Genomic DNA, 57671 nt, shown 5'->3' with positions numbered 1-57671 from the left:
AATGGGGGTTGGATAAGGATATTCTGGCGCTTTGCGATAATCCACTGAGAGAAATGGCACGCCACTCTTTGAGACATAGTTTGCGACTAATCGGTCGTATATTCCTACATCATTGAAGATCAAGCCCCCACCATGTAAGTAGAGTACCGCTGACCCCGGCGTTGAGTTTTGTTTACAGTACCATCGCAATAAGATACTGGATTCATCGGGCAGCTTTACCAGAAAATCTTCTATTGATACATCGGTTGGCATGGGATGGGTTTGAAATACCTCTCTGAGAACATGCTCACCAACCTCACGTCTTGTGGCCACATCACCTACTACTATTGGCTCTATGGATTCCAGTAAAGCCCTAAATTTCTCGATTGCTTGGCTGAATTGACTGTCAACGGTATAGGCCATGATTTTTCCGTATCTTGTGGCTTGGTACTGACGGTAGGGTATTTCTATTGGAGAAGGTTGGACGCTTATAGCTTCGTCTATTTTTTCAACCATGTGTTGGAAATGCTGCCTGAATCCAGTGTTGCCTCGGGATAACATTCATCCAGATGGGACGTTCAGAAGTAAAAGTGAAACTTTACACTCATACCTAAATGATAGCGTTCAGCGCTAATTTATTTGTGCCTATTGTGAAAATTTATGAAAAATAGCTTTATAGATTGACTGTGAGCAGCTACTAGGTGTGTGAAGTAATAGTTAAAAAATAAGAAAGATCCAGAGTGATAATTTTCAAATTACTTCTCAATCCTCCTATCTAAAAATGTGTACGCATTATGGAATGGTTAAGTAACGTTAAGGATTCACTTTTACTGCGATCTTTTAGGGTAATTTTCCTATTGAAACGCCAGCGCTACTCAACCCCCGAAAAACTGGAGAGACACTCTGTATTTTGTGTTTTCACTATCAAACATCTGTCAGGGATAAATATTGCTAAGAATAATTAACTCGTTATCTATTTTTTTACTGGGAATCTCAGTATCGATGATGGCTGCTGGAGAAATTGATTCAGGGGATGCTAAGGTGCATCGGTTGGATTTGCAGGGACAAATTGATACTAGGGCACCGTTGTCAAAAACGCTGTGGGCAGGGGCACATAATGCCTATGCTTCTTTCCAGTGGGATCAGGGAGTATATACCGATGTTAATCAATGGTATGCCCCTGAGAAGCTGTTCCATCGTGGTATCCGCCTAGTGGAGTACGATACCTACCCTTCATCCACGTTTAGTTCTACTCCACACATATGTCATATGGGACTTGAAGAGGCCATTATGTGCATATACATGGTAGGCACAGCGGCAACTCTCGGGGATGGTTTTGATGAGATCACGGATTTTCTTGAGGATAATCAGGATGAAGTGTTATTTATAAAATTCGAAGCTTATGATTCAGATTATCATCAGAATTTTAGGAACAAAATTGGTGAAATGATTGAGAGTCGCCTGGGGGGCTATGTTTTCAAGCCAACTGACTGGGGTTACGCGGAAGGGGATTGTGCTTCATTGCCAGTGCAAACTTTAAGCAAGCAAGATGTGCTGGATGCAGGGCGAAACATTATTCTTTTTACTCAGGTACCTAGAGGATATCCACACACAGGGGGTAATAATCTTTGCGATTATCACGATGAATCCAAAACAAGCAAGTATTTAAGGAATGTCTGGATTGGCGTGGATGAAATGGATACTGCTGGCAATCTAACCTCCAATGAACCTTTGGCTCAAAATTCCATCCATTTGACAGCGGATTCTGATGGTAATAGCAGCGCTACCACCCACTATAAAAATGGCAATTTCAGCGTCGCACTGGATGCGACTACGGAGTACAGTAAGAACGATATCAAAATTTATGGTGATACCGTCCAAAAAAAGCACAGGCAGGTTACCAGCGGATAGAGTTGGCTTTGGTTGAAGCCAATGCAACAAACATTGGAGCATCCAAAGCTCCACAAATTGAAGATTACCTTTGGTCTTGGCGAGATGACTCACCGGGTACCGAGCACAGTTGTAGTTGGCTAACTAATGATGGGGAGATTATAGATTATGATTGCTCTATGATCCGTGTATTTCGTGTGTAGATGCTAATAGAAATTGGCACATCAGGGAGTCCACCGGTGCCTGGGCAGATGGCTATAGCGCTTGTGCTGCAGAGGGCTATCAATACGGTATGCCCTATAATATGCTTGAAAGTGCTGAACTCTATGCTGAAAGAAATGCTAAGGGCATAACAACTTCGGTTTGGGTAAATTATTATATGGTATTTGGGGATTTTTGGCTTGCCAGCCAGGATGCTTACTCTGATTATGGTTACCTCAAAAAGGATGCGATTGGTGGCACTAGTGGTGCTCCATTTGATTCCATCGATTTAATCAAGCGTAAACTGCTTGGTAGCGGCACTATGAATTTGAAATCGATGCAAATTCGCTCTGGAAGTCGTATTGATGGGTTAAAGGCTTGTTATGAATTCCAGCAGGCATGTCAGCCATGCAAATGCGAGTGATCATGAACTTTGCATTGAGTATGGTGACGGAGATGGTGGCTCAATGGGCTCTGTCCTTAGTATTGACTCCGCCAGTGGTGAATACTCGATGATGTTAAAATCTGCTGGGATGATGAAAAGTACAGTTCCGGTAGTATTTATTATTTAAAACTGACTTCCAGTACAGGGGAGACAGTTTCAGGTGGCATGCAGCAGGGTTCGTGTAAGAGCTATTCTTCTACCTCTACCCAGCAGATATTTGCTTTCCATGGGCGCCAAGGGGATGAAGTTATTGCTTTGGGTGTGCACAAGATTTCCAATTCTTTGATCAATGCTGGCTATTACGCAACGGAATGGCTCAATAATGACAACCACCTCCTCTGGTGGCATTGACTACGAAAGCTTTAATGAACACAAAGCGGCAGGTAATATCTCACAATACCTGTGACGTGAAAGATGTCGTTAATGTTGTTGCTCGCTTGGCTGATTCCAAACTGGATTACAGGTTTACAGGAGAGAGTATATTGGTGGGGAATCTCGGTTCTAATTATCGTTTCTTCTGTTCAACAGAGAATTGTAGTGATTACGAGGTAAAATACTTCTTTACTACGCCTTCTTGTTTGCCCTAGGTGGCGGAGGTGAGGGCGGGTTGGGAGGCCCAATCCGCAATTACTCTAAAACCTTATTGAATATTTATGGGCACATTTGCTTGCTTCTTTTGCTCAATTTCACTTTATCCCACTTTATGACTCCCGCAATGAGCCCAGAAATGATCAATAAGCTTGAACAGATTTTCACTATCCCCAGAGGCTCTTGATAAACAAGCCAGCTAGCTAGGAGACCAAAAATTGGTACCAGTAAGGTAAGAGGAGCGATAGTCGATAAAGGGTAAGTGACAACCAAACGATTCCAAATCCAATAGCCTAGTAAGGTGGTGGGCCAAGCCTGAAATAGAATTGAGGCTAGGGTAAGCTTATCAATTTTAATAAGGTTGTTTAAAACCTCTTTACCTTCCAGAGCCAACGCAAGAACCAGTAAAGGGATGGGAGCAAACAGAAGGCTCCAAACAATAAAAGCGAAAACCTCCTTGGTATTGGCCGCTTTGACAATCAGACCACTGATACCCCAGCAAGTTGCTGCCAGAATCACTAGCACCACCCCGAGGGGGCTGACACTGCCATCCTCAATAAGGAAAGCAATCCATAATCCTAAGATTGCCAGGCTGGCTCCCAATATTTTTTGTGCACTGACCGTCTCTTTAAGGATCAGCCAGCCAAGTAATACGCTAATAGCTGCATTGAGCTGGAGCAGCAGTGATGCCATACCTGGAGAGAGCCCAGCAGTAAGTGAGCAAGTAGCAAGTCCCCAGATACCTGTGCCAAAGACAAAGCTATAGCTGAGGATATAGCGCCAGGCAACGGGCGGCTTGGGAATAAAGAAAATGGCCGGTATTGCTGCAAGAGTGAAGCGCAGCGCGGTAACTAGTAGTGGATTGAGATTTGTCGTACTCACTTTAATGGCAATAAAGTTGACTCCCCAAATAGCCATCACGAAAATTCCAAGGCTCAAATCTTTGTATCTCATAACTACTGTCCCATTGATATCGGGATAGTTTCTGTGCATTCTGAGGTTAGGGACAGATACAGATTTCAATTAAAAAAAGTATACAGTTTGTTACTTTCTGCCCAATAAGGGGCTGGAAGGTTAATTGAGTTTGGGGAGTATGATGCGGTACAAGAAAATGGCTGATCATTTAGTGGAAGATATTCGCCAGGGAAAGGTGCAGCCAGGACAAAAGCTTCCTTCTCTACGTCAGCTTGCTAGGGTAAATGAGGTTAGCCTGACTACCGCATTGAATTGTTATCGTTATCTGGAGGAGACGGGATGGATTCAGGCTTTACCGCAGTCAGGTTTTTTATGTAAGAAAACCTTTGGATGTTTCTGGGTCTCCTGAGATGCCCGCTTTTTCTTGCCAGACTACGACACCGATTGCGGATCATTTCTTTCATTCGGAGGAGCCAGGCCCACTGGGAATAACTCAGTTATCTGTAGAGTTGCAGCCTGTTTCTAAGTTAGAGCGAAGCTTACGTCGCGCTTCACGTAGCCAGGGGAGCCGGGTGTGTCTTTATCCTAATGTGCAAGGAGAATTGCCTTTGCGTCGTTCTCTCAGTGAGCACTTTGGCGCTTCGGGTTTCCATTTCCAAGCTTCTGATCTGGTGATAACCAATGGCTGTCTTGATGCTGTACGTACAGCACTGGAAGTAACGACAAAACCTGGGGATGCAGTAGCGGTCAGCTCTCCTTGCTATAGCGGTTTACTTCAGCTCCTCGAGGGAATGGGGCGGACTGTCGTAGAGATACCATCCACAATGGATGGTTTAGATTTGCGACAGATGGAGTTACAGATGCAAAAAGGCGGTGTTCGGGCTGGGCTTTTTAGCTCTAGCCATATGAACCCAACCGGTATTAGTCTCTGTGTCGAACAGAAACAGCAGCTGGCTGGGTTAGCGAATAAATACCGAATCCCGATTATCGAGGACGACGTCTACCATGAGTTAGATCACCGGGGAGCCCCTCCACTCCCTGCATACCATTGGGATACCGGGGGATACTTATTATGGTGTGGATCTATATCAAAAACACTGAGTGCTGGTTATCGACTGGGTTGGTGTTTGCCTGGACGATATTTAAATGATTACAGTCAGCAACGTCAACTCGAGAGCTTGGGGGTAAATTCACCACTCCAATTGAGCTTGGCTGATTTTATCAGTAGTGGGCAATATGCTAAGCACCTGGCGACATTGAGACCCCTGTTGCGGGAGCAAGTTGATCAGTATCTTAATTTCCTGACCGACCATCTCATCCCAAAGGTGCGGATTAGCATGCCAACAGGAGGATTGGTTTTATGGCTTCAAGTTCCCGGGTTAAATGAGGATGAATTTGCGATTCTTTTAAAGAGGCAACTCTTGGATATCCGAACCGGAGTATGCTTTAGTACCTTGAATTACTATAAAGACTGCTTGAGGATTAATTGTGGTTTTCCATTGAGGGATAATAATGGTGAGTATTCCCAGGCAAAAAAACAGCTGGAGCAGTTGGTCGAACTGATCAATCGAAGTGTTGCTGCATAAGCTATACAGCTTAGTCCGGAAGGCATCCTTAAGTTTATTGTTATGTGCCTGCACCAAGTAGCTACTGACTTCAGAGGGATCAACTTTAGTTAGCAATGGCTGCTCTGTCACCATATTACAAAAATGTTTCATTCGATGGCTTCCCTTTGCTAGAATCCGCGACGATTTTGAGAGAGTAAGTTCATGGAGGATTTCGAATGAAAACCATTGCATCCTTATCTGTAGTAGTTATGGCTGTTGCTGCTGCTATTCCTGCACAGGCCAACGCAACGTTTGATTTGCCGAATTTTAGCCAATGCTCCGAGGCTGCGACTCAGAGCAATACAAATGACCGTGAGGTGTATCGCATTTTTTCAGATTTCTACTATGAAATTGAAGATAAGCGCGAGTATGCCGTTACCGCGGTGAAAAACTGGGCAAAAAACTTTGCCTCTAGCTGTATCACTTCGACCACTCAAATCACATTAGATGATGTACAGTGTGATGATTTTATCGGTGGTGCGCCAGTTTGCCGTATAGAAAGTGATGAAGGTGACTATGTTGTTGTAAAAGACTACGTTGATTCCACCAATGTAGTCCTTTCCAAGCATGACCAGCAAAACTGGCCTGCAGTTCACACCTCTAATGACATGGACATGCTGTGGATGACCAATCCTGCGAAGTGTTACTCAGACCTTCTAAAGTCTGGTGTGGATTCCCAGGCGTATTACCTGGATGCCTATAATTACCGTTACTTTGGTGATTATCGATTTGTGTTGGCTAGAACTACACGTGATCTGGTGCAAAATCTGGCGGGACAATCTAATCAATGTGCCTATGAAACGATAGGTATTGAAGCCAATAAAATGGAGTGTTCTGAGACCTCTGGCGGTACTAAAATATGTGCTTCCAGGCATACCAATGCAGGTTATTTCGTATTTGTTAGTGATGACAACCACGGAATGCATGTGGTATTTAATCGCTGGGACTGATAAGTATTGATGGTTGTGAAAGCTCCTCAAGTGGGAGCTTTTTTTTGTGTCTTTGTGATATTTCCCTGTTTTACTTGGCTCAATAAGATAGACTTTTTGTTCTCCAATACGCTTAACTGTCCCTGGCCCCATTTCAAAGTATTCTCTAACTTTTTAAGCTGAGGGAATAAATAAATTGGTTTCAGCTACTCAGTATGAAGGTAATTCCTGAGAAGCTTTGGTTACCGTCTTTCCCCTTGTTCTGAAAAATACTCCTTTCGCTGATCATTGATTTTAGGGGCAGTATTTGTTTCCCCTTACTATAAGTGCTTTTGGCTGATAGCCTGAAAATGTGATCACATTTAATAGCCTTTGAAGGTTCTTTTTTTTTGGTAAATAAATTCAGGGAGTAGAAGTATGCAGGGAGAAATAATAACTGCCACGCCAAAGCATGCCGATATAGTAGCGTATCTAGTTGCCAAACTATTAATGGCTTTGGTGGGGCATAAGCGTGAAATCAAACCTGATCAACTCATTGAGGTAAGTAACAAGCTGCTGGTAAGGGAGAGTGCTTATAATGCTTTTCTTTATAGAGTTGAGGGTGAGATTGTTGCTGTTATTACAGTTTCCAGGTCTGCAGCTATTTATGCTGGAGGGTATTATGGCGTAATTGAAGAGTTTTACGTAGAACCTGAATACCGAAGTCAGTCGATTGGTAAAAAAATGCTGGACCGAGTGGTTCAGTTTGCAAGAGAGCAGGGGTGGCCACGTTTGGAGGTGAGTACACCAGAGAAAGACAAGTGGAGCAGGACGGTAGATTTTTATCGTCGGGAAGGATTTTCAGATAACTCTAATGGGGAGAGGTTGAAGCTGGAATTATAGTCCTTATTTTTCTGTAAAGTTAGGTACCTTCTGCATGTCTATTTTCCTTGCGGTTTTTATTGATTGTATCGGGCCCTATATAGGCTGAGAAATCGATGTGTATTAAGGTGGGAAGGTTTATATTAATTCGCTCTCATCCTTTAAATTTAGGACTTTGTAAGGGTGCCTCAACAAGCTTTCTGCAAATAATACTTCTATAACATTGATCGTTGAGAGTGGACGGGGAATATATGCTATGCCGATTAATGTAAATATTTGTTTGGTGGTGAAAAACTCCCTGTTTTAGTCTTTAAGGTTGAATGAATCGTTGTGGCGTCATTAAGTTGCACGATTTTTTAGTGATGAATATTTAGGGGATTCTGGTGGTTGTAATAAAAATAGAGTTTGGCTCTTTGAGATTTTCTAACCTAGACGTTCGGAATTACAATAAGTACTGAAAAAGATTCTCATTTCCGTCTGAGATAACGCTCGGAAATATGATTTAGTAGATGTTTTATTGATATTATTTTGCCTGACTGTTTAGTTCTGTAGGGCGCTTATGTTTTACGGAAAAACTGGTTAACAGTGTCATCATCTCGTTCTTGATTTTTGCGGTTTAATATAATTAACTGCCGCTCGGGTTTAAATGTTTTCACCTTTGGTGTGCTCGCCAAGCTGGGAAATAATAAATAAATATCGCTTGGTGAAAAGGGTGTTAAAAGTCAAATATGAATACATTGCGCTAAATTTATAAACATAAGGTCAGTTAAAGCAGTCGGCCGTTTTTATTACAAGGAAAATAATGAAACGTCGCGATCTTCTGAAAGCCGCAGGTGCTCTTTCGGCACTGCCACTGGCTGGTATGACCAGTTCTACAGCTCAGGCAAGTAATCGCCTAGAGGATTCCACCTTCCCAAAGTCGATTATGGATGGCAGCCTGCAGGATTCTTCCGGTTTCCTTAAGGTGGTTCAAGGTAACTTGCCTGATGATGTTACCGGCCATTTGTTGATGGCCGAGGGGATTCCTCTCGCTCCTAACCATTTGACTCCAAATGGAAAAGGTGCGCTTACCCGGTTGGATTTCAGTGGTAGAGCCAGTAATGGCAGTGTGGCTTATACGCGAAAAATGATCAGAACCGCCTCTGCAATTATGCAGGAGCAAGATTTGAGTGGTTTCGATAAGTTTAATTTGCTGGGGGGAACTATCTATTCCAGCCCAAATCTTGGCTTTATGAATTATTGCAATACGGCCCCCAATTATATGGGGGAAAACCGCTTTGCGATGAGCTATGAGGGGGGGGTGCCCTATGAGTTCGATGCTACCACTCTGGAAATGATAACCCCTATTGGTGAGGTGGGAGAGTGGGAATCCAGTCTTCCTCCTCTGTTGGATAACCTAACGCCAAAGAAGTGGTTGTTCCCACAAATTCGCACTACTGGTCACCCCTTCTTTGATTTGGCGTCCGGTGAGTGCATTACCATCAATTATGGTGGCAATATGGGTGACTCCGGTCGCTCGGGCTTTATTCGCTTGATTTCCTGGGATCAGCGGGGGGCTTTCAAAAGCTGGAATATTCGTGATCGCCAGGGAAATAACGCTTATATCGCGGCCAGTTCCCACTCCCTGGGGGTTACTCGTAACCATGTCATTATTTTTGAGACCGCGGCGAGGGTCGAATCCACTCGTATTCTCGGTACCCATATTGTACTGCCGCAGGAACACAAAACTCGCTGTTGGGTGATACGCAAGTCGGATATGGTACCTGGGCGTGAGGATATTATTGCTGACTACCTGGAGCTGGGCTTTGATACCTCCGATATTGTTTGCAACTATGACGACAGTGCCGGTGAAATCACTCTCTATGGCCAGTATATGGGAGCCATGGACAAGTCTGAACAGCTGTTCCGCTATGAAATATTCCAAGAGGGTGGGCTAGTGCCCAAGTGGTTGTCCGGCTATCCGGCGGCGCCTGTGGATGTTGGAGGTCTGGTGCGGGCTAGAATTCAGGTAACGTCTGACTTTGCACGGGAGATCAAAGACGATTACCGGGTTATCCGCGATGAAAACCTCCTTTGGGATATGAATGACCCAGCTTATCGAGGGCACTTTCAGTTTCCAGAGACATTTGAGCATCTGTATTGGGCTGCGGTGGGCTACCGCCCAGATTTGGTTTCTATGCGCGTTTCCTGGGCATACCGCAATTACCCAGAACGTTTTTATAGTTATTGGGATATGCCCGAGCAAAGTAAGCCATCTGCTTTGGTGCATATGGATTGCACCCGCATGCAAATTGCCGATGCTTATCAGTTCCCCGATGACTGTGTGATGCGGACTCCGCAGTTTATGGCACGGCCTGGATCCACCGCGCAGAATGATGGTTATCTAATTGCTGCGGTTGTTCGGAAAAATCCGAGTAGTGCGCAATCCAACGGTAAAGAGTTCTGGATATTTGATGCTGCCGCACTCAGCCGGGGGCCACTCTGTATCCTCGCCAGTGAGTCTTTGGAATTTGCTACCACTAACCATGCCCTGTGGGTGCCCTCTATAGGTCGCCGTCCAGCTATGGCTTACCGTTCTGGATATGGGGATTTCCTGCGCAGTAAAGCGCCTGATCACAGTCGCAATGTTCAGGAAATAATCGATCGGGAGCTATTACCTAGATTTGGTTAATTTTTTCATTAATTGAAATACAACAACTCAATAATGCAACAACAAGGAAGCAAAGGCATGTACCATCCACTTCTCTCCGGGCGAAGTCATTTGTTGCGCCGGGCTACCAATTTCTTGTGTGCGGCAGGTTTGTTTTTTGCTGCGGGGGCTTCGGCGGAGCAGTTACCTCCCCCCATTGATGTACCTGAGGTTTTGAAAAACTATCAGGACACCCAGGATTGTTTTCCCGGTGTTATTCATGACCCTTCAACAATCGCTGAGGTACAGTCGATAGTGCGCGATGCTGCCGCTCAGGGGCGCAAGGTCATGACCGGTACCCGGCGCTTTAACAGCCAGATAGACGCGGCTTGTGCGGGCAACGGCGAAGTGCAAATCACTCTGGAAAATATGAACCAGGTGGTTAGCCTGGATAAAGAAAACCGCTTGGTAACTGTTCAAGCTGGTATGCGTTTTAATGATCTAGCAGCCTATTTGCGTGAGCATGAACTCAGTGTACCGATGGTTACTGAGCTGGCGATCTTCTCGATTGGCGGGATGCTTGGCAGCGGCACTCATGGATCCACCTTTACTCAGAAAAGCAATATGATTTCTGACTATGTCACCGAGATAAAGCTCGTTGATGGCAAGGGGAATCTGCGTGTAATCACTGGTGAACTACTCAATGCTGCGCGGGTTAACCTTGGTGTTTTGGGGGTTGTGGTGGAAGTGACTATTGAAGCCGAACCCGGCTACAAGGTACAAGCCAAAGTGAAGGGACACCGGGATGACAGCGATCTGGAGAATGTCATTTTGGGCTTGGCTCGGGATAACCACTCCGCAAATATTGCCTGGTTCCCAGGTCTCGGCCGCTATACGGTTACTACTTATAATAAGGTTCCTTTGGACACCCGGGGCAATGCTTATAACGCTCAAGCTGATGTCTCGGATTTTTCCGAGTATCTCTTTGGCCTGATTTTTGATAGCTTGCATGAAGCCGACAGTGCTGCCCTGCAGTGCTTTGCCGCATCTCTGCGATATACGGCCCGCTCCAGTTCTTATTTCCGCGATGTAAATACCGGTCTAAAGAAATTCATCAAGCCCACGGGGCACGCGGATCTGATGCAGCATTTTGTCTGTAAAGAGCCGAACAATTGTGTCTGGGATAAGTTGCCGATTGCCTTGCAGGAAGTGGCCATACCTTTTGAGGAGCTGCCCAACTGGATTGCCGATGTGCGCCAGATTATTACCCACAGTGAGCGCACCTGCTTTCCCTTGAACGGTATTTACTTCCGCTTTGGTAAGGCCTCCGATAGCTATCTGGGAATGAGTGCTGGGCGCGACACCGCTTTTGTAGGTATCGAGTATACTCTGCGCCAGCGCGGTGAGGCCGTGCCTAAAAACTACTTTGTAAACCTGGAAATTGAGCAGATGTCGCTGCGCAAATATGGCGCCAGACCGCACTGGGGTAAGAATTCGGTGGCTATTTTTGAGGATATGCCCTCGCGCTTCCCGAAATGGTCTCAGTTCCTTGATGCCAAGGCGGAATTGGATCCTGAGAATGTCTTTACCAATCCATTCTGGCAGCGGGTTAGTGGCCAAGACCCTCTTGAGAATTACCTAACGCCTCAATGTAATGCTGACGGTCAGTGCTATTGCAGAACCGATGCACATTGTGAGCAAGGGGCAACTTGCCAAGCAGGTAATTGGTATTCCGAGGCGCGGATATGTAAGAAAGATTAGGCTTGTATTGATACAAAAGGAGTGGTGGTTTCACCACTCCTTTTTATTTTATTGATGATTGAGTGTTAATTCTTTGAAAGGTGCTCTTTAATATACAGGCAAAACTTTTCTGGATTTTCTATTGGCAACATGTGATTTTCTGAAGCCGCTTGCAATAATTTAGATGAAGGAGTGTGACTGGCAGCGGATTTGGATACTATCTGAAAGAGATTTCTGGTATTACTGCCGTATCCAATCGTAGTGGGGATTTGGATTTTCGACAGGTGCTCTTTATCCAGGCAGGGCTTTTCAGTTTGAGAGAGTTGTAAGGGCAGGGTGTGAGCATTCTCCAGTTGCTGGGCCCGAAGTGCTGGTGCTTGTGAAGAGAAATAGCCAGCTCTGTTCCCGGAACCATCAATAAGAAACGCCACAGCCTCCTCAAGCTCACCATTGTCAACCGCTTCGAATACCTTGCCAAACATGGCTTCGGCATCCTGCATAAACGCCTCCATTTTCTTGGCATCCAGATGTCCTGGATAGCCAGGCTCATAGATAAATAAGCTTTTGAACAATTTGGGGGCTTTTATTGCTGCGCTTAAGGCAACATCAGCACCATAAGACCAGGCGATCAAGTGAATGGGGCCATCGCCAAGCGTGGCTGAGAAATTAATTAAATCATTGGCATGAGTTTCAATGCCAAAACTTCCACTCGAGCCTTTATTATCAACACCAAAATGTCTTTGGGTAAGAGAAGCAACCCTGTATTCTTTTGCGAGTATACGATGGTGTGGTTCCCACATTCTTTCATCGGCAAGTGCACCATGAAGAAAGAGGACAGTTTCTTTAGGTTTTTCTAGTGAGTGCTTCATCTTTGGTATATAAATTTTATTATTTATTTCTAACTTTTCACTCTCTAAATTAGAGAGCGCTAATAGCTTGGGTCTGCGCTTCTATGCCTTAAAGTTTTACTCTTTGTAAAGTCTGATAAGGGCCAAGAAGCTGATAGCGGCCAAGTTTACTCCAATCCCCCAGGTTTGTTCACTTAATGGGGAGAGTGAGTATTCAGCACCGATGCTCAGGCGATATGTATCACTGAAGGGTGGATATATCAATAAAAAGGATGCGCCTACTCCGGTGGCAAGTTTAAAACTCAGAATAGGAGATGTGATCCAGGGGATCTGTGCGATAAAAACCCGCTCAAGGTGCTTAATGTTTGAAGGGAGTCTCAAAAATTTTATGCCCGCGTATACTGAGTATACAAAAAAGGCAAATACTAGGCTGCTACCAATTACTTTATTGAATGTTAATTCTCGTGAAATCATGGTATCTGCTGCAACCATAATGCTTCCAATAGAGCCGCCTACAATTGACGTGGCCAGTAAGATCTTTCTGATTATTGCTTTCAATGACTTCCCTTAAAACACCAGTTATTCATATTCTTTTTTGCGGATAGCTTTTCCCAGACCAAGTATATTGATAATTCAATGATCTATGAGAGTCCGTCTCTCAATGAGTTAGCCTGATGGACCCCATTAACAAGAGCAAGATTAATAAACGAACTGCATCGCGAGAGCGCCCGGGTATAACTCAGGCGCTTTAAACTGGAGGATTGCCTTAAAAATTTATCAGGACAATGGCAGAAGGGTATTTCTGTCTAATTTATTTTTCCAACAACTGATCCAACGGTAATTCAGTGCGGTAACGTACCTGTTTTAGGGAAAAGCTACTCTTAATATGATCAATACCCGGTAACTCCGTCAGTTTTTTATCGAGAAATTCCTGGTAGGCCTGTAGGTTGGGAACAACCACGCGGAGCAGGTAGTCGAAGTCACCGGTCATTAAGTAACATTCCATAACCTCCGGCCATTGGCCGATAACAGATTCAAAATCCTGTAGCTCTTTTTTCACTTGGTGGTTGAGGGTTACCTGAATAAAGACGCTAACTGGAAGGCCTACTTTTTCGGGCTCCAAAAGGGTCACGGCGCGCTTGATAAATCCCTGTTCATTGAGATTTTTGACCCGCCGCGAGCATGGCGAGGGGGAAAGGCAGACTTTTTCTGCCAGCTCAATATTGGGAATAGTGGCATCCTCCTGGAGGATCTCCAGGATTTTTTTATCGATGGCATCCAGTAAATAGGCCATGGTTTTTTCCGTATCTCTTCTCTCTGAACGAACACCGGATTATCCGGCTGCTTCACTGCCATGCCGGCATGACAAAACATCCCGGTTGAGTCCTTTCTGGGCAATTATCCTGTTTTATGACTGCGCCGTGAAACCGTTTATTCTTTGTTATCAATATCCGCTCACTAGATCTGTGCTGAGTGACCAGCCACCACCTACTCGTTCACTCAGCTTTCCTGTAACCGACTTGCAAACTAGGAAGGTGGTTACGTGTAGGGGTAGATTCTGCGTCTCTTACAGTGACACCCCCGTGTAGGGCCTATTCGATGAATCCCTAAAAAACTGACTTTTTGAGTGAATTGTTGCTGGTAGTTTGTGATCTTTAGCGAGTTGTGTCCGTATTATGCCCTAGCCAGGCTTATTTTGGTATGACCTGCCCGGCCGGGCGGTGTTAATTTTAGCGGCTAGTAAGCAGATGCTTCGGTTTGGCTTTGAGCTGTTTCAGTAGGTGCCGAGAGAAATGTGGCACCGTGGCTATCGTCATCAAACCGGGCAAAAGAAAAGCAATAATGAATTAATAGGTGGTACCCATGGCAATGGTCGAAGGCGATCAGGAGCTGGGCTTTGATACCGAGTATTCTCTCAAAGCCGCATTTACCCGTGATTCTGGCCGAGTCTTTCTGACTGGTATTGATGCGCTGGTGCGCCTGCCGCTCATGCAGAAACGTATGGATGAGCTGGCTGGCCTGAATACTGCGGGCTTTATTTCCGGCTATCGGGGCTCCCCTCTCGGCGGTTACGACCAAGCGCTCTGGCGTCATAAGAAGCTACTCGCTGGGCACGATATCCACTTTGAACCGGGTATTAACGAAGACCTTGGGGCCACCAACATTTGGGGTACCCAGCTAGTCGATCACTACCGAGAGCAGGCTACCCGCGATGGGGTCTTTTCCATTTGGTATGGCAAGGGCCACGGGGTGGATCGCACTGCGGATGTATTTCGCCAGGCGAATATCCAGGGCACCGCCAAACTCGGCGGTGTGCTGGCATTGTGTGGCGATGACCACACCGCTGAGTCCTCCATGTTTTCCCACAACACCGATCAGATTTTTGAATCGGTAATGATGCCGTTGCTGTTTCCCGCCAGTATCGACGAGTATCTTACTCTCGGTCTCGCTGGTATTGCACTTTCGCGCTTTTCCGGTCTGTGGGTAGGGTTCAAGGCCATTACCGAAACGGTAGAGGCCGGTGCCTCTCTGGTGGTTCCAAGCTTGCCACAGTTCACTATTCCGGCGGACTTCCCCATTCCTGCCCATGGCTTGAATTATGACCCGCACCTGAATTGGCCCGCTGAGCGCCTGGAGTACGAGCGCCGTATGCTGGAGGAGCGTTTGCCGGCGGCGCAGGCCTTTGCCTATGTCAATCGCCTTGATAAAACAACGCATGAAAGCGAGCGCAAGCGCTTTGGAATCGTGACTGTGGGCAAGGCCCATGGGGACTTGCTGGAAGCGTTACAACTGCTCAACCTGAGCGAGGAAGATCTGCGCCAGGCGGGCATTGCCATTTATAAGGTGGCGATGTCATGGCCCCTGGAGCCTCGCGGTATCAGTGAGTTTGCCGACGGTATGGAACGGCTGCTGGTGGTGGAGGAAAAACGCCCGCTGGTGGAAGACCAGTTGAAGAACCTACTGTATGGCTGGGAGGACAACCGCCGCCCGAAAGTGGTCGGTAAGAAGGACCTCAATGGTGAAGATCTGCTGCCGGCGATCTGGGGTTTTGGACCAGATCAGGTGGCCAAGGCGATTACCCGCTGGCTGGCAGATACTGACCTCGCACAGCGTTTGATCCCCCTGGCAGAAAAATTGGGAGGCAATGTACCTCAGCGAGCACAAGGCCTGTTGGCGCGGGAGCCAATTTTCTGCGCTGGCTGCCCCCACAATACTTCCACCAAACTGCCGGAGGGCAGCCTCGGCAGTGCCGGCATTGGCTGTCATATCATGGCGCTGGGCAAGGGGCTGCGCACCGATACTTACTCCCATATGGGCGGTGAAGGCGCCCATTGGGTGGGGTTGCACCGCTTCTCGAATGCCGAGCATATTTTCCAAAATATGGGAGATGGTACCTATAACCACTCCGGTTTATTGGCGATTCGCCAGGCAGTCGCCAGTAAGGTCAATATCACTTACAAAATCCTTCTCAACGATGCGGTGGCTATGACCGGTGGCCAGCCTGCCGATGGCGAGGTAAACGCTCCAAGTCTGGCCGCGCAGCTGCTGGCAGAAGGCGTTGGGGTGGTGGTTCTGCTCAGTGAAAACCCCGATTACTGGCATCAGCACCGCGGCCAGTTGCCGGCGAAAGTGGAAGTGTTAGACCGTTCAGAGCTGGATGCCGTCCAGCGCCGTCTGCGTGAAACGCCGGGTGTCACCGCCATTATTTACGAGCAGGTGTGCGCCGCAGAAAAACGCCGGCGCCGCAAGAAAAAACTGATGGTGGATCCGCCCAAGCGCCTACTGATTAACCAGCGCGTGTGTGAGGGTTGTGGTGATTGCAGTGTGCAGTCGAGCTGTATCGCCGTGGAGCCCCTGGAAACCCCCTATGGCCGCAAGCGTCAGATCAATCAGTCCAGCTGTAACAAAGATATGCGCTGTGCCGATGGCTTCTGTCCTAGTTTTGTCACCATCGAGGGTGGTGAGCTGAAGAAACCGCCGGTTCAGTCTCTGGCCGAGTCCCTGGATTCTGCCATCGTCGATTTGCCGCCAGCGCCGGTGGCAGCCCTGGAACAACCTATTAGCATCTTGGTGGCCGGCATCGGCGGCAGCGGTGTACTCACTGTGGCGGCACTTTTGGGTATGGCCGCGCACCTGGAAGACAAGGGCAGTACCACGCTGTATTTCACCGGCCTATCACAGAAAAATGGTGCGGTGGTCGCCCACGTAAAAGTGGGTGCACGCCCGGAAGCCATTACTACTGCGCGTATCCGCGATGGCGCCGCTGAGCTGCTGCTCGGTTGCGATATGGTCACCGCTGCGGGCCAGCGCCCGAAATTTGCCACGGGCAAAATGCGTGCGCTGGTGAATACGGCCGAGGTGCCGGTGGCGGCCTTTGTGCGAGACAACGAACTAGCTTTCCCGGCGGATGCCACCCAACAGAGTATTGAGTCCCTTTGTGCCGAGTATTTCGCCTTCGATGCGAATAAGTACGCACAGGCACTGTTTGGCGATACGGTTGCCAGCAACCTGATGATTATGGGCTTCGCCTGTCAGAAGGGACTGCTGCCAATTGGTGAGGCGGCACTGGAGCGGGCCATCGAACTGAATGGTGTGGCGGTGGAAAATAACCTTCGCGCATTCCGTGCAGGGCGCTTGTTGGCGACGGATCCGAGGGCGATAGAAAAGCTGGCGGTACCGGCGCAGCCCGTAAAAATGATCGAGCCGCAGGAATCTGTGGAGCAATTGATCGCGCGTTTGAGCCGCGAGCTGGTTGAATATCAAAATGCCGCTTACGCTCACCAGTTCACACAGGGTATCGAGCATTTATACCGAGCGGAGCTGGCTCTTGCCGGCACGACGGGGGAATTGACCCGCACTGCAGCCAACAGCTTGTTCAAAGCCATGGCCTATAAGGATGAGTACGAGGTAGCGCGCCTGTACAGCGGCGAGGATTTCCAGCGTCAGTTGCGCGAGACTTTTAGCGGTGATTATTCCCTCAAGTTCCATATGGCCCCGCCATTGCTGGCACGCCCCGATGCCAGTGGCCGGGTGCGCAAGATGCAGTTTGGCCCTTGGATGGGCCGCTTAATGCCATTGTTGGCGCGTGGTAAAGCGTTGCGTGGTTCCGTGCTGGATGTGTTTGGCTACACCGAAGAGCGCCGCGCCGAACGGGACTGGGCACGCCAGGTGGCGCGAGCGGTACAATCGGTAGCGGCTCAGCTGAGCGCTGACAATCTTGCCGAAGCCCAGGAATTGCTGGCAATTCCTATGCAAGTGCGCGGTTACGGGCATGTGCGTGAGCAGAAATTTGCCCAGGTACAGGAGCGCTGGCAGCAGTTATTCAGCCAGTTTACCGCGGGGAACAAGGAGCAGGCGCCGGTGACGGTTTCCTGAGCCCCTGGGTAAGCAACGGAAATAGTGCATCGGAAATAAGTAAGGAATGGATGTATGGCAGGGACGCCAGTGATATTTCTTACCGTGTACCTGGAGGCAAAATCTATCGGGTCTAACCCGGCCGAAATGGGATCAGCGGATTGAGAAACAGACCGCGGACCCCAGTGAGTGAAACCGGAGCTTCTACTGCGGAAAAACACAGGCAGTCCATGTCCTGAGTGGCGATGGGCCTGTGTACCTGCCCCGGCTCGCGCAGGACGAAATCCCCCCGCCCATAGATACCGTTGTGATCGGAAAAGCTGCCGTGCAGTACCAGGGCGAATTCCCGCCCACGGTGATCGTGTTTCGGTAGTCCGCTGCCGCTGCGCAGGCTGTGAAAAGCCACTTCATACTCTCTCTGTCCAGACTTGAGCCGGCATATTTGTAGGTTGCGAGTCAGGGTCTTCCAGCGCCTGTTTGGATTGCTGGCCAATAATTTATTTAACACTTTGGGTAAGTGGTCCATAGCCGGTTCCCTGCTGACCGGGGCCGGGGTGGAGCTTTCTTCACTTTTGTGGAGGATTTTCTCCGGAATCTGGCTGATGCGTTCCATCAGGCGCTCGAAGGCGTTGGCTTGCAATGGCTGCGCCGGGCTCCCATTTAGGAGGGAGCCACCGAGATTGTTCAGGGTATGCAACTGGGATCGGCAATCAGCACACATCTGCACATGGGCTGCAACAACCAGGCTGGGGCCCCTGGCCAAGCTGCCTGAGGCGTATTCCAACAGAAGGTTTTCATCCGGGTGATGGCGAATCATTGGACGTTTACCTGACGAACCGAGCTTGCAATTTCTTCATGGCCAGGCGCACCCTGGATTTGACCGTGCCGAGGGGGAGGCGCAATTCTTCGGAGATCTCGCTGTGGGATTTTCCCTCCATATAAGCCTTTTCCAAAATGTGGCACTGCTCAGCGGGCAGGGCGCTGAGGCCATCGGCAATATCGCGCTCGTTGCGCTTGTGTTGTAAGAACAGCAGCGGCTGGCTTTCCAGGTTCTCATCCCAAATATCGGCCACATCAACATCGTTGTCGCGATTTTGATGGCGCTGGTTGCGGCGCAACATGTCAATACGGCAATTGCGCATAATAGTGAATATCCAGGTGCTGGCCGAGGCCTTGCCCTGGTCAAAGCGGGGGGCTTTATGCCATACCTTGAGCATAACTTCCTGCACCAGTTCATCGGCCGCTTCGGCGTTGAGTGCCTGGGTACTGCGGCTGTGGTGGAAGCCCTTAATGAGCGGGGCAAAATGTCGGAAAACACGCTCAAACGCCTGGCGGTCGCGCTGAGCGCCAACCTGCGTTAGCAGCCTGCTCCAGTCATCCTTGTAGTCCTGGGAAGCTTTCACCGCAATTCCATTGCCGTTTTGTCTTTGCCTGTGCGCCATATTAGCGCTCTCTAATGTTGTGTCGATCCTTACTACGCATCTGCGCACTAAATGGATTGGGTTATTTTTATTTTGGCGCTGTGATCTGCCATTGGCAGGCTAACGTAAATCAGAGGGGTAGCGCCGCGGAATACAGTGGAAGGGAAAATGAGCAGCCGCACATTGGTAAAAGAAGTCCAGTCTTATTATCGGGATTTTTTGGTTAGAGACCCGGCGGAACTGTCAAATATGTACAGTGACAAAATTGTGTTTCGCGATCCTCTGCACCGAATCGAGGGGCTCCCCGCCCTCAAGGCCTATTTCTCTGATATGAGCCACGGCCTTACCCAGTGTCGCTTTCGCTTTGAGGAGGCTTCCATTACCCGTGATAGTGCTTGCCTGCCCTGGTATATGCACTATGCGCACCAGTCTTTGAAGGGCGGCCGGCCGCTGCGTTTACGCGGTTGTAGTTTGGTGCGCTTTTCCGACAAAGTGTTTTATCACGAAGATTTCTATGACATGGGGGCAATGGTGTATGAGCAGGTGCCCCTGCTGGGCTCCCTGTTGCGCAGGATTAAGTTGCGTCTGGAGCGGGGCTGACTGGTGACGGAGATTCGCAACAGGACACTATGGGTTACTGGAGCCAGTTCCGGCATTGGCCGCGCCTTGGTCTTGCGCCTTGCCGAGCATAATAACTTTGTAATTGCCAGTGGGCGCCGGCGTGAAGCGCTAGAAGAGCTGCAACAGCTCGCTTCCACACATATTCGCATACTCGACTGCGATGTGGCCGACGACAGCGGTATGGCCTCTACCTTCGAGCGCCTCAAGGATTTAACCGATCATCTGGATACGGTAATTGCCTGTGCTGGCACTTGTGAGTACGACGATGATTTACAGCTTGATACCACAATGTACCGGCGGGTTTTTGATGCCAATTTCTTTGGTGTAGTGAATACATTGCATTGTGCTTTACCGCTGCTGGCTGTCAGTGCTTCTCCGGTTTTTGCCGCATTGGGCAGCTTATCTTCGCTAGTGCCATTTCCCAGGGCAGAGGCTTATGGCAGCTCCAAAGCCGCGCTGGATTATTTTCTGGCATCGGTACGTGGGGATGTCTGTCATACCAATCTCAAGGTCGTGTTGATCCGCCCTGGTTTTGTCGACACCCCGCTCACCGCGCAGAACGACTTTGACATGCCTTTTTTGATTAGCGCGGAGCAAGCAGCGGAGTATATTGAGGTGGGGTTGGCTCGCAGAAAATCCATAATCGATTTTCCTTTGCGCTTGAGCCTGCCACTGCGTTTTCTCGGATTTTTCCGTTCTCTTTGGTTTCGTTTTTGCACACCAAAAATAAGTAGGATTCGTACCTTAAGGAAGAGTTGATGCGTATTGCCATCGTCGGGAGTGGAATTGCCGGCATGACGGCGGCTTATCTTTTGAGCCGCAAGCACGAGATTACCTTGTTTGAATCACAGGACCGCCTGGGGGGACATACTGCGACTATTGATGTAGAGGAAGAAGGCAAACGAACCCTGGCTATTGATACCGGCTTTATCGTGTATAACGACTGGACCTACCCGAACTTTATTCGTTTACTTAATGAGCTGGGTGTCGAATCCCAGCCAACCTCTATGGGTTTCAGTGTGCGCTGTGATCGGGAGGGCTATGAGTATGCCGGCAACAATCTCAATACATTATTTTCCCAGCGCTCCAATCTTCTCAGTGCCGGCCACTGGCGCATGTTATGGGATATAGTGCGGTTTAATCGCACTGCTATGCGAGATTGGCGCGAGGGGCGTCTTCACGAGGGCCTGACCCTGGGTGAGTATTTACCGGCAAATGGCTATTCGGCCGAATTTGCCAACCGTTATCTGGTGCCCATGGGTTCGGCAATTTGGTCGGCCAGTGTGTCGCAGATGCTGGAATTCTCGGTGAGCTTTTTTGTGCGCTTCTTTTTCAATCACGGGCTGCTCAATCTGCTGCGGCGGCCACAGTGGCGCGTGATTAAAGGGGGCTCTCGCTCTTATATTCCTGCGCTGAGTGCGCCCTATGCCGACAGGATTCGGCTCTCCACTAAAGTGAAATCCCTCTGGCGCAAGGAGCAAAGCGTAGAGCTAGTGACCAGTAAGGGGGAGCAGCTGACGTTTGATCAGGTAATCCTTGCCTGCCACTCGGATCAAGCGCTGGAATGCCTTAAAGATACCTCTAATCTGGAGCGACAACTGCTCAGTGCCATCCCCTACGCGTGTAATAGTGTGGCTCTACATACCGATTCCACTTTATTACCACAGCACAGGCGCAGTTGGTCCAGCTGGAATTACCGCTTGCGTGCCGAAAGCGATGAGCTGCCGGTACTCACTTACAACATGAATATCCTGCAGGGATTGGCAACGGATAAAACCTATTGTGTCACCCTGAATGCTGAGGAGCGTATCAACCCCAAAAAAATTCTCGCTCGCTTTGAATACGCGCATCCCCAGTTTTCTGTGGCGGGTAATCGTGCCCAACAGCAGTGGGAGAGGATAAACGGAGTGAATCGTACCTGGTTTTGTGGCGCTTACTGGGCCAACGGATTTCATGAAGATGGGGTATGCAGTGCGCTGAGGGTTGCCAAAGGGCTTGGGGTTGATTGGTGAAGGAAAAGCCAAAGGCTATCGTTGCGGGCGCGGCCATGAAGAGCGCTATTTATACTGGCTGGGTTCAGCACCGTCGTTTTGCGCCCCGTCAAAATCAGTTCCGCTACAAAGTGTTTATGGTTTATTTAGACTTGGCGGAGCTGGATGATTTTTGCTCGTTATCGCGCTGGTGGTCCAAAAAGCCCTGGGCACCGGCTCGATTTCGTCGCGAGGATTTTTTTGGCGATCCGAAACTCAGTGTCGAAGAGGCTGTATGTCTCAGGGTTGAGCGGGTTGCGGGAGAGCGCCCGCAAGGGCCCATACGTGTGCTCGCTAATTGGCGCTACTTTGGCTATAACATGAATCCCATCAGTATTTATTACTGTTTTGATGCCGAGGGCAGGGAAGTGCATTGGCTATTACTGGATGTTCATAATACCCCCTGGAAGGAGCGTCATAGCTATGTACTCGATTGCCGCTCTGGGGCTCGTGTACAGAAAGTAGCTTTTGCAAAGACTTTTCACGTCTCCCCATTTATGCCGATTTTCCAGGGATATCGCTGGAGAAGTATTACTCCCGGCGATCGCCTAACCGCGTATTTACAGAATTTTGATTTAAGCGATGAGGAGCAGGAAGAGCGCCCCTTATTTGATGCCATTCTCAGTCTGCGCCGCAGTGAGCTGAGTGGTGACCTGCTCAATCGTATCCTGATCCAGTATCCATTTATGACCGTAAAAGTGATTGCCACAATTTATTGGCAGGCGCTGAAATTATGGTTCAAGCGCACACCTGTCTATGCCCATCCCGGTGGCAGGGGTGAAGTCCAGGGAGGGGAGAAGCGTTTATGAATGCAAAAGAATCTTCACAGGTTATTGTCGAAGGAGAGAGCCAGTCCTGGTTGATCAGGCTCGCCCGCAAGCTGGTTTTGGGCAAGATGCAAGTGATAGAGCGCGGCCATCTATTGATTGAAGAAGGGGATAGCCATTACCGTTTTGGTCAACCAATTGAACAGGCAAAAGTTCGGGCGCATATTCGTGTGCGGGATCCCATTGCCTATGTACAGGTATTGTTAAACGGCACTATTGGTTCCGGTGAAGCCTATATGGAAAAGGTTTGGGACTCCCCGTGCTTATTGGATGTCATTCGCCTGATGGTTGACAATATGTCCCTGATTGAAAGTATGGATAGCCGCTGGAGTAAATTGCCCCGTGTGCTGCTGCGTGTCCTGCATCGTCTCAACAGTAACAATCGCAGTGGCTCGCGTAAAAACATTGCTGCACATTACGATCAGGGAAATGATTTTTTTCAGTTGTTCCTCGATAAAACCATGCTCTATTCCTCGGCGATATTTCCCTCAGAGCAGACAACCTTGTACCAGGCTTCCATCCATAAAATGGAACATATTTGCCAAAAACTGCAATTAAAGCCCGGCGACCACTTGCTGGAAATAGGCACTGGTTGGGGGGGCATGGCTATTTATGCGGCAAAACACTACGGCTGCCAGGTAACCACTGCGACTATTTCTGAAAAACAATATCAATACGCTCGCCAATGGGTGGAGCGTGAAGGACTGCAAGATAAAGTACACGTGCTGCTACAGGACTACAGGGATTTAGAGGGACGCTTTGATAAACTGGTCTCTATTGAAATGGTTGAGGCAGTAGGGCACGAATACCACCACAAATTTTTCTCAATTTGTGGGCGCCTGCTTAAAGAGGATGGCCTGATGTTGATGCAGGCCATTACCATTTCGGATCAACGCTACCATCAATATCGCAAAGACATTGATTTTATCCAGCACTATATTTTTCCCGGCGGCTGTCTGCCATCTAATCAAGTGATTGCTCAGCAGACTGCCATGGCTACCGATATGCAGATTGTGGGATTAGAGGATATTACTGCAGACTATGCGCGTACCTTGCAACATTGGCGCAAAGCATTTTTGAATCAGCTGCCGCAAGTGCGCAATTTGGGCTTTGACGATCGCTTTATCCGCATGTGGGAATTCTATTTGTGTTACTGCGAGGGTGGCTTTATGCAGCGGGTGATTAGTACTGCTCAGTTCGTCTTCGCCAAGCCACGCGCTCTTATCGACTGATATGTGGCGGTTGATAGTCAACGCTTTATTATTTGATATTGCCTGGCCTCTCTGTGTGATTGTCGCACGCCCCTGGATTGTAGTGCCCTTTACCTTGATCAATTTGTTCATCCACTTAACTTTTGTGGCAAACCTGCGTAGGGAGACTTTGTGGTTGGGGGGTGTTTTTCTATTTGGTGTGGGGGTGGATTCCATTCTATTCCATTTAGGTGTCTTGCAAAATCTCAGCGGTATTTCTTGGCCACCCATCTGGCTGGTGTGTTTATGGTTGAACTTTGCGATGACATTGCGTTACAGCTTGGTGTTTTTGCAGCGTAATTTGTGGTTGGCAGTGTTGCTGGGTGGTTTTTTTGGTCCTTTTAGCTATTACACCGGCGCTTTTCTGAATGGCACCGTAGAGCTGGGTCAGCCCCTGTGGCAATCACTGATGATCCTGTCTCTAATTTGGGCATTGATATTGCCGGGATTTAGTTACTTGGCTCGCGCTATTAATCCCGCTTATCGGTAAAGAGTTTTATCTCTGTTCGCGGGTGAATTTTTATGTGAAAGCTTGTTTTTAAGCTTTTGCTTGGCAGGTAGGCCCCTTTCCTTGAAGACTCCCTAAAGACCTCTTAACTTTTTCCTCCAGGCAATCACAATGGCTTTGGCAGGTTCGAAAGCCATATCAAACTCCGATTGTTAGGCTATTTGGTCACTCTTTTCTTCGCTTTTTCTCACTGTCGACTGGCGCCATCTTCAACCAACAGCTAAACCTAAAGATGAAAAGCGTGACATATACGCAATCTCTAGGCTCAGGCTGTAAGAGGTGACTGATGAAAACTGGTATTAGCGCAACTGCAGGATTTTGCATAGCTCTATTAGCTGGCTGTGCTGCTCAACCGGAACAGGTACCTGGTGCCGGTGGCATTGTGATTGATACCTGGGGCGTCAATATGAACCAGTATCAAATCGACCTCTCTGAGTGTAAGGGGATTGCTTATTCCACCTACAGCGACCAGGGGCGCCGGGGGTTAACCGGTGCTGCGGGCGGAGCTGTAGTGGGCGGCGCGCTGGGCGCTATTGTTGGTGATAGCAGTCGCGCAGCGGCGGCAGGTGCTGGAGCGGGCGCTCTGGTGGGGGGCCTCTCTGGTGCTGGCAGTGCCGGTGCAGAAGCCCAGCAGATTATCAAGAACTGTCTGCGCGGGCGCGGATATCGCGTGCTCAATTAATTCCCCTCACAGGAGTTAGCCAGGTTTTCTCGTGGGTCCTCTGATATTCGGCAACCTCACAGGACTTGGCTTGGGCCGGGAAACCCCCGGCTCTTTTTTTTCTCTTCTTAGCCGCGGCTTTTTAGGCCGAATGCACAGGGTTGACCTTCAGTGAATGCCACGGGAGTAGGTTATGACCAGTGGGACTACCATCAATGCCTATGGGGTTATGCAAGCCGGCGGACCCTTTAAACCGTATCAGGTAGAAGTGGGGGATCTGGGAGCAACAGAGGTGGAGTTGGAGGTGCTTTACTGTGGTATTTGCCACAGTGATCTCAGCATGATTGAGGATGAGTGGGGGGTGTCCAAGTTCCCCATAGTTGCGGGTCATGAAGTGATTGGACGGGTGTTGGCTGTGGGAGAGCAGGCTGGGCACTTTAAGCCCGGTACGGTTGTCGGCCTGGGTTGGAATTCCGGCTATTGTGAGACCTGCCACTACTGCCGGCGGGGCGATCAAAATTTGTGTGCCGAAGCTCGCTTTACCACTCTTACCGGCGGGGGTTTTGCCGATAAAGTTCGTGCAGATATGGGTAGCCTGGTGGTTATTCCAGAGGGAGTAGACCTAGTTTCGGCTGGGCCTCTCCTGTGTGGCGGCATTACGGTATTTAACCCTCTGATACAGTTTGATATTCAACCGACGGCTAAAGTGGGGGTGATTGGTATAGGAGGCCTGGGGCATTTGGCCTTGATGTTTTTGAATGCCTGGGGTTGTGAGGTAACGGCATTTACTTCCAGTGAGCATAAGCGCACCGAAGCTCTCTCTCTCGGTGCTCACAAGACATTGAATTCACGTGATCCGGAGGAAATTAAATCAGCCTCCATGAGTTTCGATTTCATAATCTCCACGGTCAATGTCAATCTGGATTGGGATTTATATATTCAGGCTTTAAAACCAAAAGGGCGCCTGCATTTTGTCGGTGCTGTTGTGGATCCAATCCAGTTTACCCTCTTCCCCATGATATTTGGCCAGCGCGATATCTCAGCTTCTCCAGTGGGCAGCCCAGCAGCCATTGAAACGATGCTTGACTTTGTCGCACACCATCAGATCAGGCCGCAGGTGGAAATTTATCCTATGAGCCAGATAGAAGAAGCTTTTAAGCATTTGAAGTCGGGCAATCCCAAGTATCGTATCGTGCTGTCCAGGGAGTAATAGGAGGGATTGGGGTGCTATTAGGATCATTGCGGTCAATGGCGATCTTCTCAAACTTTTCGATACGCGGGTTCTGATTTTATTTTCTTTATTTGTTCTTAGTAAGCTGTAAATAAACCGCTTAATCTTGATGGCACTTAAGGTGCCTTTTTTATGGTTGTTATCCCTCTCTGTAAAAATTTTCGAAATGCAGGTAGGCATACATGTACCATTTATTTAGATGCTTAATGAGAGTGAATCATTTTCTAGTGAATTTTTAACTGTAGGTGCAGTCGTATAAATTTCTTTGTCAATAAAAAATAAATATAAGGTGATTATAGTAAGGTTGAGCTGCAGGGTTGCGAGGGAAGGGGTTTAGGTGCTTGTTTATCAAGTTTTTCCCTGAAAGATAACTAAACAATTTACTTGTTAGAGCTTTTGTCTGCGTAGCGTTTGTTTGTTGGTTTAGAGTTCTTGGAGGTACTTATTTAAAAGATGAAGCTCTGGTGTAAGCTAAAAACTTCTCTAAATAGAGAATTTAGTATCAGTTTGAGTGTTACACTTTTTGTAAGGTTCAAATAAATATTTGTACTTGTGTGTTTGGTTTTAAATTTAGGGGAGCTCTAAAAAGTAAGAAACTTGACCAAGTTTGAAAGACATTAATTTGCATTGAAAGTTAATTTCCAGATCTTTAATAAAGATAAAAGGTAAGATTCTGTGAGTAGTCCAGTTAAAAACTCCAAAATAAGATCCCAGTTCAATATTTCAATCTGCCACTTGATTGCACAGCAAATGAAAGCAGCTCTTCATCGCATAGCGATTATTGATGGGGAGGTCAGAGTGAGCTACGAGTGCCTGCTGCAGCGGGCCGGCGCGATTGCGGCGGAGCTTGAGCGCCGGGATATTCAACCCGGCGCCTTGGTGGGGGTATGTATGAAGCGCTCCTGGGAGCTTGTGGCAACTTTAATTGGCGTAATGCGAGCAGGATGTGCCTATGTACCTTTGGATCCAGCTTACCCTCAAGATCGTGTGGGTTACATGCTGGAACATTCAGGTGCTGTGGCAGCTATCGTGGATAGTGATAGCTCTGCGGACCTATGTCGCGAAGTGGGTGAGTTAATCTGGCTCAACAGAGTGAGTGCTCAAGGCAAAGAATTTCTAGCTGATTCAGCGGGGCCATCAGCCAGTGACTTGGCCTATGTGATCTATACCTCTGGCTCTACCGGCAAGCCAAAAGGTGTTGCGGTTGAGCATCAGTGTATTGTGGCTATGTGCCACTCTATGGATGAATTGTTCAGTGAGGAAGAACTCCGGGGGGTCTTTGCAGGGGCTTCAATCTGTTTCGATACTTCTGTAATGGAAATCTTCGGGACCTTGTCACTTGGGGGCACAGTAATACTGGGTAAGAATATACTGGAATTACCAAACCATCCGGCAGCAGATCAAGTCAGAACCTGCGTATCTGTCGCCTCCGCAATGCAGACATTATTAGCTTCCGAGAAGTTGCCAGCTGGACTTCAGTGTCTTGTATTTGGTGGAGAGGCATTAAAGCGGTCACTGGTTGATCAAGTTTATACCTTGAGGCCAGGGCTACGGTTGTTTAACGCCTATGGTCCTACCGAAGATACCGTGTATTCGACCATTGCCGAAATTAAGCCTGGCACTAAGTCGATCACAATTGGAAAATCAGTACCAGGCTCCCGTGCCTATATTTTAAATGAGTCCATGCAACCCGTTTCTTCAGGAGAAGCCGGTGAGTTGTATCTTGCAGGAGGTAAGCTGGCAAGAGGTTATTTATATGACGAAGCCCTCACTAAAGAGCGTTTCATCAAAATAGAATCTAGTGACCTCATCCAAGATAGCCGCTTATATAAAACTGGGGACCTGTGTCAGTGGGCGGAAAATGGAGAGATCGAATTTCTTGGCCGAATCGACCAGCAGGTTAAGGTCAGGGGGTTCCGCATTGAGCTTGGGGAGATAGAGTCGACGCTTGAGACTATGCCGGGTATTGATGCTGCTGCAGCGGCCGCTGTAGATGGTGGTATTGGCCAGAAAATGCTCGCGGTCTATATTGTTAACCAGGATAAAACGGTAACAGATACAGCCGTTAAAGAGTTCTTGGCACAGCGACTTCCAAAATATATGGTCCCGCAAATTGTGAGGCACCTAGAGGTATTACCTATGCTCCCCAATGATAAGCTCGATCGCAAAAAGCTTATGGAGCTAGAGGAGGGCTATGCTGGTTTGGAATTAAGTGTTGATGCAGTGAGTAATTCCAGAGACTTGATGCAGCGCCTGATTGGTTCCAGCTCAGAGCAGCAAACCATCTTATTATCGATTATTCAAAGAGAGGTGGCCGTTCTCCTGAATTTTCCTGATCCGAAAGAAGTATCTCCAGAACAGCCTTTCTCTGGTCTCGGCCTCGATTCCCTCACAACTCTGGAATTGGCCAGACGTTTGAGCAACAACTTGGGTCGCTCGGTTGCTTCCCAAGCGATTATTAATTACGCCACTCCTAATGCCCTAGCGAACTACATCCTCGGCACTTTGAGTGATGGCGAAGCCAAGGGTTCGGATGAAAAAGTGAACCGCACTGCATCGGATTCACTTGCCAGCTTCCAATCGCATATCCAGTCCAGCCATCCTACATTCCAGGCTGCAAAAGCGCCGTCCTGGTCTGCACTGGATAAGAGCAAGCTGGTGCAGGAAGTCATGTATATGGTGAACGACCAGCGAAGAAATCCCTATAGCAAAGTCTTACGAACAGGTAGTGCCACTCATGGCACGGTGAGTGATGTTTATAACGATGAAGAACAGGAAGCAATAATCTGGACCACCAATCTATATCTTGGCCTGAACCGAGATAAGAAAGTTATGCAGGAGGCCGCTTCCGCAGTAGCGAAATTTGGTACTGGTATGGGGACCTCTGCGGCAGCATCAGGCCTTACAGATCTTCACCTGGAGTTCGAGACTGAGTTTGCACAGCTGGTCGGAAAGCCGAGCGCTTGCCTGTTCCCAACAGGTTATACCGCTAATGTTGGAGTGGTTGCAGGGCTTCTTGGTAAAGACGATGTAGTGGTTATCGACCAGCTTTGTCATGCATCTATTGTGGATGGTGCTCGTCTTTGTGGTGCCACGATTAGGACCTTTAAACATAATGTTGTGGCCGACCTGGAGTCTGTGCTTGAGTCGGAGGTATCCCCATACCGAACGGTCCTGGTTGTTCTGGAGGGCGTATACAGCATGGGAGAGGGCGCCGCACCGGTAGCCAAAATTGTCCGCGCGGCCAAGAAATATGACGCGCTTGTCTTGGTAGATGAGGCACATTCTTTCGGTTTTTATGGTGAAGGTGGAGCGGGCATTTGTGCCGCTCAGGGAGTTACCGATCAAGTAGACTTTGTTATGACAACGCTCAGTAAGGCACTTGGTAGCCTCGGTGGCGTTATTGCGGCGAAGGAAGAATATGTAGATCTTTTGAGATCATCATCCAGAGCTTACATTTTCCAGGCTTCGATCAGTCCTGCAGATATTGCCGCGGCATTGACTGCTTTGCGCAGGCTCAGCACCGATGATGGTTTACGGGAGCGGCTCTGGGATACGACACGCTATATGCGGCAGCGCTTTGAACAAGCTGGCTATGATTTGGGAACAGGGGATGGGCCTATTGTCACGCCGCACTTTAGTAACAAAGACAAGCTGTTTGCGATAGTACAGGAATTATATAAACGTGGTGTTCAGACATCAGCGGTTACCTATCCCATAGTGGAGAGTGGGCGTGGTCGACTCCGACTGATTTGCTCGGCAGCTCACACGAAAGAGGATGTCGATAAAACTGTTGAAGCTTTGATTGAGGCGGAGCGGGAAGTTGATAGCTCATTGGTGGCTGGTAAAGAGCAATCGATGGATTCAAACTCTGCACAGTCTGAAGTAGAAGCTTGGGCTCATAGTTTTTCCAGCTATCTTAAACGATCACTGGCCAAGCGCTCTGGTCCAACGCCAAACTTGTCTTTATCCATTCGTGTTTCTGACCAGTCAGAGCCAGTAAGGATTTTGTATTACGACGGCAATATCACTTTGAGCGATCATGAAATTTCCGGTCTGCCCACGTGTTCAATACTTCTTAAAAGCAGCGGGGCTGTTTCCGCCTTGCACTGCTCCGATGTACAAAGTCTGCTTAAGAGTATCTGCGAAGGAGGCTGTGTGTTAAATGGCCAAGTGGAAGCGTTTATTTGGTTCATCGCGCGCATGGTTGATCTGCGGCGAGGCTCTAAAGAGTCGGCGCGCAGCGAGTTGCGCCGCGAGCAAGCCGTTTGCTAGTTGAGGTGAAGAAATAACTTAGCGCTAAAAAGGCTCTAGATGTTTGGCCCCTAGGCAAATGCTGCGGGGCCTCTATCCAAATTAAGATAGCAGCGGGGAGGCTCAGATAAGAGTATCTACAGAAGCAGAGGAGTTACAGGGTTTCTACAGTTGTGTTTCTCCTCTGTAGAGCCGCGCTCCTTGCAGACTTTACTATTTTGCTTATCTATCAGCAGAGTTGTCGAAGGTTTTGATTGATTTCGACTGTCCAGCTTTCAGAAACCCCTGCGTGTTCAGCAAAGCCTTGCCACTGCTTCACGGCTGCTGCTACCTCTTCAATAATATCCATGGGCCGTTTAATACTGATTGCTCTTCCCACGGCAAGCAAATCCTCAAGTTGGAAGTGGTCGCGTTTGCCGTTGATACTCATCTGGTGCTGGCTGGTCCAGGCGCCGCCCGGATTGTGGGCATAGGTTACATCGAATGCCGGCGATAGAGACCATTCGCCTTTGGGGTTCATCAGGAACGCAATATTCTTTGTATGATCATCCTGGTTTCTGGCTAAAACATTGAATACCATTCGGCGATATTGCTGAATCGCCTCATTCTTGGGCAGGTAAAGTTCACGCATAACGCTAAAGGCTTGTTCGTATGAATGGGCACCAGCCATGTTGAAATCCAGGTGCGCGATGCCGCAGAGAGACTGCATATGTAGTTTCTTGCCATTCACCCGATCGAAGCGCCGCGTCATAAAGTGCGCTCTGCCATTTTCTTGCAAGAGCTGGCAGTCTGCCATGTTTATACCGGCTTCGATGGCCATCAGATGATAAGCATATTCAATGCGTCCATACCCATCGGTTGTACCGAGCTCAAGGTCTCCGGCACCATCGAATTTTAGTAGCCAATAATCGTAATCACTGGATGCGGGAACTTGGCCTGAACGTATATCTCCTTTGTTATTGATGGCGATAACTGCTTTTGCTCTGGCGCCCCCAGCGCTAGTGCCCACTCTTAATATGTCTAGCAGTGCACCGGATTTCTCCGCATCGCTGTTGCCAAGTTGGGCGTTAAGGTCGGTCTGCTTATGAGTGATTGTTGCTGCTAGTTTTACCAGTTCTTCAATATTGAGATCGACGGAATCCCTAAAACTACCATCTACTGCAGGCTGAAATTCCAGTGCGCCCATTCCACGGGTACCGGTATAGCAAAGTCGTTCAATAGGGTTAAAGCTTTCCGGAGTTCTCCCCTGTCGGGCGAGCCAGGCATCAATAACGGCATTACCGAATTTGTCCGGCAGGCAGTCTGCAAGGAGCCCCGGTAAGCCCTTAAAGGTGTCCCGACTGAGAGTGCGGAACGTATAGGGCTCCTTTGAAGCTTCGATAGGCATAGTAATTGGAGCAATATCCAATCCACTCTGCAGAAATTCCGGTGCGTACTCAAAGGCTCCATACCCAGTACTATCCCAGTGGACGGCCCCAACTATCTCTCCCCATAATTGCACCACTGCAGTATTTGTTTGGCTTACCATTCTGGTTTACCTCTCTTTTTAATTTTGCTTGCGCGTGTCTTGGAGGGGCTTTCTGCAGAGGTCTCTTTAAGCGCTTTCTCAGCGCTAGAGGCTCTGGCTCTTTTTCGCTGTTTGCCGTGAAGAGCAAGTTGCATAGGGCTGACTGTTGGGGCCGGGAGAAAAGCTTCCAGTGCGTCCAATCGGCGTAGGACTCTCAGTGCGGCGACCAGGCTGTCTAGCCTGCCGCGACCAGCCTCTAAACCTTTGATGGTGGAGGTGGATAAGCCGGCACGTTCAGCCATATCATCCTGGGTGAGATTCATGCGCAAGCGATACTCTCTAAGCCGGTCGCCCAGTGTCGCAAGTATCTGCTTATCGGATTGTCCATGGAGGTTCATAATAGCTGTTTTTCAATCTCTTATGAGTGAAGACCTACTTTAATAGGTGACTTTTTGTCTATTATAGAAAGATTATATAATATGTCATTAATAGGTACATTTATACCTTTTAAGCTTAGTATTACCCTTTATTGGGTAGAAAGGCACCTTTTAGAATAGTGTAGGGAGTCGCTAATTAAACTGTGAAGCGGATACCCCTCCCTCGCGGCAGGGATGAAATGGGTAGGTAGGGATATCCAGTTGGCCGGGAAGAGAGTTGCCGACAATGGTAAAGAGAGGCGAAATCTAATAGCTCACATTGCATTTCTTTGCGTAGAGCTTTCAGTATTGTTTCTAGGTTTTGATAAGTTCTGGATTTCCTTCACTTTTGATCTACCAAGATCCAATGTTCCACTTGAGGGTATGACTGGCAGTGAAGATAGTGGAAGTCCGCTTCTTATCAAAGAACAGTAGGAAGGGCAGTTCTCTGGTTTTGTTACTTGGAATTCCAGTGACAGAGATCTGCGCACCTGTCATCGTGAGCATTATGACAATGAGGAAATTATGTCTACATTTCTCATTATTTAGATTGAATCGAAACTCCTCTATCTGCAGAACATTAGAAGCTGAACTTAGGATTAGTAGGAGGCTAATGGTGAGTTGCTGAGGTGAACTATTGTGCGGCATATTTACACTACGCCGATACTATTACAAAAATGCCATGCTTAGTAAGCCGCTGGCGAACTTGGTAAGCGGTGCATGAACCACATTACTCAACTTGCTTTGGCAGGCAGCCAAGATGCCCACTTCATCAACTTCGGAGGAAGCCCCATTAATCTGCGGCTATGGCAAAGTCACCTCAGGGCCTGTAAGAAAAGCTCTCATTCCAAACGCGGATTTACCCGTAACCACAGCCTAATCTACAGCTAGTTCCTTTATTGATTCCGCAAACTATCTGAACAAACCCCTGTTCTGATATCCCTGTTTTTGTTCCAGTGGATATTAAGTCTTTCATAGCCACTACGGGAAATCTGGGCGTATTATATTTTCCAATGGCATAAACTTGGTGATGTATAGTCCGGTGTTGTTAGTGCAAACCGATGCTCTTATGTGTCTGCAAATACGATGTGGCTTCGTTTAACATCACAGCCTGGGTTTAACATTAGCCGATCGATTTTCGAGAGCAGGCTGATGGCTGATACATTACACAAAGGTGCGACATCCGTTCATCTTTTTATTATTCGTAATAAAAAGGTCGATAAAGTTCGCATGCTTTACTGGGAAGATGATGGATTCTGGTTCCTTTATAACTGAAATGAGAATTCGAGGCTTGTCTTTCCTGGTATTTAAAATTACGTAATAGAGTTGTCGACTCCGCAGTTACAGTGGCTGTTTCCGGATTGGATTTTACTCAGTACTAAGAACCAAAAATAGTATATTTTCATGATTTTGTTGATGCCTGTTGAGCCTGGGGAGTGGTTTTCCTTGGTATAACCCACGCATAAATTAACATAGGGAAACACAATGGCTGCCGGTGATACGTTACAGTTCCCGATTGAATAGTATACATGTGAAGTAAAACTCTCGTATTCAACTATGCAAGCAATTTGAAAAGGCTTACCGTCAGCTATTGTTTCAATTCAAATAGCTGCAGCATTCTCTCTTTGGCCGGTGCTCTGAGTACACGAAGACCCTGAGGATCTACTGGGATTGCTATTCTAAAGTGCAGAATTTTGGGGTGAAGGTTCTGTAGAGGAAAATGATGCTGATCCAGTTTTCGCGTTGTTGTTTGAGCAGGAGGACGGACAGCCAAAGACAACCATCTCTTATCGAAAAAAGGCATAAATTATGGCAGCAATAATCCAAACTCATAATGGCCACCTTCACATTCTGTCTCGATTAGAGCCACCCGCAAGTGCCACCAAAATCTTCACTGGGTAAGGGAATAAAGTACTGTCTGAAATATTGGTATGAGTTTTGTGTAATCATCCAATGATGGTCGCTTAGAGATTGGCAGCAATTTGACCGAACAGGAAATCAAACCCTTTGTTATGGTTCAGAAGAACGTCTTGTTTGCATCTTCGCTCAGTGACGCTGAAGCGCTGTGCTCACACTACATTTTGATTTGCACAGCCAAGTTCCACTTTCAGGTATTACGCGGAGGTACTTGAAGTAATTCCTCTCTGCTAATCTGTTGTACTGCTATCTTTTAATATCCAGCTTGGGTGTCTCAAATAGAATCCTTACTCATGACCAGGCAAGATCGCTTACAAAGCTAGACTTCCACAAACGAATAGCATCTTTGAGCGCTTCCATAAAACCATCTCACAAGAATTCTTTCAGATTTCATTGGATTGTAAGATCTATGAATCCATAGAAGAGCTACAAAAGGAACTGGTCCAATGACTGACATATTATAATAATAGCCGCACTGATCAGGCTAAAAAGTGTTGTGGCAGTATACCGATGACAACCCTTAGAAAGGATAAAAAGACCAGAAAGGAAAATATTTGTAAGCTAAACTTGACCTGATAGAGTACCTTCTGAAAAACTGGTAATTGTCAGGTCAAGTCTGAACTACTACGGCTTAGCCTAGTGCCATGTCTGATCAGACATCATTTATTAATTGAAAATCAGCGAAGGTCTGCTTCTCTTGTTATTGTCTCAACTATCACAATTTTTCGAGGAAACATTTTAAAGTGAAAAAAAATTGTATCACATTCAGATTCGCTAAAATTTTCTTGTGTCAATTGCTGGCATCTGCTTTTTTGTTTTGTCAAGTATCTCACGGCAGAGATTACACTGAGATAAATGTAAAAAATGGTACAGGAGTTCTGTTTCCAGTCTTTGATACTTATATACGCGGCGGAAACTATGCTAGCGACACCTACTACTCGGAACCTGTTCTGATGGCAAAGTGGGCATCATCTGATGAATTTCAAAGAGAAATATATTTAAAATTTAAATTTTCAGAGACTAATTATCCAGTAGAAAAAGCCGAACTGAAGATATATGTTTCTAGTGCAGGAGTCGGGACTGAAAAGTATATTGAACTCTACAAAAGTAATTTCGATAAGCTTGATGAAAATTCAAGCTGGGATAATCTAGGCAGAGAAGCTTCCTATTTTCGTAATAGATTACATGTAGATAAAGCAAAGAAGTGGTACTCCTTTGATGTGACCGAAGAAATAAATTGGCAAATTGAAAATACCAAAACAAACGAGATCGTTCTTAGGCTTAAGCTAAATGAAATTGGTGGATCTACTGCGAACCATTGGGTGCATATAGCTTCACTGGAAGCCGGAACGAGTGAATTTAAACCTAAACTTAATATCAAGCTAGGTGATAATAATGTAATTCATGAATTAGTTACCCGCGATCAATCCAGTCTGAAGTTTAAAGAGGATTTAATTATACAGGACTTTTCATATGCCGGATATAAGCGGGGTTTAAATATTCCCACAAGAGTCGTGAAAGATCTAGACTCCGATGTTCTTAATGTAAATGACTATCGTGGCATTGGCGATGAGCAGGACGATACAATAGCCATTCAAAAAGCGATTGATCATGCAATTATTCTAGCGCGTGCTACGGGTCAACAGCATTATGTCTATCTTCCCGCCAAGAGTAACAGTGAACCATATCAAGTGAGTCTTAAAGAGGCTCAAAAGTATTTTAAAAATGCGAGACATTTTTGGAATGAAAATGTAGTGACTAAAGACCCAGCCTGGATAAGTCACTATGAAAACTCCGGAGTAATATCTTTAAATCAAGTGATTTGGATATGGGGTGATGACATTGTATTAAAAGGAGATGGGGTAAATAAAACTAAGATTTTGGGCACTCAATCAGCTATTGGTAACCTAGAAGAAGACTACTCCATGAGAAGGAGAAGTATAATTGGTGTAAAGCCAAAAAATGGAAATCAATACTGGGCAAGCCTTAATCAACAGTTAGGTGAAGAAAGGATAATAGTCGATACTAGACCGATTCCACTAGCAAAAAGTGTTTTTGGAGTTAAAAACACAATCGAACTGGAAGGAACTTACAATCCAGATGATGGTTCCCTGAATTATAATGGAAACTCCTTGAAAAGGGGTGACTTCATCGTTGTTAGATCTTTTGCAACACGGGATTTCATAAACTCACATGCAGCTGCCTCTTGGTGGAGATTTTGGGGGGCAGATGAAAATGGAGACTACACACAATATCGGGCAAAAATAGAGTTGACACCACAAAGGTCATACGAATATCACTATTGGGTTCAAGGTGTCGGCTTTTTAAGGCGTATAGAAAATATACAGGGAAACTCCGTAACACTAGACAGTCCTATCCGCTATTCATTAGCTGTAAGTTCTGGTGCGATTGCATATAAAGCTAAGGCCCATGTTAAAAATATTGGAATTGAGGACCTATCAATTAGTAATATGCCATTACAAGACGATCAGGGGGTCAGTTATGTTTATCAAAAAAGTGAAGGATTTAAAAATGATGATTACAATACTAAGGGTAATCCAGCTTATTATGTTCACAATTCAAGCTTGATTAATTTAAATTATTTAATCGATGGATGGGTAAAATCAGTCAGTACATTTGACCCCGTGCTCGACGGAGAATCATTTAATTATCTTTCTAATGGGATAGTTATTAATAGTTCTAAAAACATAACTATTAAAGATGTGAAAATAAATAATTCTCAATATCTAGGAGAGGGTGGAAATGGCTATGCTTTCACTTTAATGAATGCTAATGATTGCTTGCTGAGTAATGTAGAGGCTAAAAATTATCGACATGGTTTTAGCATCTCAAAAAGTTTTAGTTCAGGCAATGTTATATATAACAGTAAATTCGGAGCAGTTGCTAGCGGAAGTTATTATAGGGATGGCTCTGAGATGCATGATTTCCAGTTGGGCAATGATTTTCATATGTGGTTTAGCCAGTCCAATTTGGTGGATTCTGTAAGCTTAACAAATGATTTTCTAATTTCGATAGCACGTTCTGCATCTGGAGGACCTGGCCGCGAAGCTGGAAGAACTTCTGTGCAATCAATCTTTTGGAATATTGAAGGCAAACAGTATAGGCAGGATACTTTTTGGTTTAATAAGGCGAGTAAAGATCCTTATCAAATGCGTTGGCAAAATTCACCTTGGATCGTGCTTTCAGATTCTTTAAATGGTTTGGGCGCGATTGTAGGAACAAGGGGAGAAGGAAACGTTGGCCGGTATAATAGTGAGAGATATTTCGGGAGTCACGAAGTTAAAGATCTTATTCTCATGGAGAATAGGGCAGATGGATTAGCGATAGATTCTTTATACCAATTTCAGCTTGAACGAAGACGTCACAATAATTAAAAAGCCTAGATTCAGCTTGCAACTTCAATAAATCCAAGGAGCCTCTGGTAACTTTGCCTTTGGCTCTGAAGAATTTTCCATACAGTAAGAAAAGACTATATTTCAATTAAACGTTATGGTTTTACTTGCTTTTGATCGGGCTGAGTATCGCCGGGTCTGTGGTGGAATTTTTAGTAATCATTGAAACAATTCCCTATGTATTGTGTTTTGGTCTTCTGGCTTGGAGGACTACCATTCTCTAAGTTCACGAATTTATATTAATTTATTTGTTTTCAATCTTGGCCGATAAGCTAGAATAAATATCGGCTGGGATTGTCTCTAATGAGAAAACTCTAGTTAGGATCCATCAATGGCCATTTGTACCGAACTTGACACACAACACTGATGAAAATCCGATTTCGAAATTTTAATCGTGGAGAGGATCAGTATCCCTGGATTAAAAATATATCCGGTGAGCTGATACGGAAGCTGAAATATTTAGTAGCTTGGGAGTTTTTGCAGTTCTTACTTGCCGTACTAGGGAGCGCTATGGTGTATTTTTATGCGGCCTCGTGGGAGCATTGGGTGCTCATTGGCATACCTGCTAGTTATTTAGCGGCCGCTTTATTGCTGGCTTTTGATAATCCTTTGTATAGAGCTGTATCACTTCTCTCCGTGCCGGCTAGTATAGTGTTTTTACTATATCTGGGTTCTCAGGAAGGGAATACCACCCTCTTATTAATTCCTGGGGGCTTTCTGGCTTGTTGGTGCAGCAGTATGTATTTGGGACGCAATGCTCAATCCTATTATGCTTGGTGTAAAGTGAAACGTTGATGATTTTGGTTTAGGGGAGAGACTAGTTATCAATTAGCCAAATTCCTAGGCAGAAATGTATCACCCAGAGAGTAATCGAAGGTTGGATTTGGAGTACTGAAATGTATGAGATGCTAGTAGGTTTGGATGTCAGTAATGATGATGTCTACCAAGTATATCGTGACGCTATGAGGCCTATATTGGAGTCTTATGGTGGTTCGTTTGGCTATGATTTTAGGGTGTCAGAGGTGTTGAAATCTGAGAGTAATTTTAAAATAAATCGTGTGTTTACAATCAGGTTTCCATCTGAGCAGATAATGAATGACTTTTTCTCCAGTCCTAAATATATGGCTGTAAAGAAAAAGTATTTTGAGTTGTCGGTTCTTAGTACAACGATTATAGCTGGCTATGAAAAGCATACTTAGTGGAGTGCGAAGTATGGGATGCCTTATTGATTCCTGCCAGGGTTCAGATTTTTGGCTCTCAGCCTTTCTGGGCTTCTTTTACATTTTCAGTTTATATTCCCTGTATGTCAGCCGATAAATTTTTTGGGGGCTGGGCCCACTTTATGATCCAATGTCATTAGTGATGCGGGGCTATATTCGTTAGCAATTTTCCACTTGGTATCCTTGTGCTATTTGTGTTGCATAGATACATGTTACTTGAGGATTTTGGTTTGTGCTTCTGAGATTTACCTGATCATAAATTTTATCAAAATCCACATGGCAGGCTTTAGGGAGAGAGGGGGTTCAATAGAAAAAAGTGTGAGCCTCTTCTAGTTGCCCTAATAAAAATCATTAAGGATGTTGACATTCAAAGGTAAGCAAGTAACCTCGAAAAAGGTTACATTTGTCAATTCTGACATGTTGTGGCTATACCTAGCTCTTCACAAAAGTTACTGGCTTGGTGATTGGTCAGGGCAATATTATTTGGTACTGGTGTTCAGGTTCTTGTGGCAGAACCCATATGAAAGGAATGGGCTCTTGCGGGGTGGGAAACTATTGGCCTCGGCATTTAATACATAAGGTGGCCGCACTATCTGGAATTTTTCCCTTATAGATTTAAAGGACTATATATGTATATCGAAAGTGATTTCAAAAAAGAGATCGAGGGGCTTTTGAATCCGGCGGATCGTACCGCGCAACATATCGAAGCTTGCTGGCAGGTTTACAATAATGCTGCCACCACTAAGGATGGAAAGATCGTCGCTGGTAGTATTGAAGATTTGCATGAGGCATTAAAGGTTTTTGGGCCAACCAATTCAAGAGATAACGGCTCGGTGTTGAGAACAAAAACCTGGTCAATTATTTTGAATGACGCATGGATATTGGGAGCCGTACATGCCAAAGCTGAGGTGGAGCTGGTTTCCCGGCCGACTTCCTCGACTATTGCTAATAAAGACTTTCAGATTGGTGACCCTCTGGATCGTATTTTTAGGGTGACCGGTAGAGAGCTAATCGGACTGAAAAGTTTCGGTTATTCTGTGGTTCAGGGTCCCCTGATCTACAAGAGCCACACTGCTAAGGTTATTAATATGATGAGCTGTATAGATCATCGCTTGGCTGAAAGTGCCACCTTCAGCAAGTACAAAGAGACGATTATACGTCAGGCGGGGGTTATGGCTTATAAAGGTATTACAGCCATTAATAGCTTTCTGGATGCTTAGAGCGTTTTTAGGGAGGCTGATGTTTAATTATTAGCTTCCCGGCTTTATATTTTCTACCGTTCCGCTGTTAAAAATAGAGTTTTATTCTTTCTCTTATATCTGCACTAATAGCGCTGTAAAAATTGCTTTCCTTGCGGCCAGTTTGTTGGGTTGGGCAGGTAGTCTTGATTGCCGATTATATTTTTTATTGCTTCTTGATGAGGTTTAGCTTGTGAGTTTTGTTTTTCGTGAGGGGGCCAGTGGCAAAGAAAAAGTTTATACCCTGGTATCCATGACGATAGTGCTTTTATTGATGGGTTCTGCCAGCGTTGGTAGATACCAGTTCTATGAGAATCCAGGCTATGGTGGTGTAATTGTTGGGCTTTTGGCTGCGATTTGGGTTCTACCTGCTCTCCTGAATAAGCACCCCTCAAACAAGATAATCCGCTCGAATATTGTTATTCGGGGTATTTACTGGGTTCTGTGGTATTTAATTTTTTATGGGCTGACTTGGGGAACGGTGTATTATGCTATCCCCGCATACTATACAAATACGTTTGGCGAAGAGGCTAGCTTTGAGCAGGTTGTTACCCGTAAAGGGGTGAGGACAGGTCGCTTGGGGCATACTTGCTATAGTATTGATTATGGTCAGCCTTACTCTACATGTGTAAATCAACGTTTTTTTGACTCGGTTGAGGCGGGAGATACTATAAGGCTTAATGTGTTAGAAAGTCACTCTGGTTACTTTGTGCGCTCTGTCCAAAAGTTGAACTCTAAAAATGCTTCAGGAGAACTGATTGGAATATTGCAATTTTAAAGTGGTTTATTGCCTGGGTGTGCAGGGGCAGTGTAAGGCATCAGGGGTTTGAGAATGTTGGTTCTTTAATTTCTCTATTTAATCCCTCTTATCTCTATATCTTGAGATCTGCCCCAGAATCAATCATTAATACCAGCGGTTGCGCCTATGGAGTCGCTTTAGGTAGTCCCGCTCGCGATAATAGAGATCATCGTCATAGCAAATAAAATCACAGAATCTCTTGTCGCTAACACAGTCGGCTGGAATCTCCCGGTTATTTTTAAGGCACCGATAGTAAACATGCTTGCAGGTTCGCAGGCATCTTTTGCGGGCCTCCTGCTCATTGAGACTCCTCGCCAAGGAGAGTGAGGAGGCTCCTAAAAACACTAGGAGCATGCATATTACCAGCGTCAATTTTCCAGTTGCCATACTGATTGTCGCATCTGTGAATGTCTCACCGGGAAACAGTAATGTTGACCGTGATGAAAAGCAAACTATACCTGTGTGGAAGGTGTTTTAGAGTAATAATTACCCATTCTGCTTGAGGTTACTGATTACCTGATCAATCTCTACTTGGTTTTCACTGATCAGTCTATCGGCGAGAATTTTTAGTTTATCGATTGATTTGTAGTCAAATGGATCGACATATGGGTCGATAATTTCCACGTTTAAATAGTTATAACTGATTCTTCCTTTAGGACTTAGAGAGCTTGCAATCTCCAGAGTATATAGTTGTTGGTCATCCATGGACCTTTGCACACCGGATATAAGATCTTGAAGCCAGTTAATTTTCCCCCAACTTTTTAGGTTCCTGTAATTGGTCTCCATTGTGGCCAATGGTGATGTGCCGGATCCGAGAATCAACACATAGTAGTTTTTCCCCGGAAATTCTTTAATGATATCGCGTAATATAATACTGGTGGGGTTGTTTGCGTATATAGCGGCATCAGCGTAATAGCGGTGACGAATATCCCGCCCAGTAGTTATAAAATCGACAGGAGGGTATAGGGTCTCTGCGCTAGCTGCGGCGGTGACCAGTTGATACAGTGTGTCCGTTGGCAGTTTGTTAACCGTTTCGCCACGGTTTTTGAACAGATGTAACTGGCCTGTATGTATATTGAAAGAAGGTATAATGATGTAATTTTTTAGATCAGTGAAATTTATTTCATCGGTATAGTGTTTCTCGATGGTGTTGCGTAGGCGCTCTCCGCTAAAGCGAGGCGAAAAAAAACCATTCCCGCTCATTAATTTGTGATACCAGGGTGATGAAAATAGGTATCTGCTTTCATTTTTATAAATATCGATTACTTTCTCAGTTTTAGTTCTTGAGTCTATTTTTTCTGGGATACCTTCTTGATTTGGTATCTGGGTGACATTAAGCCCTGTGGCAATGATGGCGCCAGTTGATACTCCGCTAAAAACATCAAAGAGTTCATCAATAGGCTTGCCAGTCTGTTGTTCTATAAATTGGATAACATAGAGTGGTATTAACCCACGTATACCCCCTCCGTCTATAATCAGAATTTTAATAGTATCTTTGTCTTTGAGAGAGTCATTGCTATTAATAAACTCGTCTGTAACCGGGTAAGCGTTAAATTTAATGCTCTGGGTCAGACGATAATTGTAGATATACAATAGCCCCACAAAAGCAATGATAACAACGACCAGAATGGTCGATATGTGGCTGATTTTCATGGGGCGACCTGTGCTCTTTAATCCATATCATAGAGAGTGCAGGTGGTAGGATTAGTTTTATTATTTTGAGTGATTTATGGGGCGCTTCTTAGCTGCATATTTATTGTATTTTCTCAACCCTTACTGTTAGATATTTTCTTCTATGGGAAGAAATATATCTGTAATGATTTTACTCTCAGGTACTTCGGGAAAAAAATTTATCCGCTCAAAAAAGATCGGGAAATCACGAATTCCAAAATCTGAATGATCCAACCAATGAAAGTATAGGTACTGAACAGCCGCTCCAATGGTATCGTCACTGCCTAAGTGCCTTATGACTGCGCATTTCCCTGCCGGAATTACTTTGTTGACTATATTCCTTTCACTGGCACCAATGGGGTATTGCACGGTACAGCAGACATCAAATCTGTATTGGTCAGGGGGCGTGGTTACTGGGTCATCATAAACCAGGTTGAAAGTTCTGCTATTACGTGGTGAAAGCCCTTGAGCCTTCCGCCATTGGATAAACTGTTTGATAGTAGCGCCCAGGTGGTGGGCTGGGCCTCTATGTTCCATGGCGGCGAGTTGAGTCTCGGGGAATTCAACAATGGTTACTTCGTATTTCGCTGTATTTCCCATAAAGTGACTCCTAAGTGCTGTAACTGGTTCATAGTGCTTATGCCAAACTTCCCAGTCTGGAGCGCGGCGAAATTCTGAGGGGCTCTTGCCAAAGAGTTTCTTAAAGGCTCGTGCAAAGGCCTCGTGGCTGTCGTAGCCACTCTCCAGGGCGATATCCACCACCTTTTTGTCTCTATAGGTGAGTTGATAGGCTACCCTTTTTAATCTCAATCGCCTGATTAGGGCTATTACCGGCATTCCAAAAAAGGCGGAGCATTGCCGGTGAAAATGATATTTAGACAAGTTGGTGTATTGGCAGAGTTTGTCGATATCGAGTTCGGAGTCGAGGTTTTCCTCAATATAGTGCAGTACCTGCACAAACCTATCCCTATACTCTGCCATAGCTGTCACCTCTTCTTATGAAAGTATTCTAGGACTTGTGTGTGTCTGGCACTTGACCAAAATTGCTGGATATCGTCTCAGGAGGGACTGTTGGGTTTGAGTGCGGGGAGTGGACGCGATGGAGGGGGCATAGGCCCCCAAATTTGCTACTAGGGGCTAACAGGGTGTAGAAGACCCTTTGAAGGTGTTCACCATGACTTTTGCCTCTTTGAGGCGTAATAAGTAGTCTTTTAGAGATTTAACCCCCGCCTTAACGCCAAGGGAAATCAGTTTCATCATGAGGGAAAATGCAAGTTCTGATTTCAGGTGGGGAGTAAATGCCAGGAAGGCTTTGAAAATGGAGCAGTGGATTCTTTTGAGCAGGTCTTGAATATCTTTGTTGCCGGTGGATATCTTCTCGGCTTTTTTCTCAAAGGCTTTGAGTTCATCCAGGTACTCGATAAACAGGCGGTAGTTAAAGACAACGGTTCTGTGTTCTTTGTAGCCGGCTATGATGCTGCTCAGTGCATCATTGATCTTCCTGAGGGCAATATAATCTGTTCTGGAGAGACTCTCATAGGAATTAGAGAGATACGCGATCGTATCTCTCCGCAGCTGACAAAACTCGAACAGGTGTTGGTCGTGCTTTCTTATCTCATGAAGCCGGTATAACTGAATTGCAATGAAGAGAAGAGCGATCGCGAGCAATATGGAGAGCACTACTCAAACTCCTTTTCATTAACTGGCTTTTTTGGGGCCACTTTTCTGGTGGGCGGAGAATAGGAAAAGGCATTATCCATCAGCTTGAGGAACCTATCCCGATACTCCTTATTATCTGCCGCTAGTCGATCAATTTCAACTTGACGATCTTTCAATCGCCCACTGTACATCCAGAACAATAAATAGTGTGCAAAGATGAAAAAAATGACAAACAAGCCATTTTTCAGGCCCATTTCCTGTACGAAGTGGAGTATATCTTTGAGGGTATCGGTCATGCAGTCCCTTAAAGCCAATTTCATTGAATCTTGCGCATTTTTAACTATTGAGACGGTTGAAGCAAATTACTTCGCTGGAGATGGGAAGTGGTAAGAACTTTTTTTGTGCCTTTTGTAGAGATTTTGTGGGCCTGTTTTTTGTTATTTAGGTGTAGCCAGCCAGATGGCATGGTTTTCTGTATGGGAGAGAAGGGCGCGTTGGTGCAAAAGTTCCAGAGAGGACTTGTCGCTTTCAGGTTTCCCGCCCTGAATTGAGGGCGGGAAGGTAGAGAGCTATTGCGCTTCAGTCTGGCCGGCTTCCGGCAGCTTTGCAGGTGCTTCAGTCGGCTGCTTGCTGGGGTTTTTGATTACGCCTTTTTGCAGAATTAAAGTGTTTGGGTAAGTAATTAATTCTTCGCCGCGCCTGATGAGAACATGGAATAGTGTGATCTCCTCAATAGTGCCGGAGATATCATCGTCTTTATCTATCACCCGAATCTGGTCGCCAACCCGGTAGGGAAAGCCAAAGAAAATAATCAGGCTGGCGGTAATATTACTCAGTATCGACCACTGAGCAAAAAGTGCTACGCCAATTACTGCGAACACGGAGGAGAGAAAAATGGAAACCTGGGTGTATTCAAACCCCAGGGCACTGATCAGCAGCACCAGATGGAATACCAAGACGGCAATACTGATAGTCTTGGAGATATATTTGAGGCGATAGGGCTTCACCGCCCTGGCCTGCCCGAACCGGTTGATAGCGGAGGAGCTAAGCCTCATGCAGATAAAATAGGAGGCCACGATCAGTGCCGCTATAGCCAAATTCATTTTTTGTCTCGTCTCCGTACTGTGTTCACTCGGGTGGGGGCTGTTGCCTTTTTAGGGCAGGCCTTGTCATCGATCATTACCCGCCTGTTGCGCGGATCATAATCCCAGGCAGCTATGCTGCCAAGCGGTCACTTGGAGGGAGATTGTGGTCCATTGCCTGGTTTTACCCAAGAGTGCACTGGGTTCACAACATATTCGAATAGCTCGTAGAAGGTATTTACACCTTGCGGGTCCCTGCTACAGGGTACCCGTTTTAGTGTGTGCTGTGCTTTTGTAGCCTTGCTATGGGCCTGTAGCGAGCACGGCTGGCGGCTCGCTGGTCAGCCATCGTTCTTGCCGGAATTGGCGAACTCCCCCTAAACTGTATGTATATACAGTATCGAGTGAAATCCTATGAAACTAGCGACTCTCTACAGTCACGGTGTGGCCGCGGGCTTTCCATCCCCGGCGGATGACCACAAAGAGAAAAGCCTCAGCCTCGATCAGCATTTGATCACTCATCCGGCGGCCACGTTTATGGCTCGTGCCAATGGCGATTCCATGCAGGGCTTGGGGATCTTCGACCGCGACCTTTTGGTTGTTGACCGCTCACTAACGCCAGTACACGGCGATGTGGTGGTTGTGGCTTTGGATGGTCAACTTACCTGCAAAGTACTGGATCGCCACCATGGGCGGTTGTTGTCGGCCAACGATCGTTACCCGCCGATACCGGTTTGGGAAGGACAGGAACTGATTGTTGAAGGGGTGGTTAAAGCCTCTATTCGTTATCACCGTCCTCTCTGAATGCTGGCACTGGTGGATTGCAACAGCTGCTATGCCAGCTGTGAACAGATATTCCGGCCCGACTTAAGGGGGAGGCCGGTGGTGGTGCTCTCTAATAATGATGGTTTTGTGGTGGCGCGCTCAAAAGAGGCTAAGGCGCTGGGGATTGGCGATTTGCAGCCCTTCTTTAAGATTGAACATCTGTTGCGGCGGCACAATGTGGCCATCTTCTCCAGCAACTATCCACTGTACGGCGATATTTCCCACCGGGTTATGGAGACCCTGAAGGGCTTTAGCCCAGAGGTGGAGGTGTACAGTATCGATGAGATGTTTCTGAATCTGTATGGTTTACAGGAGGAGTGGTTGGATTACGGCCAGCGGATTCGCACAACTCTGTGGCGCGATGTACGTATGCCGGTGGGTGTGGGGATTGCTCCGAGTAAGACTCTGGCCAAGCTCGCCAATCGGGCAGCGAAAAAAATTGCCAAGTGCAACGGGGTTTGTGCCCTGGATACTCCGCAGAAATGGCAATGGCTGCAGAAACGCATGGCGGTCGATAAAGTCTGGGGAGTCGGCAGGCGTCTTGCCAAGCGATTGGGGCGCTTGGGTATAGAGACCGCCTATGACCTGGCCCAGGCCAATCCTAAAATCTTGCGCCGACACACCAATATCAATATTGAACGAACCATTGAGGAATTAAATGGGGTGTCATGCCTGAATCTGGAGGAGCAGCCGCCAGCAAAAAAACAGATTTATTGCACGCGCTCTTTTGGCGAGAAATTGAGCGAACTACAGCCCATTCTGCAGGCAGTTAGTCTCTATGCCAGCCGGGCGGCAGAAAAGCTGCGCGGGCAGGAGTGCTTGGTGGCTTCGATACATGTCTTTCTGCACACCTCGCCCCACGAGCCCCACTATTACAGTCGCAGTACGCTGGTACAGTGCCCCTATGCCACTAATGACACCCGCTTGATTGCGAGCCTGGCCAAGGGGGCCATAACCGAGCTTTACCGCCCTGGTCATCGTTTTATGAAAGCCGGTGTGGGCCTGGTGGAGCTGGTGCCCAGCTCCCTGGGGCAAGGGGATATGTTTACCGCCGGCCAGCCGGCCCGTGCTGCGGAGATGATGCAGGCCCTCGATAGAGTCAACCAACGCTTTGGCCGCGGCACTCTTTTTCTAGGGGCTGAGGGGGTGCATAAGCACTGGAAGATGCGTCAAGCTTATCGCTCACCCGCCTACACCACACGCTGGGAGGCCCTGCCATTAGTACATGTTTAAGAAGGTGTGTTTTTAATAAGGGTCTCGCTGGCCCTGCTTTGGAATATCGAGATTTAGCGCTCCGCAGCTGCTGCAGTTTTTGAAGAGAATTGGAATATTGTCCAGCTGAGTATTGCAAAAGAAACAGTGGCCGCTCTTTAAGGTCTTGTGGCCTGCGAATTGCTTCACCGCCATCATGGGGAGGCCAATGGTTGGTTTTAAAGTATTGATCAGATTTGCGCTAATTCTGCTATCGGGAAAAGCGCGGAGGATTTCCTGTATTGAAATAAGCGCTGAATCCTCGATATTCCAGAGTTGGCCGCAATGATCACAATAAAGTTGCATCGGGTGGTTAGGATTGGTTACCGATCGATAAATCTAGTCTAGCTATAAGCCGTGAGCGTGGGGAGGGAACGAGGGAGGGTAGCGAGATAAGTAAGTGTGGAGAGAGCAGGCCCCTCGGTGGGTCTTAACCCGCTGCTCTTTAGTATTTCAAATCCAGATCCAGCAGGGATACCGGCTTACCATCTTTACTCACCAAATCTATCTGAACAGGCTCCCCGGTTCTTTTATCAATCACACGGGACCAGCGCACATTGGCTTTCTCAGACCAGTGTGCACTCCAATCAATCATAGAAACCAAAACGGGAACGAGCGCGAGGCATTTTGGGGTAGGGCTGTACAGCATACGCCGTGCTCCGGGCTTAATGGGCGCCTTAATCAGAATGCCGGCTTCTTCCAGGTTGGAGAGTCTTTGTGTAAGGATATTTCGGGAGATCTGCAAGCTGTCCTGAAGCGAGTCGAACCGATTAACGCCTCTCAGTACATCGCGGACAACAAGCAGGCTCCAGCGGTCGCCGATTACAGAAAGTGCCTCTTCGATCCCACATTGAACAGCGGGTTTACTCTCGCTCATAGCAGTCCCAGGGTTGCTCAAGGCGCCATAGTCTCACAAGCCAGTTCCAAAACAAAACTTCCCTGGAGGCCGCTTCGGGCCGTCATATTGCCATAGATTATTGAGAGGTCGGCCGATAACCTATCAATTTTAGTTGTATTTTGGAACTTAATGGCATTAAATTAGTTCCAAAATAAAACTTATTTGGAGATGAAATGCATTTTAAACCTATCGTGTTTTGCGCTCTGGTCGAGGGCTCGCAAGCAAGTTTCAACAAGGCTGCGTTGGAACAGGTGATACGGCGGGCTTACCGGGGTCACCTGGACCAGCCCGTCACTCCCAGGGTGGTGTGGATGGAGGTTCCGCCAGATCAGGCCTTTATGAAGGGAGAGAAATCTTCGGTGGCTACCCTGATGGCTCCCGTGCCTGATGGGACATCAAACAAATTGCGGCACCCGTTTTTATACGAACTGCTGGAGCAGTGGTGTGTCACCACTGGGATCAATAAAAACAAGGTCGTTATTACTGCACCTGACCAGTCTCTCAGCAGAGAATTTCTAAGTGCAAATCGCAAGCGTATGCCGCCGCTGCGGCAAATTGCCTACATAGCCAAAACACTGGTGCGTTTAGTGAGATCCAAAAGCACCATGGGGCACTTCAACACTCATATCAATCTATAAGAGGCCGCAAATGCCGCTTTACACGATTTCCACCCAGCGCCCACTATCCGGCTCCGAGCAGCAAGCTCTTGTCTCCGGGGTCACTGAAGCTCACTGCACAATAACCGGCGCGCCCGCGCAATTTGTACAGGTTGTATTTAGTCGAGGCATTCATTTGCGTTCAAAGAGTAGTCTTCATATTCTGGGTTCCATTCGCTCAGGCCGTAGCGATAAAATCAAGTCAGCTCTAGCTAATAGCTTTATCAAAATGGCCTCTCAGCTTTTGGGTTGTTCATTAGCTCGTTGTGAGGTGGATCTTATTGATGTTCCCGCCAGTTGGGTGATTGAGGGCGGGGCAGTTATGCCGGAGCCCGGAGACGAGCAGGAGTGGCTCGTACAGCAATCCAGCTAGGTTCGCTTTGCTTTCTATCTATCAAAATAAAAAATAATTTAATACAGCTACATTCTGATTGGCTATTAGGGAGTAATATTATGTCCACTTCAACTTTGAAAGATATTGAGGCTTTGGAAAATTACTTGCTAACGGGCAAGCAACCAGAGGGGGAAGATTTCTCCAACCTTAAAGCGCTTACTGAAAAGTTCAGCGGCAATACTTTTGAAGCAATAATGGCTGCGTGCAAGTGTTACTCCCAGCAAACAGCGATTTCTTTTTTTCTCTCAGGCAAAGATCATAGAAAACCAGTAAAGATCAGCTATCAAACACTGGCTGAACGTATTATTCAAACTGCTAATTTATTGAATAGTGTTGGCATTCAAGAACATGATACGGTTGCGTTTGTGTTGCCAAATTTACCAGAAACACACTATATACTGTGGGGTACAGAGGCGGCCGCTAAAGTATTGGCCATTAATCCGCTACTGGAGGCCAGGCAGATAGAAGAGCTGATTCGGCATAGCCAAGCAAAGGCTATCGTTACCTTGAGCCCTTTCCCTGGTACCGATATCTGTGAAAAAATTGAAAGTATTTTGCCAAATTTGCCTGAGGTTAAAAATATCTTCCATGTGGACCCAGCTTATCATGCAGGAGGTTTTAAAGGTATTGCGGCTAGTGCGATACAGTATCAATACCGCAGACGGCTGCCCCCCCTGCAAGGTAAAAAGCGGATAGCCTACCAGTCGGCACTTAAGCAGCAACCGTCTAGCCGCTTGAATTTCAAATGCAGTATCCACAGTGATGATACCGCCTCTCTATTTTGTACCGGGGGCACAACAGGCCTACCAAAAATTGCTACCCATACACACGGGAATGAACTGGCCAATGCAAAAAGTATAGGTCTGGTAGCTGGCGACATTATGGGGCCAGGAAAAGTTATCTTGTGTGGCCTGCCACTTTTTCATGTGAATGCGGCAATTGTGACGGGGCTAGCAGCCTTTATTAATGGTTGCGAAGTGGTATTAATGACCCCTCAAGGTTACCGAGGTGAGGATGTTTTCAGTAATTTTTGGAAAATTATTGAGTTCTACCGCGTGAACAGCTTCAGCGCTGTGCCCACAGTGTATTCCACTTTGCTGCAGCAGCCAGTAAATCAGTGCGATATCTCCTCCCTACAAATGGCTTTGTGCGGCGCGGCGCCTATGCCGGTTGAGGTTTTTAATGCTTTTGAGCGTATAACCGGTGTGCAAATCGTAGAGGGATATGGTTTAACGGAAGGTACTTGCGCTAGTAGTCTCACGCCACCACATGGCGTGAAGAAGGTGGGTTCTATCGGGCTGCGTTTACCGCTGCAAGAGATGAGAAGTGCCCAGCTGGATGAGCAAGGCAACTTCATTCGGTATAGCCAGGCCAATGAAATCGGTAATCTGCTGATTCATGGGAATAATGTATTTAATGGTTACCTTAACCCTGAGCATAACCAGGGGATATGGGTAGAAGATGCTCAAGGACGGCGCTGGTTTAACACCGGGGATTTGGGCAGGCAGGATGAAGATGGCTATTTTTGGCTCACAGGCCGAAAAAAAGAGTTGATAGTACGTGGAGGGCATAATATTGAGCCCAAATTGATAGAAGAGGTGCTTTGCCAGCATCCTTCCGTTGCCATGGCCGCAGCGGTAGGTACACCAGATGCCCACGCGGGAGAGGTTCCTGTCGCCTACGTCAAGTTATCAGAGGAAGCGATTAGTACCCTGATAATCAAAGGGCATGAGATTGTAATGGACGATTTGGCCAAAGCCCTGCTTGAAGCAATTACTACCTATGCCAAAGGAAATATTACTGAGCGAGCGGCCATTCCCAGAAGAATTGTGCTCCGTGCCGAACTCCCTACTACAGCGGTTGGCAAGATTTTCAAGCCCGCTTTGGAAATGGAAGAGATTCGTTTGTGTGTTCAGGGGATTATTGATCAGTTGGTGAGGGGAACAGAAATGGCCACTGCCAGCAACCAGGTAAAGGTGGAGCAGGATAAGGTACTTGGCACTATTGCCAGGGTTACCACAGGAGGGAACCCTAGCTTGGAGGGCGCCCTTGCGGAACAGCTTGCGCCCTACACCTTTAAATATGAAATTGTTTAATCTTTCTCTGAGGGTGCTCTCTTTGAGAGCATCGAGATCAAGTCTACTCAATCTTTGGGAGCCTGATCGGTTTGTCCAGGGGCTTTTCCAGCCCTAATAATCTACCATATAAGGAGGTACATATAAGCCAAGCCATAATCAGCGCAAAGCCTATGATTTCTATGGTCTGTAACTTTTCGTCCAGGATAATACCTACTACTGGAATCAATAGAGCAAAAGGGGTAACCGCTGCAGCGGGATGTGATCTAAGGAGCCTGCCCCAAATTGCGAAAGCAATTAGGGTGGAGATGTAGCTGACAAAGGCAAGGGATAGCCAGGTTTTCTGATTGGCACTAATGATTAGAGTTAACGGGTCTTGGCTCTCCAGGAAATAGGAGAGAACAAAAAGTGGTATGGGAGGTACTAGGCATACCCAGATTATAAAGTGCAGCAGATTGACGCCCTGGATACGTTTCATATCTAGTAGGAGTTGCCTGGGAAACTGCTCCTGCATGGTAAAGTGAAATTGGAAATAGTCAATCAAATAGTATTGATCTTGTGGAGCCGGGAGAGTTGGATTTGTCGAAGTGCCTTGTCTAAAAACTTAGCAATACAACCTAGGATTATCTTTATCTGCCCAATCAGTCTAACAGTGAGACATTTCAAGGGGCAATGGCGTTGATAGCCGAGGTGGTCAACAAAAGGACAGGTAATATCATCATCGAGCTAATCGTATTCTGTACAGTTTTTCTGAGTAACTAGGTGATCTTTAGGGCATAAAAACTGCAGGTGAACTATCGAAAGTTAAGGGTAGGAGAAAATATTTAGTAATCAGCGAAAACATAGATGCTCAAATATTCGAACTTGTCATGAGCTTCTATTGAGAAGATGTTCCATCAGGCTGGCTGAGCCGCTCGATAACTCTTTGTATGTCCTGTTGATTTTCTTCAATCAAGCGATCGGCATAAATTTTTAAATGGTGTAGCGAATCGTAGTCAAAGATATCGACGAATGGATCAGCAATTTCGATATTGAGATAATCGTATTCCAGACGGTCGCTATCGGAGAAATGTTGGGCGAGATCAAGAGCGTATAATTGTTGAAGGTCCATATATCTCTGAATATTAGAAAAAGCATCTCGTATCCAGCGAATACGCCCCCAATTTTTTAGCTCGCTATAATCTACCTCGCTACTGGCCAATGGTGGTGAACCTGCCCCCAATATTAGAACGTAGTAGTTTTTATTTGGGAACTCTTTAAGGATATCAAGTAACACCAGACTGGTGGGGTTATTCATGGCTAGACCTGCATCGGCAAAGTAACGGTGCACTCTGGTTTGCTCTGGTGTTTTGAAGACTACCGGGGGAAAGGCGGTCTCGGCACTGACCGCTGCCGTGATAAGTTGGTATAAGCTGTCGGTAGGTAATTGTTTGATTGCATCCCCACGATTTTTGAAAAGGTGTATTTCACCACTGTGAATGTCCAGTGCTGGAATAAGAACAAAGTTATTTAAGTCTGTAAAAGAAAGCGACTTTGTATAGTGGTTTTCCAGTACACGGTGGAGTCGTTCCCCCATGAAGGAGGGGGAAAAAAGCCCCCAGCCTGTCAATAGATCATGATACCAGGGTGAGGAAAACAAATAGTCACTTTCTTCTTTATAGAGTTGTATCAAGTACTCTGTGGCAGAATCATGCCCGGTGTAGTTTTTGGGAATAAATTTTTCAGGGATGTTGATGCCGCTGGCTACAATAGCACCGCTGGATACACCACTATAAACATCAAAAACTTCGCTAATAGGTTTGTTTAGTTTGTTCTCGATATAGTTGAGTACATATAAGGGGATGAGCCCCCGGACACCGCCGCCATCTACAATCAAGATTTTGATGGTGTCTTTTTCTTTGAGGTAATCCAGGCTTTCAGATCGTTCGGGCTCGGAGGGGGAGCTTTTGAAGGTGGCAGACTGAGTAAAGTGCTTGTTGTAGACGTAAGCGGCAACAATATAAAGTACAAGGATACAGAGCAGGGCTAAAATCGCACGCTTAAGCATAAGACTGCAGGCCACTCTTACTTAAAGAGTTAGTGAATGCTGCCGGGCCGAAGCCGAGATTACCTTAGGCTAATGAGAAGTGTATGGTCGTATACCTGCAATCGCTACTTGTGAATCTATCTACTGAAGAAATAAAAAAAGGGCTTGTATCCGGAGATGCAAGCCCTTTTGAAATGGCGCGCTCGGGAGGATTCGAACCTCCGACCGCCTGGTTCGTAGCCAGGTACTCTATCCAGCTGAGCTACGAGCGCGTCGTTGAGGGTGCGCACAATATAGACTTCTCCATGGAGCGTCAAGTACTTTTATGAAAAATAGTACTTGAGGTTAAATATTGACCATCATGTAAAGGAGAGTAGTGGTCAGCTCCTACTCCGGTTGACCAAGAAGCGGGGTGGTTTAGCTATGGCATTAGTTGGCATCCATACATTAGTAGCCTTGAGCTGTTTGAGGGGTCGTTAGCCGCTTAGTGGCGTGTCCGTTGTTGTTGGATAGGATCACGCTGGTAGTTTTATTCTTGCCATGCGTATTTAGTATTTAATCTCGGAGAGAAGCTTGGGGTTCTGGATCAGATTCCTTACACCGTGAGCATGATCTTCATTAAAGATATTGTCCTTGCACCAGTTGCCCACAGAAGTAATGTTGACCTTGGCAACGTTGGGGCGGACACTCCAAGTGACTTGATAAGGGGAGCCTTGTTCATTGTAATCTGGACCGGTGGTGGAACCTGAATACTGAATTGGCTTTCCAGTATTGCTGGGAATGCCCAAGGCTTGTTGAAAACCACTTTTTTCATCGTGGGCGGTTAATGTTGAAAAATCTAAAGCCGTGGAATCATTCACCAAGACATAAACTTGCGTTTCTACACGCAATTGTGGATTCTTAATCTCTTTATTAAAGCAGGAACCCAAGGTTGGGCCGGGTTTGATTTTGGCGGATGAGTGGACGTAATGGACTTCAATGGTATCTCCCGGATAAAGACTCCCATGATCGCTTGGGCACACTTCTTGATTAGGTGGGGCTAACTCGGCCGCGGTAAGAGTACCGGAATATTTAAAGCCTGACAGAAAGCCACGTCCATCACCATTGCCCGCATACTTGGTAAAATCTCCACCTTTGTGCTCAGCATTTTTATGAAAATGGATATTGCACAAATTCATAACTGTATGCGCTGGTGCGGCAGCGAAGAAAATCGTATGGTTTCCGGAAGTTGATTCAATATCTCGTGGAGATTGTGGGCCAAAGCTTCTCCCTGTGGTGTTCTTCTCTAAATTCGCTCGTTGATTTGCAATGGCTTCATCTGATACTGCGCCACCACTGTCTAGTGCATTAGTGTTGAAGGCTACAGTTGTTGTTGCAGCTAAAACAAAAAGAGATTTTATTTTCACGGTGATAACCTTCTGCGATTTATTGTAGTTAAGAGGTTGATTGTATTTATATGAATGTGTTGCGCTGATAATTGATTTAGATGCCTGTAGTAGTAACTTTAGATTCCATGTGGCAAGGCATCTGTCACTCTATCTGGCTTATATACACGGCTGCTAAATTGCTATCCCCATCACCAATTATAAAGTCACTTTTACCGTCTTTGTTTAAATCTAAAAGTGCGACCCCCCATGGGTTGGGAGTGTTCAAATTCTTAAATTTGATTGACTTGATGGTCGGGCCTCCAATCAAAATAAGAACTTCACCTGACCAACTACTGACTAAAGCATCGTCAATATCATCGCCATTGAGATCTCCCGTTGCAATCTGTTTGGCGCCATTAGATGCCTGGATTTCGATTTGTTTCTTTTTTAGAAAACTACCGCTACCATCTCCTGGGATTATAGTAATGATATTGCGATTGTTCGCTACAAGTAAATCCATGTTTCCGTCTCCGTTCATGTCTGCTGCCTCAACGCTAAATGGCATTTCGGATTGCGCAAGACTACTTAAGCTGAAAGAACCCTTGCCCGATTTACTGTTTATTAATATGCCTATGTCATTCTGATTTGGAGTTACCAAATCGGAGTGTCCGTCTTTATTTAAGTCTTTGATGGCAAACCCCCGGTAGGGGTCTCCTCCCACTTTGATAGTCTTTCCTGGCAGTTTAAAATCACCATTCCCGTGTCCTTTGAGAACAAGTAAACCTTCGTGATTACGGTTGTCTACAATCAGATCAACTTTTTTATCACCATCAAGGTCATTTAATCGGACGGCATGTGGGTGAGGTGTTACGTGCACGTTTAATGGTGAATTCGGTGCGGGGTTAAAACCTCCTTTGCCATTTCCTAATAGCATGGTGACGTATGAGGTTTCGTGGTTGGCTATAACAACATCAACGTTCCCATCGCCATTGATGTCAGAGGTCGATAGACCTGAAGGGCTGTCACCGGCGGGGAAATCTCCCGCTAGTGTCAAAGTCCCATTGCCATTGGAAAGATAGGTTACTATGTTGTTGTCCGAATTGTTTGCAATAATTACATCTTGATTTCCGTCTGAATTAAGGTCAGTTACTGCAATTGCAGGTTGGCCGGCACCAACTTTAATTATGGAGGCAGAGTAAGATATATTTTCTACTTTAATTGTGTCTGCGGAGCATAAAGCGCTAGACATAAAGCAGAGTGTTAGAAGAATATATTTATCTAAGTTCATTTTCTTATGATTCTCCAAGGTTTATGTGATTGCATAACAAGTTTTAAGAGGATGCTCTGGTCTTGAGTTGACTAAGTTTAATTATCTCCGGCTTAGAACTTTATCTGGCTCTAGGCAATTAATCGAGATTGATTTGTTAACCTCTGGTTGATTTGGCAGCATCTGAATTTTGTGTGGGGCTAAGTGGATGTTGTCACAACTTAATAACTTATCAATATTATGTGCAGTGCAAAATACCCGTGATCGACCTTAAGCGTTATTCTGCCTTTTCAGGGGAAATTCTTTTTTTGATGTCAGAGCTCTAAGGTGGACGGTTCTTCAAGCTGTTCTTGATTGTGCTTGTGCAGTTAAAATAAAGCCTTGAGTTTTTTCCTGTATTGTGGCTGCTTAAAAGAGTCAGGCTGCTCTTTGTTGGCGCTTGAAAATATCTTTTGGTCCCTAGTAGTCACTATTAACCATTTGTTGTCAAAATCTATTTAAATGCAGGATTAGTGTGCCAGGATAGCTGCTGGTAAAAACCCTATACACGTTGCGCTGCTCTATTGTAAGAGAGCGATTGAAAATTATATTGTATTCATATCTCATTTAGGCTCACAATTTTATGCCTGGGTTGTTATAACAAATACTGCCCTTGGCAATAGTAATGTGGGGCCCGTTGGTTCCAGGCTAGTTATTTTCAACATGGGTAAGCTGGGAATCTTACTGGAGCTGATGCCACCAGTCGCCCTGAAAGAACGACATTAGATTGAAGTACTCAATGGGCAGAACGAAAACACTAATTATCTACTGAGGTACTTCTTCTTGAAAAAATTACAAGCTGGCAAGATGCATAAAAAATCGAGGGCGTTTATGTGTTTTGCTGGTAGGGAATCATCCCCTACCTATAGATTGGCATGGCCTGGGTTGCTAAAGCGGGCGGAAGCGGAAAGTTCAAGGCCCGAGAGCCATGCTATGGTAATATCCTCTATATATGTGTAACCGGCATTAACCCGTTTTCCGTGTAAGTCACTCAGGCCTATTTAATAAATCAAACACCAGCCGGGAAAACTGCTTGATCTTTTCTGGATCGGATAAAAGCTGCATTATCTGATTCTTGCTTGCACGCCTTAAAGCTATTTTCCATATTGGCGATGAGTACCGCATTACCCCCTCGCTTGCTGCGCTCAAACATTTCTTTGG

Annotated in this window: 49 protein-coding genes, 1 tRNA gene and 1 pseudogene (2 of these 51 only partly in view); 30 read left to right on the top strand and 21 right to left on the bottom strand. The window is 46.5% G+C overall.

The window, feature by feature from the left end:
• Positions 1 to 495: the beginning of an alpha/beta hydrolase gene (locus tag ACJJIJ_RS10915; protein WP_444937405.1), read on the bottom strand. 549 nt of this gene lie to the left of the window's left edge; 495 of the gene's 1044 nt are visible here — the first part of the coding sequence; its start codon is at positions 493 to 495; its stop codon lies off the left edge, out of view.
• 432 nt (positions 496 to 927) lie between these two features.
• On the opposite strand from ACJJIJ_RS10915, the gene ACJJIJ_RS10910 reads away from it, so the two are divergent.
• From ACJJIJ_RS10910 to ACJJIJ_RS10900, 3 genes are all read left to right on the top strand, one after another.
• Positions 928 to 1890 carry a PI-PLC domain-containing protein gene (locus tag ACJJIJ_RS10910; RefSeq protein ID WP_252082317.1) on the top strand — a complete coding sequence of 321 codons (963 nt, stop codon included), beginning with the start codon at positions 928 to 930 and terminating at the stop codon, positions 1888 to 1890.
• A 151-nt stretch (positions 1891 to 2041) separates the two neighbouring features.
• On the top strand, positions 2042 to 2494 hold the full coding sequence (locus tag ACJJIJ_RS10905) for a hypothetical protein (RefSeq protein ID WP_444937404.1): 453 nt from the start codon (positions 2042 to 2044) through the stop codon (positions 2492 to 2494).
• A gap of 81 nt (positions 2495 to 2575) precedes the next feature.
• The gene (locus tag ACJJIJ_RS10900; protein WP_444939581.1) at positions 2576 to 2866 is read left to right on the top strand and encodes a jacalin-like lectin; all 291 of its coding nucleotides are present in this window, start codon (positions 2576 to 2578) and stop codon (positions 2864 to 2866) included.
• Between the two features lie 300 nt (positions 2867 to 3166).
• Here the strand turns inward: ACJJIJ_RS10900 and ACJJIJ_RS10895 are convergent, their stop codons facing one another.
• Positions 3167 to 4057, bottom strand: a complete 891-nt coding sequence (locus ACJJIJ_RS10895) for an EamA family transporter (RefSeq protein WP_444937403.1) — start codon at positions 4055 to 4057, stop codon at positions 3167 to 3169.
• A 157-nt stretch (positions 4058 to 4214) separates the two neighbouring features.
• Here ACJJIJ_RS10895 and ACJJIJ_RS10890 point away from each other — a divergent pair, with 157 nt between their 5' ends.
• The 6 genes from ACJJIJ_RS10890 to ACJJIJ_RS10865 all read left to right on the top strand — a co-directional run bounded on the left by ACJJIJ_RS10890 (position 4215) and on the right by ACJJIJ_RS10865 (position 11805).
• Positions 4215 to 4427: a GntR family transcriptional regulator gene (locus tag ACJJIJ_RS10890; protein ID WP_252082311.1), complete on the top strand. Its 213-nt coding sequence runs from the start codon at positions 4215 to 4217 to the stop codon at positions 4425 to 4427.
• Position 4428: 1 nt separating this feature from the next.
• Positions 4429 to 5604, top strand: coding sequence for an aminotransferase-like domain-containing protein (locus ACJJIJ_RS10885; protein ID WP_252082310.1), 1176 nt, complete (start codon positions 4429 to 4431; stop codon positions 5602 to 5604).
• 197 nt (positions 5605 to 5801) lie between these two features.
• Positions 5802 to 6575: a hypothetical protein gene (locus tag ACJJIJ_RS10880; protein WP_444937402.1), complete on the top strand. Its 774-nt coding sequence runs from the start codon at positions 5802 to 5804 to the stop codon at positions 6573 to 6575.
• A gap of 396 nt (positions 6576 to 6971) precedes the next feature.
• Positions 6972 to 7436, top strand: a complete 465-nt coding sequence (locus ACJJIJ_RS10875; RefSeq protein ID WP_252082306.1) for a GNAT family N-acetyltransferase — start codon at positions 6972 to 6974, stop codon at positions 7434 to 7436.
• A gap of 781 nt (positions 7437 to 8217) precedes the next feature.
• Positions 8218 to 10086, top strand: a complete 1869-nt coding sequence (locus ACJJIJ_RS10870) for a carotenoid oxygenase family protein (RefSeq protein WP_252082304.1) — start codon at positions 8218 to 8220, stop codon at positions 10084 to 10086.
• A gap of 57 nt (positions 10087 to 10143) precedes the next feature.
• Positions 10144 to 11805 (top strand): D-arabinono-1,4-lactone oxidase, encoded by a 1662-nt coding sequence (locus ACJJIJ_RS10865; RefSeq protein WP_444937401.1) that lies wholly within the window; start codon positions 10144 to 10146, stop codon positions 11803 to 11805.
• 65 nt (positions 11806 to 11870) lie between these two features.
• Here the strand turns inward: ACJJIJ_RS10865 and ACJJIJ_RS10860 are convergent, their stop codons facing one another.
• From ACJJIJ_RS10860 to ACJJIJ_RS10850, 3 genes are all read right to left on the bottom strand, one after another.
• Positions 11871 to 12653, bottom strand: a complete 783-nt coding sequence (locus tag ACJJIJ_RS10860) for an alpha/beta fold hydrolase (RefSeq protein WP_444937400.1) — start codon at positions 12651 to 12653, stop codon at positions 11871 to 11873.
• Between the two features lie 96 nt (positions 12654 to 12749).
• Entirely contained in the window at positions 12750 to 13190 is a 441-nt protein-coding gene (locus tag ACJJIJ_RS10855; protein WP_444937399.1) for a hypothetical protein, read from the bottom strand.
• A 253-nt stretch (positions 13191 to 13443) separates the two neighbouring features.
• Positions 13444 to 13926: an Lrp/AsnC family transcriptional regulator gene (locus tag ACJJIJ_RS10850; protein ID WP_152456185.1), complete on the bottom strand. Its 483-nt coding sequence runs from the start codon at positions 13924 to 13926 to the stop codon at positions 13444 to 13446.
• A gap of 569 nt (positions 13927 to 14495) precedes the next feature.
• Here ACJJIJ_RS10850 and ACJJIJ_RS10845 point away from each other — a divergent pair.
• Entirely contained in the window at positions 14496 to 18008 is a 3513-nt protein-coding gene (locus ACJJIJ_RS10845) for an indolepyruvate ferredoxin oxidoreductase family protein (RefSeq protein ID WP_444937398.1), read from the top strand.
• A gap of 112 nt (positions 18009 to 18120) precedes the next feature.
• On the opposite strand, the gene ACJJIJ_RS10840 is transcribed toward ACJJIJ_RS10845, so the two are convergent.
• Positions 18121 to 18804, bottom strand: a complete 684-nt coding sequence (locus tag ACJJIJ_RS10840; protein ID WP_252082294.1) for a ChrR family anti-sigma-E factor — start codon at positions 18802 to 18804, stop codon at positions 18121 to 18123.
• Between the two features lie 7 nt (positions 18805 to 18811).
• Complete coding sequence (locus tag ACJJIJ_RS10835; RefSeq protein ID WP_252082293.1) at positions 18812 to 19429, bottom strand: sigma-70 family RNA polymerase sigma factor; 618 nt, start codon at positions 19427 to 19429, stop codon at positions 18812 to 18814.
• A 147-nt stretch (positions 19430 to 19576) separates the two neighbouring features.
• Here ACJJIJ_RS10835 and ACJJIJ_RS10830 point away from each other — a divergent pair, with 147 nt between their 5' ends.
• The 9 genes from ACJJIJ_RS10830 (at position 19577) to ACJJIJ_RS10790 (ending at position 30811) form a co-directional block, all read left to right on the top strand.
• A complete protein-coding gene (locus ACJJIJ_RS10830; protein ID WP_252082292.1) occupies positions 19577 to 20008 on the top strand; it encodes a nuclear transport factor 2 family protein in 432 nt (143 codons plus the stop codon).
• Positions 20009 to 20011: 3 nt separating this feature from the next.
• Positions 20012 to 20788 carry an SDR family NAD(P)-dependent oxidoreductase gene (locus ACJJIJ_RS10825; protein ID WP_444937397.1) on the top strand — a complete coding sequence of 259 codons (777 nt, stop codon included), beginning with the start codon at positions 20012 to 20014 and terminating at the stop codon, positions 20786 to 20788.
• On the top strand, positions 20788 to 22041 hold the full coding sequence (locus ACJJIJ_RS10820; RefSeq protein ID WP_444922961.1) for an NAD(P)/FAD-dependent oxidoreductase: 1254 nt from the start codon (positions 20788 to 20790) through the stop codon (positions 22039 to 22041). The genes ACJJIJ_RS10825 and ACJJIJ_RS10820 overlap by 1 nt, the downstream gene beginning before the upstream one ends.
• The gene (locus tag ACJJIJ_RS10815) at positions 22038 to 22868 is read left to right on the top strand and encodes a DUF1365 domain-containing protein (RefSeq protein WP_444937396.1); all 831 of its coding nucleotides are present in this window, start codon (positions 22038 to 22040) and stop codon (positions 22866 to 22868) included. The genes ACJJIJ_RS10820 and ACJJIJ_RS10815 overlap by 4 nt, the downstream gene beginning before the upstream one ends.
• A complete protein-coding gene (locus ACJJIJ_RS10810; RefSeq protein WP_444937395.1) occupies positions 22865 to 24118 on the top strand; it encodes a class I SAM-dependent methyltransferase in 1254 nt (417 codons plus the stop codon). The genes ACJJIJ_RS10815 and ACJJIJ_RS10810 overlap by 4 nt, the downstream gene beginning before the upstream one ends.
• A gap of 1 nt (position 24119) precedes the next feature.
• Entirely contained in the window at positions 24120 to 24626 is a 507-nt protein-coding gene (locus ACJJIJ_RS10805) for a DUF2878 domain-containing protein (protein ID WP_444937394.1), read from the top strand.
• Positions 24627 to 24930: 304 nt separating this feature from the next.
• Positions 24931 to 25326, top strand: coding sequence for a YMGG-like glycine zipper-containing protein (locus ACJJIJ_RS10800; RefSeq protein ID WP_252082282.1), 396 nt, complete (start codon positions 24931 to 24933; stop codon positions 25324 to 25326).
• A 172-nt stretch (positions 25327 to 25498) separates the two neighbouring features.
• A complete protein-coding gene (ahr, locus tag ACJJIJ_RS10795) occupies positions 25499 to 26515 on the top strand; it encodes an NADPH-dependent aldehyde reductase Ahr (protein WP_252082281.1) in 1017 nt (338 codons plus the stop codon).
• A 771-nt stretch (positions 26516 to 27286) separates the two neighbouring features.
• Positions 27287 to 30811, top strand: a complete 3525-nt coding sequence (locus tag ACJJIJ_RS10790) for an amino acid adenylation domain-containing protein (protein ID WP_444937393.1) — start codon at positions 27287 to 27289, stop codon at positions 30809 to 30811.
• Between the two features lie 208 nt (positions 30812 to 31019).
• Here the strand turns inward: ACJJIJ_RS10790 and ACJJIJ_RS10785 are convergent, their stop codons facing one another.
• Both ACJJIJ_RS10785 and ACJJIJ_RS10780 read right to left on the bottom strand, forming a co-directional pair.
• Positions 31020 to 32318, bottom strand: a complete 1299-nt coding sequence (locus tag ACJJIJ_RS10785; RefSeq protein ID WP_252082278.1) for a type II toxin-antitoxin system HipA family toxin — start codon at positions 32316 to 32318, stop codon at positions 31020 to 31022.
• The gene (locus ACJJIJ_RS10780; protein ID WP_252082276.1) at positions 32312 to 32695 is read right to left on the bottom strand and encodes a helix-turn-helix transcriptional regulator; all 384 of its coding nucleotides are present in this window, start codon (positions 32693 to 32695) and stop codon (positions 32312 to 32314) included. The genes ACJJIJ_RS10785 and ACJJIJ_RS10780 overlap by 7 nt, the downstream gene beginning before the upstream one ends.
• Before the next feature lie 1104 nt (positions 32696 to 33799).
• On the opposite strand from ACJJIJ_RS10780, the gene tnpB reads away from it, so the two are divergent.
• The 6 genes and pseudogenes from tnpB to ACJJIJ_RS10750 all read left to right on the top strand — a co-directional run bounded on the left by tnpB (position 33800) and on the right by ACJJIJ_RS10750 (position 41279).
• Positions 33800 to 33988 carry an IS66 family insertion sequence element accessory protein TnpB gene (gene tnpB / locus ACJJIJ_RS10775; RefSeq protein ID WP_444888935.1) on the top strand — a complete coding sequence of 63 codons (189 nt, stop codon included), beginning with the start codon at positions 33800 to 33802 and terminating at the stop codon, positions 33986 to 33988.
• A gap of 689 nt (positions 33989 to 34677) precedes the next feature.
• A pseudogene (locus ACJJIJ_RS10770) lies at positions 34678 to 34845 on the top strand (hypothetical protein); the annotation flags it as partial.
• Between the two features lie 528 nt (positions 34846 to 35373).
• The gene (locus ACJJIJ_RS10765; RefSeq protein WP_444937392.1) at positions 35374 to 38025 is read left to right on the top strand and encodes a CBM96 family carbohydrate-binding protein; all 2652 of its coding nucleotides are present in this window, start codon (positions 35374 to 35376) and stop codon (positions 38023 to 38025) included.
• A gap of 914 nt (positions 38026 to 38939) precedes the next feature.
• On the top strand, positions 38940 to 39242 hold the full coding sequence (locus ACJJIJ_RS10760) for a DUF1330 domain-containing protein (protein ID WP_444937391.1): 303 nt from the start codon (positions 38940 to 38942) through the stop codon (positions 39240 to 39242).
• 650 nt (positions 39243 to 39892) lie between these two features.
• Positions 39893 to 40483, top strand: a complete 591-nt coding sequence (locus ACJJIJ_RS10755) for a hypothetical protein (protein WP_444937390.1) — start codon at positions 39893 to 39895, stop codon at positions 40481 to 40483.
• A gap of 211 nt (positions 40484 to 40694) precedes the next feature.
• The gene (locus ACJJIJ_RS10750) at positions 40695 to 41279 is read left to right on the top strand and encodes a hypothetical protein (RefSeq protein ID WP_444937389.1); all 585 of its coding nucleotides are present in this window, start codon (positions 40695 to 40697) and stop codon (positions 41277 to 41279) included.
• Positions 41280 to 41786: 507 nt separating this feature from the next.
• On the opposite strand, the gene ACJJIJ_RS10745 is transcribed toward ACJJIJ_RS10750, so the two are convergent.
• The 5 genes from ACJJIJ_RS10745 to ACJJIJ_RS10725 all read right to left on the bottom strand — a co-directional run bounded on the left by ACJJIJ_RS10745 (position 41787) and on the right by ACJJIJ_RS10725 (position 45733).
• Positions 41787 to 42953, bottom strand: a complete 1167-nt coding sequence (locus tag ACJJIJ_RS10745; RefSeq protein WP_444886637.1) for a patatin-like phospholipase family protein — start codon at positions 42951 to 42953, stop codon at positions 41787 to 41789.
• A gap of 126 nt (positions 42954 to 43079) precedes the next feature.
• Positions 43080 to 43952 (bottom strand): AraC family transcriptional regulator, encoded by an 873-nt coding sequence (locus ACJJIJ_RS10740; RefSeq protein WP_444937388.1) that lies wholly within the window; start codon positions 43950 to 43952, stop codon positions 43080 to 43082.
• A 156-nt stretch (positions 43953 to 44108) separates the two neighbouring features.
• Positions 44109 to 44651 carry a hypothetical protein gene (locus ACJJIJ_RS10735; protein ID WP_444884349.1) on the bottom strand — a complete coding sequence of 181 codons (543 nt, stop codon included), beginning with the start codon at positions 44649 to 44651 and terminating at the stop codon, positions 44109 to 44111.
• Positions 44651 to 44926: a hypothetical protein gene (locus tag ACJJIJ_RS10730; RefSeq protein WP_252082264.1), complete on the bottom strand. Its 276-nt coding sequence runs from the start codon at positions 44924 to 44926 to the stop codon at positions 44651 to 44653. The genes ACJJIJ_RS10735 and ACJJIJ_RS10730 overlap by 1 nt, the downstream gene beginning before the upstream one ends.
• 273 nt (positions 44927 to 45199) lie before the next feature.
• The gene (locus tag ACJJIJ_RS10725) at positions 45200 to 45733 is read right to left on the bottom strand and encodes a mechanosensitive ion channel family protein (protein ID WP_444886635.1); all 534 of its coding nucleotides are present in this window, start codon (positions 45731 to 45733) and stop codon (positions 45200 to 45202) included.
• Positions 45734 to 46126: 393 nt separating this feature from the next.
• Between ACJJIJ_RS10725 and ACJJIJ_RS10720 the strand changes: the two genes are divergently transcribed.
• Together ACJJIJ_RS10720 and ACJJIJ_RS10715 are read left to right on the top strand one after the other, a co-directional pair.
• A complete protein-coding gene (locus tag ACJJIJ_RS10720) occupies positions 46127 to 46516 on the top strand; it encodes a LexA family protein (protein ID WP_252082261.1) in 390 nt (129 codons plus the stop codon).
• Positions 46517 to 47770, top strand: coding sequence for a Y-family DNA polymerase (locus ACJJIJ_RS10715; RefSeq protein WP_444889890.1), 1254 nt, complete (start codon positions 46517 to 46519; stop codon positions 47768 to 47770).
• Between the two features lie 463 nt (positions 47771 to 48233).
• Here the strand turns inward: ACJJIJ_RS10715 and ACJJIJ_RS10710 are convergent, their stop codons facing one another.
• Entirely contained in the window at positions 48234 to 48665 is a 432-nt protein-coding gene (locus ACJJIJ_RS10710) for a winged helix-turn-helix transcriptional regulator (RefSeq protein WP_252082258.1), read from the bottom strand.
• A 194-nt stretch (positions 48666 to 48859) separates the two neighbouring features.
• Here ACJJIJ_RS10710 and ACJJIJ_RS10705 point away from each other — a divergent pair, with 194 nt between their 5' ends.
• The 3 genes from ACJJIJ_RS10705 to ACJJIJ_RS10695 all read left to right on the top strand — a co-directional run bounded on the left by ACJJIJ_RS10705 (position 48860) and on the right by ACJJIJ_RS10695 (position 51832).
• Positions 48860 to 49324: a hypothetical protein gene (locus ACJJIJ_RS10705; protein WP_444937387.1), complete on the top strand. Its 465-nt coding sequence runs from the start codon at positions 48860 to 48862 to the stop codon at positions 49322 to 49324.
• A 10-nt stretch (positions 49325 to 49334) separates the two neighbouring features.
• Positions 49335 to 49715: a tautomerase family protein gene (locus ACJJIJ_RS10700; RefSeq protein ID WP_444937386.1), complete on the top strand. Its 381-nt coding sequence runs from the start codon at positions 49335 to 49337 to the stop codon at positions 49713 to 49715.
• A gap of 80 nt (positions 49716 to 49795) precedes the next feature.
• Positions 49796 to 51832: an acyl-CoA synthetase gene (locus ACJJIJ_RS10695; protein ID WP_444937385.1), complete on the top strand. Its 2037-nt coding sequence runs from the start codon at positions 49796 to 49798 to the stop codon at positions 51830 to 51832.
• Positions 51833 to 51875: 43 nt separating this feature from the next.
• Here ACJJIJ_RS10695 and ACJJIJ_RS10690 read toward each other — a convergent pair whose 3' ends face one another.
• From ACJJIJ_RS10690 to ACJJIJ_RS10665, 6 genes are all read right to left on the bottom strand, one after another.
• Complete coding sequence (locus ACJJIJ_RS10690) at positions 51876 to 52289, bottom strand: EamA family transporter (protein WP_444939580.1); 414 nt, start codon at positions 52287 to 52289, stop codon at positions 51876 to 51878.
• 399 nt (positions 52290 to 52688) lie between these two features.
• The gene (locus tag ACJJIJ_RS10685; protein WP_444937384.1) at positions 52689 to 53858 is read right to left on the bottom strand and encodes a patatin-like phospholipase family protein; all 1170 of its coding nucleotides are present in this window, start codon (positions 53856 to 53858) and stop codon (positions 52689 to 52691) included.
• A gap of 174 nt (positions 53859 to 54032) precedes the next feature.
• Positions 54033 to 54109 (bottom strand) — tRNA-Arg (locus ACJJIJ_RS10680).
• A gap of 276 nt (positions 54110 to 54385) precedes the next feature.
• Complete coding sequence (locus ACJJIJ_RS10675) at positions 54386 to 55243, bottom strand: delta-class carbonic anhydrase (RefSeq protein ID WP_444937383.1); 858 nt, start codon at positions 55241 to 55243, stop codon at positions 54386 to 54388.
• A 124-nt stretch (positions 55244 to 55367) separates the two neighbouring features.
• Positions 55368 to 56492, bottom strand: coding sequence for an FG-GAP repeat domain-containing protein (locus tag ACJJIJ_RS10670; protein WP_444937382.1), 1125 nt, complete (start codon positions 56490 to 56492; stop codon positions 55368 to 55370).
• Positions 56493 to 57519: 1027 nt separating this feature from the next.
• Positions 57520 to 57671 carry the 3' end of a hypothetical protein gene (locus tag ACJJIJ_RS10665; RefSeq protein WP_252082245.1) on the bottom strand. Its footprint extends 169 nt past the window's final position, so only the last 152 of its 321 coding nucleotides appear in the window; the start codon falls outside the window, past its right edge; the stop codon is at positions 57520 to 57522.

It is taken from the genome of Microbulbifer mixtoriginis (SeqCode) (assembly GCF_052467945.1).
The sequence above is the reverse complement of the archived record's forward strand: the minus strand, read 5'-3'. Positions and strand labels throughout refer to the sequence as shown.

Coding starts and splice junctions, on each gene's coding strand:
- ACJJIJ_RS10670 (WP_444937382.1), bottom strand. CDS start 56,492: ATGAACTTAGATAAATATATTCTTCTAACACTCTGCTTTATGTCTAGC.
- ACJJIJ_RS10725 (WP_444886635.1), bottom strand. CDS start 45,733: ATGAATTTGGCTATAGCGGCACTGATCGTGGCCTCCTATTTTATCTGC.
- ACJJIJ_RS10805 (WP_444937394.1), top strand. CDS start 24,120: ATGTGGCGGTTGATAGTCAACGCTTTATTATTTGATATTGCCTGGCCT.
- ACJJIJ_RS10880 (WP_444937402.1), top strand. CDS start 5,802: ATGAAAACCATTGCATCCTTATCTGTAGTAGTTATGGCTGTTGCTGCT.
- ACJJIJ_RS10780 (WP_252082276.1), bottom strand. CDS start 32,695: ATGAACCTCCATGGACAATCCGATAAGCAGATACTTGCGACACTGGGC.
- ACJJIJ_RS10705 (WP_444937387.1), top strand. CDS start 48,860: ATGCATTTTAAACCTATCGTGTTTTGCGCTCTGGTCGAGGGCTCGCAA.
- ACJJIJ_RS10865 (WP_444937401.1), top strand. CDS start 10,144: ATGTACCATCCACTTCTCTCCGGGCGAAGTCATTTGTTGCGCCGGGCT.
- ACJJIJ_RS10860 (WP_444937400.1), bottom strand. CDS start 12,653: ATGAAGCACTCACTAGAAAAACCTAAAGAAACTGTCCTCTTTCTTCAT.
- ACJJIJ_RS10850 (WP_152456185.1), bottom strand. CDS start 13,926: ATGGCCTATTTACTGGATGCCATCGATAAAAAAATCCTGGAGATCCTC.
- ACJJIJ_RS10835 (WP_252082293.1), bottom strand. CDS start 19,429: ATGGCGCACAGGCAAAGACAAAACGGCAATGGAATTGCGGTGAAAGCT.
- ACJJIJ_RS10885 (WP_252082310.1), top strand. CDS start 4,429: ATGCCCGCTTTTTCTTGCCAGACTACGACACCGATTGCGGATCATTTC.
- ACJJIJ_RS10745 (WP_444886637.1), bottom strand. CDS start 42,953: ATGAAAATCAGCCACATATCGACCATTCTGGTCGTTGTTATCATTGCT.
- ACJJIJ_RS10890 (WP_252082311.1), top strand. CDS start 4,215: ATGGCTGATCATTTAGTGGAAGATATTCGCCAGGGAAAGGTGCAGCCA.
- ACJJIJ_RS10720 (WP_252082261.1), top strand. CDS start 46,127: ATGAAACTAGCGACTCTCTACAGTCACGGTGTGGCCGCGGGCTTTCCA.
- ACJJIJ_RS10755 (WP_444937390.1), top strand. CDS start 39,893: ATGTATATCGAAAGTGATTTCAAAAAAGAGATCGAGGGGCTTTTGAAT.
- ACJJIJ_RS10845 (WP_444937398.1), top strand. CDS start 14,496: ATGGCAATGGTCGAAGGCGATCAGGAGCTGGGCTTTGATACCGAGTAT.
- ACJJIJ_RS10710 (WP_252082258.1), bottom strand. CDS start 48,665: ATGAGCGAGAGTAAACCCGCTGTTCAATGTGGGATCGAAGAGGCACTT.
- ACJJIJ_RS10695 (WP_444937385.1), top strand. CDS start 49,796: ATGTCCACTTCAACTTTGAAAGATATTGAGGCTTTGGAAAATTACTTG.
- ACJJIJ_RS10895 (WP_444937403.1), bottom strand. CDS start 4,057: ATGAGATACAAAGATTTGAGCCTTGGAATTTTCGTGATGGCTATTTGG.
- ACJJIJ_RS10700 (WP_444937386.1), top strand. CDS start 49,335: ATGCCGCTTTACACGATTTCCACCCAGCGCCCACTATCCGGCTCCGAG.
- ACJJIJ_RS10715 (WP_444889890.1), top strand. CDS start 46,517: ATGCTGGCACTGGTGGATTGCAACAGCTGCTATGCCAGCTGTGAACAG.
- ACJJIJ_RS10785 (WP_252082278.1), bottom strand. CDS start 32,318: ATGGTAAGCCAAACAAATACTGCAGTGGTGCAATTATGGGGAGAGATA.
- ACJJIJ_RS10875 (WP_252082306.1), top strand. CDS start 6,972: ATGCAGGGAGAAATAATAACTGCCACGCCAAAGCATGCCGATATAGTA.
- ACJJIJ_RS10790 (WP_444937393.1), top strand. CDS start 27,287: ATGAAAGCAGCTCTTCATCGCATAGCGATTATTGATGGGGAGGTCAGA.
- ACJJIJ_RS10830 (WP_252082292.1), top strand. CDS start 19,577: ATGAGCAGCCGCACATTGGTAAAAGAAGTCCAGTCTTATTATCGGGAT.
- ACJJIJ_RS10730 (WP_252082264.1), bottom strand. CDS start 44,926: ATGACCGATACCCTCAAAGATATACTCCACTTCGTACAGGAAATGGGC.
- ACJJIJ_RS10740 (WP_444937388.1), bottom strand. CDS start 43,952: ATGGCAGAGTATAGGGATAGGTTTGTGCAGGTACTGCACTATATTGAG.
- ACJJIJ_RS10800 (WP_252082282.1), top strand. CDS start 24,931: ATGAAAACTGGTATTAGCGCAACTGCAGGATTTTGCATAGCTCTATTA.
- ACJJIJ_RS10870 (WP_252082304.1), top strand. CDS start 8,218: ATGAAACGTCGCGATCTTCTGAAAGCCGCAGGTGCTCTTTCGGCACTG.
- ACJJIJ_RS10820 (WP_444922961.1), top strand. CDS start 20,788: ATGCGTATTGCCATCGTCGGGAGTGGAATTGCCGGCATGACGGCGGCT.
- ACJJIJ_RS10810 (WP_444937395.1), top strand. CDS start 22,865: ATGAATGCAAAAGAATCTTCACAGGTTATTGTCGAAGGAGAGAGCCAG.
- ACJJIJ_RS10760 (WP_444937391.1), top strand. CDS start 38,940: ATGTATGAGATGCTAGTAGGTTTGGATGTCAGTAATGATGATGTCTAC.
- ahr (WP_252082281.1), top strand. CDS start 25,499: ATGACCAGTGGGACTACCATCAATGCCTATGGGGTTATGCAAGCCGGC.
- tnpB (WP_444888935.1), top strand. CDS start 33,800: ATGTGGCTTCGTTTAACATCACAGCCTGGGTTTAACATTAGCCGATCG.
- ACJJIJ_RS10685 (WP_444937384.1), bottom strand. CDS start 53,858: ATGCTTAAGCGTGCGATTTTAGCCCTGCTCTGTATCCTTGTACTTTAT.
- ACJJIJ_RS10840 (WP_252082294.1), bottom strand. CDS start 18,804: ATGATTCGCCATCACCCGGATGAAAACCTTCTGTTGGAATACGCCTCA.
- ACJJIJ_RS10690 (WP_444939580.1), bottom strand. CDS start 52,289: ATGAAACGTATCCAGGGCGTCAATCTGCTGCACTTTATAATCTGGGTA.